This is a genomic window from Streptomyces sp. NPDC059443, assembly GCF_042750105.1.
Lineage (GTDB): Bacteria > Actinomycetota > Actinomycetes > Streptomycetales > Streptomycetaceae > Streptomyces.
Genome location: NZ_JBHYVM010000021.1, coordinates 97,703 through 138,651, shown reverse-complemented (window position 1 = coordinate 138,651; position 40,949 = coordinate 97,703). Strand labels below are relative to the sequence as shown.

The 40,949-nt window shown below is 73.6% G+C and carries 34 protein-coding genes; 17 read left to right on the top strand and 17 right to left on the bottom strand.

The genetic code is table 11. The features are described from left to right. The 3 genes from ACFXDJ_RS21345 to ptsP form a co-directional block, all read left to right on the top strand. The coding region (locus ACFXDJ_RS21345) for a hypothetical protein (RefSeq protein WP_384849915.1) at positions 1–260 on the top strand (260 nt) is incomplete at its 5' end. A gap of 359 nt (positions 261–619) precedes the next feature. Continuing rightward, positions 620–1,069, top strand: coding sequence for a PTS glucose transporter subunit IIA (locus ACFXDJ_RS21340; protein WP_384657732.1), 450 nt, complete (start codon positions 620–622; stop codon positions 1,067–1,069). Positions 1,070–1,142: 73 nt separating this feature from the next. Next, complete coding sequence (gene ptsP, locus ACFXDJ_RS21335) at positions 1,143–2,813, top strand: phosphoenolpyruvate--protein phosphotransferase (protein WP_330295274.1); 1,671 nt, start codon at positions 1,143–1,145, stop codon at positions 2,811–2,813. A 99-nt stretch (positions 2,814–2,912) separates the two neighbouring features. Here the strand turns inward: ptsP and ACFXDJ_RS21330 are convergent, their stop codons facing one another. Further along, positions 2,913–3,857, bottom strand: coding sequence for a hypothetical protein (locus tag ACFXDJ_RS21330; RefSeq protein WP_384849912.1), 945 nt, complete (start codon positions 3,855–3,857; stop codon positions 2,913–2,915). Positions 3,858–3,943: 86 nt separating this feature from the next. Next, a complete protein-coding gene (locus tag ACFXDJ_RS21325) occupies positions 3,944–5,923 on the bottom strand; it encodes an acetoacetate--CoA ligase (RefSeq protein WP_384657738.1) in 1,980 nt (659 codons plus the stop codon). A gap of 284 nt (positions 5,924–6,207) precedes the next feature. On the opposite strand from ACFXDJ_RS21325, the gene ACFXDJ_RS21320 reads away from it, so the two are divergent. Next, positions 6,208–8,556 (top strand): glycoside hydrolase family 31 protein, encoded by a 2,349-nt coding sequence (locus ACFXDJ_RS21320; protein WP_384657740.1) that lies wholly within the window; start codon positions 6,208–6,210, stop codon positions 8,554–8,556. Between the two features lie 72 nt (positions 8,557–8,628). Here the strand turns inward: ACFXDJ_RS21320 and ACFXDJ_RS21315 are convergent, their stop codons facing one another. Both ACFXDJ_RS21315 and ACFXDJ_RS21310 read right to left on the bottom strand, forming a co-directional pair. Next, the gene (locus ACFXDJ_RS21315; RefSeq protein ID WP_384657743.1) at positions 8,629–10,479 is read right to left on the bottom strand and encodes a M1 family aminopeptidase; all 1,851 of its coding nucleotides are present in this window, start codon (positions 10,477–10,479) and stop codon (positions 8,629–8,631) included. A gap of 225 nt (positions 10,480–10,704) precedes the next feature. Then, positions 10,705–11,214 carry an NUDIX domain-containing protein gene (locus tag ACFXDJ_RS21310; protein WP_384657746.1) on the bottom strand — a complete coding sequence of 170 codons (510 nt, stop codon included), beginning with the start codon at positions 11,212–11,214 and terminating at the stop codon, positions 10,705–10,707. Between the two features lie 23 nt (positions 11,215–11,237). Here ACFXDJ_RS21310 and ACFXDJ_RS21305 point away from each other — a divergent pair, with 23 nt between their 5' ends. Genes ACFXDJ_RS21305 through ACFXDJ_RS21290 form a run of 4 tightly spaced genes read left to right on the top strand, consistent with a single transcriptional unit; the run spans position 11,238 to position 14,098 of the window. Continuing rightward, positions 11,238–11,969: a M15 family metallopeptidase gene (locus tag ACFXDJ_RS21305; RefSeq protein WP_384657749.1), complete on the top strand. Its 732-nt coding sequence runs from the start codon at positions 11,238–11,240 to the stop codon at positions 11,967–11,969. A 14-nt stretch (positions 11,970–11,983) separates the two neighbouring features. Further along, on the top strand, positions 11,984–12,352 hold the full coding sequence (locus ACFXDJ_RS21300) for an Mpo1-like protein (protein WP_384657752.1): 369 nt from the start codon (positions 11,984–11,986) through the stop codon (positions 12,350–12,352). Between the two features lie 40 nt (positions 12,353–12,392). Then, positions 12,393–12,902, top strand: coding sequence for a Zn-ribbon domain-containing OB-fold protein (locus ACFXDJ_RS21295; protein ID WP_384657755.1), 510 nt, complete (start codon positions 12,393–12,395; stop codon positions 12,900–12,902). After that, positions 12,899–14,098 carry a lipid-transfer protein gene (locus ACFXDJ_RS21290; protein ID WP_384657758.1) on the top strand — a complete coding sequence of 400 codons (1,200 nt, stop codon included), beginning with the start codon at positions 12,899–12,901 and terminating at the stop codon, positions 14,096–14,098. Before ACFXDJ_RS21295 ends, ACFXDJ_RS21290 begins: the two co-directional genes overlap by 4 nt. A 192-nt stretch (positions 14,099–14,290) precedes the next feature. On the opposite strand, the gene ACFXDJ_RS21285 is transcribed toward ACFXDJ_RS21290, so the two are convergent. The 4 genes from ACFXDJ_RS21285 to ACFXDJ_RS21270 are packed head-to-tail and all read right to left on the bottom strand — an operon-like array spanning position 14,291 to position 18,893. After that, entirely contained in the window at positions 14,291–14,917 is a 627-nt protein-coding gene (locus ACFXDJ_RS21285) for an ATP/GTP-binding protein (protein ID WP_384657761.1), read from the bottom strand. After that, positions 14,898–15,380, bottom strand: coding sequence for a DUF742 domain-containing protein (locus ACFXDJ_RS21280; protein ID WP_384657763.1), 483 nt, complete (start codon positions 15,378–15,380; stop codon positions 14,898–14,900). Before ACFXDJ_RS21280 ends, ACFXDJ_RS21285 begins: the two co-directional genes overlap by 20 nt. A 10-nt stretch (positions 15,381–15,390) precedes the next feature. Then, positions 15,391–15,828 (bottom strand): roadblock/LC7 domain-containing protein, encoded by a 438-nt coding sequence (locus ACFXDJ_RS21275; protein WP_384657765.1) that lies wholly within the window; start codon positions 15,826–15,828, stop codon positions 15,391–15,393. Then, positions 15,825–18,893 carry a nitrate- and nitrite sensing domain-containing protein gene (locus tag ACFXDJ_RS21270; RefSeq protein WP_384849909.1) on the bottom strand — a complete coding sequence of 1,023 codons (3,069 nt, stop codon included), beginning with the start codon at positions 18,891–18,893 and terminating at the stop codon, positions 15,825–15,827. Before ACFXDJ_RS21270 ends, ACFXDJ_RS21275 begins: the two co-directional genes overlap by 4 nt. A 359-nt stretch (positions 18,894–19,252) precedes the next feature. Here ACFXDJ_RS21270 and ACFXDJ_RS21265 point away from each other — a divergent pair, with 359 nt between their 5' ends. Beyond that, positions 19,253–19,756 carry a hypothetical protein gene (locus tag ACFXDJ_RS21265; protein ID WP_384663490.1) on the top strand — a complete coding sequence of 168 codons (504 nt, stop codon included), beginning with the start codon at positions 19,253–19,255 and terminating at the stop codon, positions 19,754–19,756. 47 nt (positions 19,757–19,803) lie between these two features. Here the strand turns inward: ACFXDJ_RS21265 and ACFXDJ_RS21260 are convergent, their stop codons facing one another. The 4 genes from ACFXDJ_RS21260 to ACFXDJ_RS21245 form a co-directional block, all read right to left on the bottom strand. After that, a complete protein-coding gene (locus ACFXDJ_RS21260) occupies positions 19,804–24,498 on the bottom strand; it encodes a hypothetical protein (protein WP_384849906.1) in 4,695 nt (1,564 codons plus the stop codon). A gap of 96 nt (positions 24,499–24,594) precedes the next feature. Further along, positions 24,595–25,539 (bottom strand): hypothetical protein, encoded by a 945-nt coding sequence (locus ACFXDJ_RS21255; protein ID WP_384663327.1) that lies wholly within the window; start codon positions 25,537–25,539, stop codon positions 24,595–24,597. After that, positions 25,536–26,201, bottom strand: a complete 666-nt coding sequence (locus ACFXDJ_RS21250; RefSeq protein WP_384663329.1) for a hypothetical protein — start codon at positions 26,199–26,201, stop codon at positions 25,536–25,538. The genes ACFXDJ_RS21255 and ACFXDJ_RS21250 overlap by 4 nt, the downstream gene beginning before the upstream one ends. Beyond that, positions 26,198–27,703: a hypothetical protein gene (locus ACFXDJ_RS21245; protein WP_384663330.1), complete on the bottom strand. Its 1,506-nt coding sequence runs from the start codon at positions 27,701–27,703 to the stop codon at positions 26,198–26,200. Before ACFXDJ_RS21245 ends, ACFXDJ_RS21250 begins: the two co-directional genes overlap by 4 nt. Before the next feature lie 150 nt (positions 27,704–27,853). On the opposite strand from ACFXDJ_RS21245, the gene ACFXDJ_RS21240 reads away from it, so the two are divergent. The 3 genes from ACFXDJ_RS21240 to ACFXDJ_RS21230 are packed head-to-tail and all read left to right on the top strand — an operon-like array spanning position 27,854 to position 30,227. Next, the gene (locus ACFXDJ_RS21240) at positions 27,854–28,654 is read left to right on the top strand and encodes a LamB/YcsF family protein (protein WP_384849903.1); all 801 of its coding nucleotides are present in this window, start codon (positions 27,854–27,856) and stop codon (positions 28,652–28,654) included. 8 nt (positions 28,655–28,662) lie between these two features. Beyond that, on the top strand, positions 28,663–29,361 hold the full coding sequence (locus ACFXDJ_RS21235; RefSeq protein WP_384659874.1) for an allophanate hydrolase subunit 1: 699 nt from the start codon (positions 28,663–28,665) through the stop codon (positions 29,359–29,361). Further along, positions 29,358–30,227, top strand: a complete 870-nt coding sequence (locus ACFXDJ_RS21230) for a biotin-dependent carboxyltransferase family protein (RefSeq protein WP_384659869.1) — start codon at positions 29,358–29,360, stop codon at positions 30,225–30,227. Before ACFXDJ_RS21235 ends, ACFXDJ_RS21230 begins: the two co-directional genes overlap by 4 nt. Before the next feature lie 48 nt (positions 30,228–30,275). On the opposite strand, the gene ACFXDJ_RS21225 is transcribed toward ACFXDJ_RS21230, so the two are convergent. The 4 genes from ACFXDJ_RS21225 to ACFXDJ_RS21210 form a co-directional block, all read right to left on the bottom strand. Continuing rightward, positions 30,276–31,247 carry an alpha/beta hydrolase gene (locus ACFXDJ_RS21225; RefSeq protein WP_384659866.1) on the bottom strand — a complete coding sequence of 324 codons (972 nt, stop codon included), beginning with the start codon at positions 31,245–31,247 and terminating at the stop codon, positions 30,276–30,278. Further along, positions 31,244–31,744, bottom strand: coding sequence for a DUF2867 domain-containing protein (locus tag ACFXDJ_RS21220; RefSeq protein WP_384659864.1), 501 nt, complete (start codon positions 31,742–31,744; stop codon positions 31,244–31,246). The genes ACFXDJ_RS21225 and ACFXDJ_RS21220 overlap by 4 nt, the downstream gene beginning before the upstream one ends. Before the next feature lie 75 nt (positions 31,745–31,819). Then, positions 31,820–33,217, bottom strand: a complete 1,398-nt coding sequence (locus ACFXDJ_RS21215) for a HEAT repeat domain-containing protein (RefSeq protein WP_384659861.1) — start codon at positions 33,215–33,217, stop codon at positions 31,820–31,822. Positions 33,218–33,549: 332 nt separating this feature from the next. Beyond that, the gene (locus tag ACFXDJ_RS21210) at positions 33,550–33,966 is read right to left on the bottom strand and encodes an ankyrin repeat domain-containing protein (protein ID WP_384659858.1); all 417 of its coding nucleotides are present in this window, start codon (positions 33,964–33,966) and stop codon (positions 33,550–33,552) included. A gap of 319 nt (positions 33,967–34,285) precedes the next feature. Between ACFXDJ_RS21210 and ACFXDJ_RS21205 the strand changes: the two genes are divergently transcribed. Beyond that, on the top strand, positions 34,286–34,480 hold the full coding sequence (locus tag ACFXDJ_RS21205) for a hypothetical protein (RefSeq protein WP_007262923.1): 195 nt from the start codon (positions 34,286–34,288) through the stop codon (positions 34,478–34,480). A gap of 51 nt (positions 34,481–34,531) precedes the next feature. Beyond that, positions 34,532–36,169: a hypothetical protein gene (locus ACFXDJ_RS21200; RefSeq protein WP_384659855.1), complete on the top strand. Its 1,638-nt coding sequence runs from the start codon at positions 34,532–34,534 to the stop codon at positions 36,167–36,169. A gap of 17 nt (positions 36,170–36,186) precedes the next feature. Here ACFXDJ_RS21200 and ACFXDJ_RS21195 read toward each other — a convergent pair whose 3' ends face one another. Beyond that, positions 36,187–37,689: a PLP-dependent aminotransferase family protein gene (locus ACFXDJ_RS21195; protein WP_384659852.1), complete on the bottom strand. Its 1,503-nt coding sequence runs from the start codon at positions 37,687–37,689 to the stop codon at positions 36,187–36,189. Between the two features lie 244 nt (positions 37,690–37,933). On the opposite strand from ACFXDJ_RS21195, the gene ACFXDJ_RS21190 reads away from it, so the two are divergent. The 3 genes from ACFXDJ_RS21190 to ACFXDJ_RS21180 all read left to right on the top strand — a co-directional run bounded on the left by ACFXDJ_RS21190 (position 37,934) and on the right by ACFXDJ_RS21180 (position 40,853). Continuing rightward, entirely contained in the window at positions 37,934–38,704 is a 771-nt protein-coding gene (locus ACFXDJ_RS21190) for a glycerophosphodiester phosphodiesterase family protein (protein ID WP_384659849.1), read from the top strand. A 67-nt stretch (positions 38,705–38,771) separates the two neighbouring features. After that, a complete protein-coding gene (locus tag ACFXDJ_RS21185; RefSeq protein WP_384659847.1) occupies positions 38,772–40,178 on the top strand; it encodes an MFS transporter in 1,407 nt (468 codons plus the stop codon). A gap of 300 nt (positions 40,179–40,478) precedes the next feature. Further along, positions 40,479–40,853 (top strand): RNA polymerase-binding protein RbpA, encoded by a 375-nt coding sequence (locus tag ACFXDJ_RS21180; protein WP_007262928.1) that lies wholly within the window; start codon positions 40,479–40,481, stop codon positions 40,851–40,853. The last annotated feature ends 96 nt before the right edge of the window (positions 40,854–40,949 follow it).

Below are 40,949 nucleotides of genomic sequence, written 5' to 3'. Positions count from 1 at the left end.
ATCCACCGAAATGGACGGGGTATCAACTTTTGGCGTTGATTTTTGGCACGCTGTTGAGTTCTCAAGGAACGGACGCTTCCTTTGTACTCACCCTCAGTAACAATTACTGGGGCTTTCCTCCGGGCGCTTCCTTCGTTGTTCTTGCGTTTCCGACTCTATCAGAGTCAGTCTCGCTTGTTTTCCGCCTTCCAGGTCCTGCGCTTTCGCGCTTTTCCCTTTCCGGCGAGTCCGACTCTATCAGTCCTTTTCCGTCTCCCTGACCACTCTCCGTTTTGCCGAATAGGCATGCGGGAAGAAGTCGAGATCAAGATCAGTAAAGAAGAGGAGGGTTCCCGTCCATCAGCCGTTCGCGAGATGTTCACGCGGGGCTTCCTGGCGGGAGTCACGACAGTACAGGTCCGCTGGTGCCCAAGCAAATCGATTCAGGCGTATGGTCTAGTCCGGTGGTCTAGTCCACTAGGTTGTCACCTGACTCGCTCGGGACCTCTGTCACTACCTCTACAAACAGGTGTAGTTCAGACGGAACCGGGACGTCTCATGACTTACCCTTCTCAAAGTACGCCGTCCAGGACAGGTTGTGACGGCGACACGAAGTAGCCCCACCCCTGGGAGGCCCCACATGACCAGCGTGACGTCCCCACTCGCCGGGACCGTTATCGGACTCGCGGCAGTGCCCGATCCGGTGTTCTCCGGCGCGATGGTGGGACCGGGCACCGCCATCCAGCCCGTGCAGGAGCCCTCGGAGGCGGTGGCCCCCGTCGACGGTGTGGTCGTCTCCCTGCACCCGCACGCGTACGTCGTCGTCGACGGCGAAGGCCACGGTGTGCTGACGCACCTGGGCATCGACACCGTTCAGCTCAACGGCGAGGGCTTCGAGCTCCTCGTCAACAAGGGCGACACCGTGACTCGCGGCCAGGCCGTCATCCGCTGGGACCCCGCCGCCGTCGAGGCCGCGGGCAAGTCCTCCATCTGCCCCATCGTGGCGCTGGAGGCCACCGCGGACTCCCTGTCTGACGTGGTCGAGTCCGGGGACGTGAAGGCGTCGGACGTCCTCTTCAGCTGGCAGTGACGTGTCCGCCTCCATAGGCGAGTCGGACATCCATCGCGGCGGCGGGGCCGTCGCTCAATCGGAGACGGGTGAAATGGAGACAACGCTGCGAGGCGTCGGCGTGAGCCACGGTGTGGCGATCGGCGAGGTTCGGCACATGGGTACGGCGGTTCTCGAACCGCCGGCGAAGCAGATCAACGCGGACGAGGCGGAGCGCGAACAGGGGCGCGCCCGTCAGGCCGTGGACGCTGTCGCGGCCGACCTGATCGCGCGCGGCCAGCTGGCCGGCGGCGAGGCCCAGCACGTGCTTGAGGCTCAGGCCATGATCGCCCAGGACCCCGAGCTGATGGCCGACGTCGACCGTCGGATCGCCGTGGGCAGCACCGCCGAGCGCGGTGTGTACGACGCCTTCTCCCAGTACCGCGAGCTGCTCGCGGGGGCCGGCGAGTACATGGCCGGCCGCGTGGCCGACCTGGACGACGTACGCAACCGCATCGTCGCTCGCCTGCTCGGCGTGCCGATGCCGGGTGTGCCGGACAGCGACGAGCCGTACGTGCTCATCGCGCGTGACCTCGCCCCGGCGGACACGGCGCTGCTCGACCCGGCGCTGGTCCTCGGCTTCGTGACCGAGGAGGGCGGCCCCACCAGCCACAGCGCGATCCTCGCGCGGGCGCTGGGCGTGCCGGCCATCGTGGCGCTGCCGGGTGCCGGCGAGATCGCCGAGGGGACCCTGATCGCCGTCGACGGTTCCACCGGCGACCTGTTCGTGGACCCGTCCCCGGAGAAGCGGGCCGAGCTGGAGGCCGCGGCCGCGGAGCGCAAGGCCGCTCTCTCCGCGTCCTCGGGTCCGGGCGCGACCTCCGACGGTCACAAGGTGCCGCTGCTGGCCAACATCGGCGGTCCGGCCGACGTGCCGGCGGCCGTCGAGGCCGGGGCCGAGGGTGTGGGTCTGTTCCGCACCGAGTTCCTCTTCCTGGACGACAGCAAGAAGGCGCCGACCGAGGAGAAGCAGGTCGAGTCGTACCGCAAGGTGCTCGAAGCCTTCCCCGAGGGCCGTGTCGTCGTGCGCGTCCTGGACGCCGGCGCCGACAAGCCGCTGGACTTCCTGACCCCGGCCGACGAGCCGAACCCGGCTCTGGGTGTCCGCGGTCTGCGCTCGCTGCTCGACCACCCGGACGTGCTGCGTACGCAGCTCACCGCGCTGGCCAAGGCCTCGGCGGGGCTGCCGGTCTACCTTGAGGTCATGGCCCCGATGGTGGCCGACCGGATCGACGCCAAGGCGTTCGCGGACGCGTGCCGCGAGGCCGGTCTCCAGGCGAAGTTCGGCGCGATGGTGGAGATCCCCTCCGCCGCGCTGCGGGCGCGCTCGATCCTCCAGGAGGTCGAGTTCCTGTCGCTGGGCACCAACGACCTCGCGCAGTACGCCTTCGCCGCCGACCGCCAGGTCGGTGCCGTCTCGCGACTGCAGGACCCGTGGCAGCCCGCGCTGCTCGACCTGATCGCCATGTCGGCCGACGCCGCCAAGGCCGAGGGCAAGAGCTGCGGTGTCTGCGGCGAGGCCGCTTCCGACCCGCTGCTGGCCTGTGTGCTGACGGGTCTGGGTGTCACCTCTCTGTCGATGGGTGCCGCTTCGATTCCCTACGTGCGGGCGACGCTCGCCAAGTACACCCTCGCGCAGTGCGAGCGTGCGGCTGCGGCCGCGCGTGCCGCGGACAGCGCCGAGGAGGCCCGTGTGGCCGCTCAGGCCGTGCTGTCCGGCGAGTAGTCCAGTAGGGCACCGCGTCGGATCGAGTCTGTTTCGATCGAGGGGCCTTCGCCGGTGGCGAGGGCCCCTCGGCCGTTTCCGGGGCCTCACCCGTTCGGGTCAGTGGTGCGGACCCGGCGCGTCCACTTCGTAGCCAGGGCGGTACTCGACTCCGGGCTCCGGAGCCACGGGGTCTCCGGTGTCGGCGTCGGTGCAGTAGGCGTTGAAGACGGCCGCCGCGGAGAGGGGTACCAGGCGGCCGTGGTCCAGGCGCCAGCCGTGGACGCGGTCCTGGTGCCCCTCGGTTGTGCTGCGCAGGACCAGTCCCCCGGGCCCGCCGAGGGCCAGGCCCGCGGCGAGGACGGTCACGAAGTCGAGGCCCTCGCGGCCCTCGATGCCCGGCGGGCCCTCCGGACGGGTCTCCGCGTGGAGCACGGCCATGAGCTGTTCGTCCTCGGTGGGGACGCTGCACACCAGGTGGTGGCGGCCGGGCCCGGCCCGGTGCACCAGCTGTTCGAGGGCGCCGGCGGCGCGCTCGAAGGAGGCGGTTCCGATGTCCTCCCCGCAGTCGGCGCAGGTGCCCACTCCGGCCAGGAGGGTGGTGGCGTACTCCCAGGTGGCCTGGCGGACGGCCTCGTCGACGAGGAGCGGGACCAGTTCGTCGATGGGCTGGCCGGCGTACGGGAGGCCGGTGCCCGTGCCGGCCAGTTCGGCGGTGAAGCGGGTCCGGGCCGCGGGCGTGTCCGGGTCGATGCCGTGGTCGGTGCAGTACTCAGCGTACTCCTCGGGGTCGAAGAGGGTGACGGTGGTGTGGATGCCCTGGGCCGCGAGGGAGCGGAGCAGGCCGTCGATCTGGTCGAGGTAGTCGCGGTGGTCGTCGAAGGTGAAGCTGCGGTACCCGCGCATGGCCGCGAAGTCCCCGGCGTCGGCCAGGAGGCCGATGGTTCCGGGGACTTCGCGGCGCAGGGTGCGGCGCCTGCCGGCGCGGGCGGTACGAGCGGTGCGGGCGGTACGGACGGGCCGTCCCGCGGTGGTACCGGTCCTGTCTTCGTTCGAGCGTGGCATCGGGTCCCCCTGAGTGGCGCGATCGCTTGCTCACTCAGCGTAATCAGAGCCACTGACAGTGACCGTCGACCGAGCCCGGTCCGGGCTCAGCGCCGGGTGCGGGCGAGGTCCTCGTAGAAGCGCAGGAGGTCGAGGTTGTCGACCGAGCCCGGGTTGACCGCCTTGGCCATGGGGGCGCCCTGGAGGAGGCGTTTGACCGGGACCTCGATGCGCTTGCCGGTCAGGGTGTGCGGGACGCCCGGGACCTCGATGATCTCGTCGGGGACGTGGCGCGGGGAGAGCTCCTCGCGGATCGTCGCCTTGATCCGGGCGCGGAGGTCGTCATCGAGGACCGCGCCGGGTACGAGGTGGACGAAGAGCGGCATCCAGTAGCCGCCGTTCGGCTCCTCCAGGCCGATGACCAGGGACTCCTTGATCTCGGGGAGCCGCTCGACGGCCTCGTAGATATCGGCGGAGCCCATCCGGACGCCCTGCCGGTTCAGGGTGGAGTCGGAGCGGCCGTGGATGACCACGGAGCCGTGGTCGGTGATCGTGATCCAGTCACCGTGGCGCCAGACGCCGGGGAACATCTCGAAGTAGCTGTCGCGGTAGCGGCTGCCGTCCGGGTCGTTCCAGAAGCGGATCGGCATCGAGGGCATGGGGTTGGTGACCACGAGCTCGCCGACCTCGCCGATGACGGGCTTCCCGGACGGGTCCCACGCCTGGAGGTCCGTACCCAGGCAGGCGGCCTGGAGCTCGCCGATGTGGACCGGGAGGGTGGGCACGGCGCCGGCGAAGCAGCTGCAGACGTCGGTGCCGCCGCTGACGGAGGCGATCCAGAGGTCCTCGGCCACCTCGTCGTGCAGCCAGCGGAAGCCGTCGGGCGGCAGCGGCGAGCCGGTGGTCGCCACGCACGTGACCGAGGACAGGTCGAAGTCCCTGGCCGGGTGGACCTCGGCCTTCCGGCAGGCCATCACGTAGGCGGCGGAAGTCCCGTACAGCGTGGCTTTGGTCCGCTCCGCGATGCGCCATTGGGCACCGGTGTCGGGGAATCCCGGGCTGCCGTCGTAGAGCACGACGGTGGTCCCGGTGAGCAGGCCGGAGACGAGGAAGTTCCACATCATCCAGCCGGTGGAGGTGTACCAGAAGAACCGGTCCCCGGGACCGAGGTCGCAGTGGAGACCGATCTGCTTGAGGTGTTCCAGGAGGATGCCGCCCTGGGACTGGACGATCGCCTTGGGCAGGCCGGTGGTGCCGGAGGAGTAGAGGACCCAGAGCGGGTGCTCGAAGGGGACCGGCTCGAAGACGGGCTCCGCCTCACCGGCCGTGAGGGCCGACCAGTCCAGGGCGCCGGCGGGGGCCGGCGTGCCGAGGAGCGGGATGTGGACGACGGCGCGCAGCGAGGGGAGCTCGGCGCGCAGCTCGGCGACGGTGTCGCGGCGGTCGTGCTCCTTGCCGCCGTAGCGGTAGCCGTCGACGGTGAAGAGCACCACCGGTTCGACCTGCTGGAACCGGTCCAGGACGCTGCGGGCGCCGAAATCGGGGGCGCAGGAGGTCCAGACGCCGCCGACCGCGGCGGTGGCGAGGAGCGCGGTGACGGCCTCGGGGATGTTGGGGAGGTACCCGCTGACCCGGTCGCCGGGGCGTACGCCGAGAGCGCGCAGTTCGGCGGCGAGCGCGCCGACCTGGCGGCGGAGCTCGGCCCAGGTGACGGTGGTGGGTTCGTGCGTCTCGTCCACGTACAGCAGGGCGGCGTCATCGGCGCGCGCCGGGTCCTCGGCGGCGCGCAGGGCGTGCGCGGCGTAGTTGAGGGTGGCGCCCGGGAACCAGCGCGCGCCCGGCATGGACCGGTCGGCGAGTACGGACTCGTACGGGGTGGTGAAGCGGACGTCGAACCATTCGGCGACGGCCTGCCAGAAGGTGTCGAGCGCGTCGACGGACCAGGTGTGCAGGGCCGGGTAGCCGCCCTCGGCGGGGGCGCCGTGGTGTTCGGCGGCCCAGGCCTGGAAGGCGGTGATCCGGGCCGCGGCGATCCGGTCGGGGCCCGGGGACCAGAGGGGCTCGGAGGGGGTGGCTGCTGCGGTCATGCGTCGGCTCCCGGTCACGTCTGCGGCTCGCGCTTCGTGGGCGTGTCGTGTCGTCTGGTGTGTCGTGTGGTGCGTGGGGTGGTGCGTCTCGTGGTGTTCGTACGGTGTCATCGCGCACGGGGTGGGCGCGCGAAGGCACACAGGGACGATGCCATGTGATCGACATCCGCACCAGAGCCGTCATCGGCGGTCCAGTGGCGCGTCTCCGAGGACCCGGCCCTTTGAGAGTGAACGGCAGTTGAACGCAGCCTTCTCGGGCAGGTGCCGGTGGCAGGGTGGGCGCCATGGACGGTCGTGAGCTGGTGCGTGCGGTGAAGGAGCTCGGCAGCGGGCGGGGGCGGCGCGCCTGGCGCTCGGCCTGGCGCAACCGGCGCGTGGACGCGAGGGGGCTCGCACCCCGGGGCGCGGAGCGGGCCCGGGTGCCGGGTCTGCTGACCGGTACGGAGCCCAGGCCGGGCGGGGGCGTGCTCCGGTTCGCCCGTTCGGAGCTGCTGGTACGGGTCACCGCGGGCGGGGCGGTGTTCTGGGGCTGGGACGGGGCCGCGCCCACCCCCTCCTACGCGGTGGTCGGCAAGGGGCCCGAGGCCGATCCGCGTGCCGTGCTGGAGCCGGACACCGAGGGCGGCTGGCGGGTGGTCTCCGAGCGGGTGACCGTCGCGGTGTCCCGGCACGGGGCGGTGGAGGTGCGCACCCCGGGCGGTACGGTGCTGCGCCGCGAGCTGCCGCCGCGCTGGTGGGAGCCGGTGGAGGGCGGCGCCGGGCACGGGGCCCGGTGGCTGCTGCGCAGCGAGGTCCCGGCGGACGCGCGGGTGTTCGGGCTCGGCGGGCGGGCGGCGGGGCCCCGGCTCCGGAACGGCGCCTACCGGCTGTGGAACACCGACCCGAAGCACGGGTTCGGGCGGACCGAGGACCCGCTCTACATCACCATGCCGGTGCAGCTGGTGGTGGCGGACGCCGGGACGCACCTGGTGTTCCACGACAACACCTGGGACGGGCGGGTGGTGTTGCGGGAGGGCGAGGAGGGGGCCGGCTCGGGTGCGGACCGGCCGGGGACCTGCGAGCTGCGCATGGAGGGCGGCCCCCTGCGGTGCTGGGTGCTGGTGGGCCCGCCCGCGCGGGTGCTGCAGGGCTGGTCGGGGCTGACGGGCGGCGCGGCCGTGCCGCCGGAGTGGGCGCTCGGGTACCAGCACGCGCGGTGGGGGTTCGGGAGCGCGGCGGAGGTGCGCCGGATCGTGGCCGGGTACGCGGAACGGGACCTGCCGCTCTCGGCCGTCCATCTGGACATCGACCACTACGACGGCCACCGGGTCTTCACCGTGGACCGCGAGCTGTTCCCCGATCTGCCGGGGCTGGCGGCCGAGTTGGCGGACGGCGGCGTACGCCTGGTCTCGATCGTCGACCCGGCGGTGAAGGCGGGCGACCCCGTGCACGCCTCGGGCCTGGCGGTCGGCCCGCACGGGGCCTTCGTACGGGACGCGGCGGGCCGGGAGGTCCGCGGCGAGGTGTGGCCGGGCGAGTGCGCGTACCCGGACTTCACCGATCCGGGTGCGCGGGACTGGTGGGGCGGGCTGTACGGGGAACGGCTCGCGCAGGGCTTCGCCGGGTTCTGGCACGACATGAACGAGCCGGTCTCCTTCGCCCCGTTCGGGGACCGGACGCTCCCCCGGTCGGCGCGGCACGTCCTGGACGGGGCCGGCGGGGACCACCGGGCCGCGCACAACGTGTACGCGCTGGGGATGGCGCGGGCGGGCTGGGAGGGACTGGTGCGACTGCGCCCGGCCGAGCGGCCGTTCCTCTTCTCCCGGTCGGGGTGGGCGGGCATGCAGCGGTACGGGGGCACGTGGTCGGGGGACGTGGAGAGCGGCTGGGACGGGCTGCGGGCCTCGCTGGCGCTGGTCCTGGGGCTCGGACTGTGCGGGGTGCCGTACTCGGGCCCGGACATCGGCGGCTTCTGGGGGTCGCCCTCACCGGAGTTGTACCTGCGGTGGCTCCAACTGGGGTCGTACCTGCCGCTGTTCCGGACGCACTCGGCGATCTTCGCGGGGCGGCGGGAACCGTGGGAGTTCGGGGAGCGGACCACGGAGGACGCCCGGGCCGTGCTGCTGGAACGGGAGCGGCTGCGCCCGTACTTCGTGACGCTGGCCCATCTGGCGCGGCGGACGGGAGCCCCGTACGTGCGGCCGCTGTGGTGGGGGACGCCGGAGGACCGGGCGCTGCGGGACTGCGAGGACGCGTTCCTGCTGGGTGACGCGCTGCTGGTGGCTCCGGTGCTGGAGTGCGGCTCGGACCGGCGGGCGGTGCGGTTGCCGCGCGGCCGCTGGTACGACACGGCGACGGGCGCGGCCCACGAGGGTCCGGGCCAGGTGCTGCTGGACGCCCCGGCGGACCGGATCCCGGTGCTGGCACGGGCCGGGTCGCTGCTGCCGGTGCGGGCGGCCGACGGATCGGTGGCCCTGGAGGCCTGGGCTCCGGCGCGGGGCCGTACGGGCGGCGGGCTGGTGGTCCGCGATCCGGGGCCGGGCTTCGAGCCGGGCAAGGTGGAGCGGTACACCGTGCGGTGGGCGGGGGACGCGGTGGTGGTGGAGGACGAAGCGGGGGCGCCGGTGGAGGGCGTGGTGGTGCGGGGGCTCTGAGGACCGTTCGGTTCCGGATTCGCCGCGGGCGGCGCCGAGTGGAGGCGCCCCCGCGGCGAACCAGTCCTGCTGCTAGCCGTCGATGCGGTGCGTGGTCCAGAACGAGGTCAGGTCCGTGGTCGTGGCGGCCTGCGCGGCCGCCTTGAACTCGGCCGTGGTCGAGACTCCGTACCAGTGCGAAGTGGCGTAGTCCTTCAGCAGTTTGGCCATGACCGTGTCGCCGAGGACGCGCCGCAGGTCGTGCAGGGCGCACTTGCCGTAGCCGTAGACGACGGTGGAGTAGCGGGACGAGTGGGCGTCCCAGTAGCCCATCGAGTTGGTGATCTTCTCGGCCGACGAGGCCCAGGAGACGCTGTTCCAGCAGCTCGCGCCGGTCTTGTTCTGCGCGAGGTCGGTGGCGTAGTCGGTGAACGCCTCGTCCAGCCAGGGGCTGGTGTACTCGTCGTCGCCGACGATGCCGTACCACCACTGGTGGCCGATCTCGTGGGTGAGCGCCGTGGTGCTGACCAGGTCGAGGACGAACCCGGGGTACTCCATGCCGCCGAACCAGTAGTTGTTGTCGATCACCGCGTCCAGCTCGCCGTACGGGTAGGCCCCGAACCTGGCGGAGTGGGCGTCCACGGCGGACTTCGCGGTGGCGAGCATCGACTGCGAGTCGGAGGCGCTGATGCCCGAGACGGAGTAGATGTTGACGGGGGTGCCGGCGGCCGAGGTGCCGGAGATCTTGCTGAACGGACCGGCCGCCCAGGCGAAGTCACGGACCTTGGTTGCGGTGGCGGTGGTGACCGTGCGTCCGCTGGTTCCCGGCGTGTCGACCGAGGTGCCCGTGGCCGGCACCAGCAGGGAGGTGGGGTGGTCGAGGGTCACGTTGAAGTCGGAGGCCAGCGAGTAGAACGACTCGCCGTTGTTCGTGTACGGGTCCAGGTGCCAGCCCGCTCCGTCCCGGACCGCGAGCACCGGCAGGGCGTTGCCGACCATGCTGAAGGCCCCGTCGTAGCCGAACCGGTCGGCGCCGCTGGGCACGGTGATCCCCAGGTCGAAGCCGATCGTGGCGCTCTGCCCCTGCGCCAGCGGCGTCGGGAGGGTGATCTGGAGGGCGGTGCAGCCGACGGACAGCGCGCCGGCGGTGCCGCCGGTGACGTTCGTGACCGTGATCGGCATGGCGGAGCAGGTGCCGTGGTAGTTGTCCCACAGCCTCAGGTACACCTCGCTGAGAGCCGTGGCGGAGGCGTTGGTGAAGCTCGCGCTCTCGTGGCCGGTCCAGCCGGTGCCGCTCGTGTTGCTGGTCAGGTTGACGGTGTACGCGGGCGCGGCCGGAGTGCGGGTGTTGTCCGCGGGCGGGACGGTGCCGCCGGAGGTGTCGAGGGCGATGTCGTCGACGACGAAGCTCGTCTGGAGGCTGGAGTCCTCGGTGCCGGTGAAGGAGACGCTGACGGTCTGGCCCGCGAACGCCGATACGTCGAAGGACTTCTGGGCGTAGCCGGTGTTCTTGTCGAGGTTCGAGTACGTCGCCAGCGTCGTGGTGCCGATCTTCGCCGTCAGCTTGTCGTACTTCGTGGACGTGGTGGTCTCGGTGGTGTCGATGTGGAGCCAGAACGTCAGGGTGGCGGTGCTGCAGCCGGAGGGGATCGTGACGCTCTGGGAGAGCGTGTCGGTGTGCGTGCTGCCGACTCCGTTCAGCCAGGCGAAGTAGGTGCCGCCGTGGGCGGTCTGGCCGGTGCGGTTGGTGATCACGCTGGTCTGGGACTGACTCCAGGGTGAAGTACCGGTTTCGAAGCCGCCGTTGCCGACCACCTGGGTCGGCGTGCAGGCGGCGGGTGCGGCCGGGGCCGCTGCCGCCGAGGTGGCGGGCAGTGCGGCGGCGATCAGCGCGGCGATGGCGAAAGCGCTCGCGGCGAGGACCTTGTGGGGGGTCGATCTCACACGAAACTCCTTTGAGGCGGCCGGGATTCCGGCTTGCTCGGTGGCTGCCCGGCCGGCCTGGGTACGCCGGAGGGCAGCCGCGGGGGTGACGGCTGCCGGAAGCCTGGCAGATTTGACCGGAGCATGCCATCAAGAGTTCGGTAAAGGTGTTCCCGTCACCGCTCGGCGGACGGTGCGGAGGAACGGGTAGACGGCGCGGAGCAACGGGTGGACGGCGCCGTCCGCCTACGCGTACCGCCCCGCGAACCAGTAGGCCGCCGCCTTCGTGTGCAGGTCGAACGCCAGCGGCTCCGGGCCCCGCAGGATGTGCCAGCCCGTGGTCTCGTCCGTGGGGGCGGATGCGGGCAGGGAGGCGGCCGGACGGGCGGGGAGGAGGCCGAAGAGGATCAGGTGGCCGGCCGGGGAGCTTTCGGCGGCGGCCAGGGTGACCTCGGAGGCCGGGGCGTGGATGCCGGTCTCCTCGCGGAGTTCGCGGACGACCGACGTGCGCCAGTCCTCGCCGAAGTCCATGAACCCGCCGGGCAGGGCCACGGCGCCGAGGGCGGGTTCGATGGTGCGGGTGATGACCACCAGGCCGGTGCCGAGCTCGTCCTCGACGGGAAGGAGGGCCACCGCGACCGGGAGCGGGTTGCGGTAGGCGACGTCGCCGCACGAGGGGCACGTACGCGGCCAGTCGGCCGAATCGAACAGCGCTCCACAGGTGGAGCAGTGCGAGTCCCTCAGGTGTGCCGGCATGCGGCGATGGTATGCCAAGGGGCATGAGGATGGCGCTCGTTGTGCTGGTGGCGGGATGTGCGGGTGTGGCGGCGGCCGGCGGATCCCCGGTCGGCGGACCCCTGGACGGCGGGCCCCCGGGCGGCAGACCCCCCGCCCCCGGGTTCGCCGCGCTGGCAGAGGTCGATCCGACCATCGGCCAGGAGATGCGGTACGCCACCGACCGAAATTTCACCGGGGCCGTCGTCGACGGCTACGAGGAGCCCGTCTGCCTCCTCGCGCGGCCCGCCGCCAGGGCGTTGCGGCGGGCGCAGCACGAGGTGCTGCGGCGCGGGTACTCGCTCCTGGTGTACGACTGCTACCGGCCGCAGCGGGCCGTGGACCGGTTCGTGCGGTGGGCCGGGGACCCGGCGGACCAGGGCACGAAGGCGGAGTACTACCCCCGGGTGGACAAGGACCGGCTGATCCCGGAGGGGTACATCGCCGAGCGGTCCGGGCACAGCCGCGGGAGCACGGTGGACGTGACGCTGACCGGACCCGGCGGGGAGCCCGTGGACATGGGGACCCCCTTCGACCACTTCGATCCGCTCGCGCACACCGACAGCCCGCTCGTCACGGGTGCGGCCCACGAGAACCGCGCTCTGCTCGGGCGCGTGCTCGCCGCCCAGGGCTTCGTGAACCTGCCCGAGGAGTGGTGGCACTTCACGTACAAGCCGGAGGCGTTCCCCGACATGTACTTCGACTTCCCGGTCTCTGTCGCCGCCGTCCACCCCTGAGTACGGTGCCCGGCATGACATTCAGCTCGTATGACGAGTTCTGGCCCTACTACGTGTCCATGCACTCCCGCGCCGCCACCCGCTGGATCCACCTCACCGGCACCCTCACCGGCCTCGCCGTCACCGCCTACGGGCTGGCGCGCGGACGGGGGCGCTACCTCGCCGCGCTGCCCCTCATCGGCTACGGGACGGCCTGGCCCGCGCACTTCCTCATCGAGAAGAACAACCCGGCCACCTTCGGGAATCCGGGCTGGTCGCTGCGCGGGGACGCGCAGATGATCCGGATGATGCTGGCGGGGCGGGACGCGGAGCTGGGCGAGATCGCGCGGAAGTGGCTCGCCGAGAACCGGTGCCCGGAGGGTGTTCCCGTGACAGACTTCTGACTGATCGTCAGATCATCAGGAGTCTGTTTCGGGAGGGGTCTTGGAACGCACACGCACACCCGTCGTCAGCGGGTGGTTCACCGGGGACGACAGCACGGAGGGTGGCAACAAGCAGGGCAGCAGCACGGAGAACGCCGCGGCCGGCGGCGGGTTCCGGCTGCTCGGCACCCGGTGCTCCGCCTGCGCCGCCGTGTTCTTCCCGCGCGAGGACGCGTACTGCCGCAATCCGCACTGTCCCGGCGGCGGCGAGCTCGCCGAGACCCCGCTGTCCCCGCGCGGCCGGGTCTGGTCCTACACCGACGGCCGGTACCGGCCGCCCGCGCCGTACGTGTCCGACCCGGACGCGCCCTGGACCCCGTACACGCTGGTCGCGGTGGAGCTGGAGGCCGAGGGGATGGTCGTGCTCGGGCAGACGGTGCCCGGGGTGACGGTCGCCGATCTGGCGGTCGGAATGGAGGTCGAGGTGGTGGGCGGCGTGCTGAACGAGGACGCCGCCTCCGGCACCACCTGGACCACGTGGCGGTTCCAGCCGGTGGGGGTGGCGCAATGAGCGGCTCCTCCGCAGACATAGCCGTCCTCGGGGCCGGCATGCACCCGTGGGGCAAGTGGGGACGCAGCTTCGTCGAGTACGGACGGGCCGCCGCCCGGACCGCGCTCGCCGACGCCGGGCTGGAGTGGACCGACGTGCAGTCCATCGTCGGGGCAGACACCGTGCGGTCGGGATACCCCGGCTACGTGGCCGGCGCCACCTTCGCCCAGGCCCTCGGCTGGCAGGGGGCGCGCGTGACCAGCGTGTACGCGGCCTGCGCCTCCGGAGCCCAGGCCATCGGGGCGGCCCGCGCGCAGATCCTGGCCGGGCTGGCCGACGTGGTGCTGGTGGTCGGGGCGGACGCCGCGCCCAAGGGGTTCTTCGCCCCGGCGGGCGGGGACCGGCCGGACGACCCGGACTGGCTGCGCTTCCGGGTCCTGGGGGCCACGAACCCCGCGTACTTCGCGCTGTACGCCCGCCGGCGCATGGCCCTCTACGGGGACACCGGGGAGGACTTCGCGCAGGTCAAGGTGAAGAACGCGGCGGCCGGGCTGCTCAACCCGAACGCCCGCTACCGCAAGGCCGTGACGGCCGAGGAGGTGGCCGCCTCGGCGATCGTGGCCGATCCGCTGCGGCTGCTCGACATCTGCGCCACCTCCGACGGGGGCGCGGCGCTCGTGCTGAGCAGCATGGACTTCGCACGCTCCCGGGGAGCGGCGGACCCGGTGAGGATCCGGGCCGTGTCCACGGTGACGCCCACGTATCCCCGTACGGTCCTGGACCTGCCGGACATCGCCACCGACTCGACGACCGCCGTGCGGCCCGCGGCGGGGTCCTTCAGGGCGTCGATCGCGCGGGCCGCCTACGAGGAGGCGGGGCTCGGTCCCGACGACCTCTCGCTGGCCGAGGTGTACGACCTGTCCACCGCGCTGGAGCTGGAGTGGTACGAGGACATCGGCCTGTGCGGGGAGGGCGAGGGGGCCAAGCTCGTACGGGAGGGCGCGACGGCGCTCGGCGGGCGGATCCCCGTCAACACCAGTGGCGGGCTGGCCTCGTTCGGAGAGGCGGTGCCGGCGCAGGCCATCGCGCAGGTGTGCGAGCTGACCTGGCAGCTGCGGGGCACCGCCGGGGACCGTCAGGTGCCGGGGGCGCGGGCCGGAATCACCGCGAACCAGGGGCTGTTCGGCCACGGATCGGCGGTCGTGGCGGTGCGCTGACCCGTGCTGAACAGGGGCTGTTGTCCGCACGCTTGACGGCCCCTGATGGCGGGTTCACACTCTCTCCACAGTCCCGCTCCGCGACCGGGACCCCGAATCCCCCCATGAGAGCTGCGGCCCGTACCCCAGTCGGCGGGGGTACGGGCCGCCTCCATGTCAGGGGCACGGCCGTCAGGGGCACGGCCGTCAGGCTCAGGCCCCGGCCGTCAGGCTCTGCCGCCGGGCCCGGGCCAGCGTCATCGCGTGCTCCACGACCCCCACCAGGACGTCCTTCACGGACTCCCGGTCCCGTGCGTCGCAGAGCAGGACCGGCACCTCCGGGGTGAGGTCGAGGGCCTCCCGTACGGACACCACGGGGTGCCGGTCGGCGCCGTCGAAGCAGTTCACCGCGACCACGAAGGGGATCTCGCGCCGTTCGAAGTAGTCGACGGCGGCGAAGCAGTCGGCGAGGCGCCGGGTGTCGGCGAGGACGACGGCGCCGAGCGAGCCCTGGGCCAGCTCGTCCCACAGGAACCAGAACCGGTCCTGTCCGGGCGTGCCGAACAGGTAGAGCACCAGGTCCTCGCGCAGCGTGATGCGCCCGAAGTCCATCGCCACGGTGGTGGTGTTCTTGCCCGCCACTCCCCCGGTGTCGTCGACGCCGCGGCCCGGTTCGGAGAGCCGTTCCTCCGTCCGGAGCGGTCTGATCTCGCTCACCGCACTGACCAGGGTGGTCTTGCCCACCCCGAAACCGCCCGCGACCAGGATCTTCAGGGTCAGCGGCTCGACCGGCGTCACGGCATGCATGGCGCCGGTGCGGCTAGAGCGCCCGAAGGCCATCGATCACCTCACGCAGTATGGATTCATCGGGCAGTTCGGCCGGGGGGACCGGCCTGGTCACGTGGACCAGTTCGTCGTCGACGAGATCGCCGATCAGGACGCGTACGACCCCGACCGCCAGGTCGAGCTCCGCCGCGAGTTCCGCGACGGACTGCGGGCGCTGCCGGCACAGCCCGAGGATGTGGGCGTGTTCCGGGGACAGCGTCGCGTCCCATACCGGGTCGTCGGCCGCGGGTTCCGCGACCACGAGCGCGATCAGGTCGAGCCGGTGCTGGCCGGCGTGGCTCGTCCGGCCGCGGGTCATCGCGTACGGGCGCACGACGGGACCCGCCTCGTCGTCGAACCACTGGTCGGGGGCGTGGTCCGGGGCCTGACCGGGCGCCTGAACAGGGGCCTGGCCGAGGACGGGATCGACGGCGGGATCGGGAAGGCGGGCGGGGTGGTCCTGGCCTGAATCGCTCATGCCGTACGACTCACCCTCCGGCTGGCAGCCCGGTGCGCGGCGCGGTCGCCAGGTGGTCACCCACGCGCTTGACCATGAGGGTCATCTCGTACGCGACCTGCCCGACATCGGAGTCGGAGTCGGCGAGGACCGCCAGGCAGCTGCCGTCTCCGGCGGCCATGACGAAGAGGAAGGCCTCGTCCAGCTCGACCACGGTCTGGCGGACCTTGCCGGAGTCGAAGTGGCGGCCGACGCCCTTGGCCAGGCTGTGGAAGCCGGAGGCCACGGCCGCCAGGTGCTCGCTGTCCTCGCGGGTGAGGTCCTTGGAGCTGCCGGTGGGCAGGCCGTCGCCGGAGAGGACCACCGCCTTGCGGATGCTGCCGACCTTGTCCACGAGCTCGTCGAGGAGCCAGTTGAGCGGGCCGGAGCCGCGGCCCCTGGTGTCGTTCCCGGACTGCGGTGCGGTCATCGACCGTCCCCTTCGTTCTCGTATCCGGGCCCGGTGGCGGCAGGGGTGCCGGCCTCGGTCCCGGACGGCTGCGGTGCTTGGTGCCGGACGTCCTGCCGGGCGTCGCGGCGTGCGTCCTGCTGCGTGTGCTGCTGTGAGTTCTGCTGCGCGTGCAGGTCGCGTCCCGCCGTCCAGCCGCGCTGGAGCGCGGACATGCGGCGGCGTACGTCCTCCGCGTCGCGGTCCTCCACCGTGTCGGCGGCGGCTTCGGCCGGTGCGGGGGCCGGGGCGTTCTTGAGCTGGGGCGCGAGGCTGGCCTGCCGGACCCGGCGCGGCAGGGCCGCGCCCGTGGCCGGGCCGGGCTTGGCCCGGCCCGCCTCCGGGGCGCCCTGGGCCGGGTCGGCGTCCGGGACCGCGGAGACCGGCCGGGGCTCCACCCGGCGGCCGTGCTCGGCGACCAGGGTCGGCGTGGGGCGGCGGCGCGGGAGCGGTACGGGGCCCGTGGGGCGGGAGCCGTCGAGGCGGACGGGGTCCGGGCGGGGGGCCTCCAGGCGGACCGGGCCGGTGGGGGCCAGGGGCTCGCGGTCGCGGCCGCGGTCCCGGTCGGAGCCGCGGGCGCGGTCGGAGCCGCGGTCCCGGTCCGGGTCGCCGCCGCCGCTCCGGTCGCGGAAGCCGTCACGGTCGCGGTCGGGGGCGCGGAAGCCGTCGCGGTCGACGGGCCGGGCGCCGCCGCGCTCGGCGGTACCGTCCGCGCCCCGCCCCCCCCCGCCCACCCCCCCCCCCCCGCTATTCCCGGCCGCCCCCCGATCGGCGGGCGGACCCGGGCGCGGGCGCCCCCCCGGGCGCAGGCCCAGCAGGGCGCTGCGCGGGGTGCCGTTCGGCGGGGTCTCGTCGTCGAGGGTGGCCATGGCGGGCCGCCCCTTGGCGCCGGGATCTCCGGAGCCCCCGGTGACCCCGGTGACCCCGATGCGGCTGGTGATGCCGCTGGTGGCCTCGTCCAGGGCCGTGACGGGGTCGTCCAGTCCCGGGATGCCGACCGGGGCCTCCAGTTCCACGGGGCCGCGCAGTTCGGCTCCGGCCGGGAGCCTGCGGTCCACGGGGCCGCCCTCGACGGCGGCCGCCGGGGGACGGGCGGGACCGGGCACCGCCTTGCCGCCGGCCAGGCGGATGCCGGCGCCGTCGGTCTCGGGAGCCTCCGTGAGCAGGGCCACCGGGAGGAAGACCACCGCGGTGGTGCCTCCGTACGGACTGGGCTGGAGGCCGACCTTGACGTCGTGGCGCTGCGCGAGGCGGCTGACCACGAACAGGCCGAGCCGGTCGGTGTCGGAGAGCTCGAACTCGGGGGTCTCGGCGAGGCGCAGGTTCGCGTCGAGCTGCGCCTCCGGGGTCATGCCGAGGCCGCGGTCGTGGATCTCCAGGGTGAAGCCGTTGGCCACGCGTTCGCCGAGGACCTGGACCGCCGTGTGGGGCGGGGAGAACACGGTGGCGTTCTCCAGGAGTTCGGCGATGAGATGGGTGACGTCGGCGACGGCCGGGCCCGCGATGCCCAGGCGCGGCAGCCGGCGTACCTCGATGCGCTCGTAGTCCTCCACCTCGGCGACGGCGGCCCGTACGACGTCCATCAGCTGGATGGGCTTGCGCCACTGGCGGGAGGGCGCGGCGCCGGAGAGGATCACGAGGCCTTCGGCGTGGCGGCGCATGCGGGTGGTCATGTGGTCGAGGCGGAAGAGGTCGGCGAGTTCCTCGGTGTCCTCGGTGCGCCGCTCCATGGTGTCGAGCAGGGTGAGCTGGCGGTGGAGGAGGACCTGGTTGCGGCGGGCGAGGTTGACGAACACCTCGGAGACCCCGCGGCGCAGTTCCGCCTGCTTGACGGCGGCCTCGATGGCGGCGCGCTGGAGGGTGTTGAGGGCCTGGCCGACCTGGCCGACCTCGTCCTTCTCGTACTCCAGGCGGGGCGCCTCGGTCTCGACGTCCACGTTCTCGCCCGCGGCGAGGCGGCGCATGACGCCGGGGAGGCGGACGCCGGAGACCTCGTGGGCCTCCTTGCGGAGCCGGGACAGGTCGCGGATCAGCTCGCGGCCGATGCGCACGGACAGGACGAGGGAGACGATGAGGGCGATGAAGCCGAGGATTCCGGCGACGGCGGCCTGGACCAGCACGTTCATGGCCACGGGATGGACGCGCTTCTGGTAGCGGTCGCCGGCGGCGGTGCCCATGGTGGCGAGGTCGTCGAGGACCTTCTGCGCAGCCGTGTCCCACTGGGCGGCGCTGACTCCGCGCGGGTTGTTGTGGCCGGGGCCCGAGGTGACGAATCGTTCCTCTGCCTCGCGCAGGGCCCTGCTCTCGGGGTTGTTCCAGTACTGCTCGAACTGCTCGCGGTCGGCGGACGGGAGGATCGCGAGGTTGAACTCGTAGAGCAGTTTGCGGTTGGCGACGAAGTCGGAGACGCGCCGGACATCGTCCTGGCTGACGTTGCGGGAGGCCAGGGCGGAGGCGATGACGGCGTCCTCGCGCGAGAGCGTCTCGCGGGCGCGGGTGACGCCGACGAGGGCGCGGCCCTGCTTGTCCATCTCCACGTTTTCGAGCGCGTGGAGGTTCATGAGGAACTCGTAGCAGGGGTCGACGAGCCGGTCGTACAGCTCCAGCGCCTGGCTGGTGTTGAGGGAGCCCGCGTCCACGGCTCCGCGCAGGGCGCCGATGCCGTGGAAGGCCTCCAGGATGGAGTTCAGGCGCTGGGCGGCGAGCGGGGTGAGCTCGTCGGCCACTTCGGGGTCACTCGCATCGGCGGTGATCTTCGCGACCATCTCGTCGGTGGCGCCGCGCCGTTTGACGAGTTCGGAGGTGGCGGTGGACGCGCGGGGATCGCCGATGACCACGAGGGTCTGGCGGCGTTCCTTCTGGATGACGCGGACGACGTCCTCCACGGGGTAGCCGACCTTGTCGATGACGTAGGCCACGCCGAGGAGTTGGGAGGCCTGCCGCCCGGTGATCACGGTGGCGAAGCCCCACAGGGCGGTCAGGGAGACGAGCGGCACAAGGAGCAACGCCACGATCTTCCGGCGGATGGACTTCCCGCGAAAGCGCATGGCCTCCCCAGCCTCCCCCAGGTCAACCCCGTTACCGGGGGTCGGTGTTCCGTCATTTAAACGGCGTGAGCCTACTACTGCCACAGGGCACCCTCGAAGGAGTGTCCGGACGTTTTCGGCCGACGTCCTGGGTGAAGATCACGAGTTGTCCGATAGTTCCGGTCGAGAGCGGCCCGATATGTGGCAGATGACACTTGGTGCGGCGTCAGTTCACGTACTGGAATGGATGGCTGGAACTCTTCGTTCCGCGATAATTCGGCGCGTTCCGAAGGTCCGCGATCCGGGAATCTCTCGACGGCGCCGTACGTCTACCTGTTCGGGGCGGGCATGACCGGTCGCGTGGAGGGGAGGAGCGGGGCATGGCGAAGAGGTACGAGGACGACGGCGACGGCGGCGCGGGATCCGGAGCGCCGGCCGGCCGGGCCTTGTGGGTGGACCAGGCGGCGGGGCGGCGGCGGATGCCGGACCCGGTGCGGGAGTCCGCCGTGCGCGCGGTGCTGATCGTGGCCGTGACGCTGACGGACGCGACGATCGCCTTCTTCCTGGCGGTCACCGGCTCCTGGCTGGCCTTCCCGCTGTCGCTCTGCGGGATTGCCGGGACCGTCGTGGCCACCTGGGGCGTACTGGACGTGCTGATCACCCGGCAGATGTGGAACCAGCGGTACGGGGTCTTCTCGGAGCCGAGCAGCACAGCCCGGGGGCGTCGGCGCGAGCAGCGCCGGGCCCGCCGTGAGGCCGGGTCGCAGCCTGCGGGGCCGCGGCCCGGGCAGACGGCTCCCGGTGACCGAATACGGGGGCGCGGCGCGGCTTGGCCTCCGGCCACGGGCGACGGGGGCTACCGGACCAGCTCCGGGCAGCACTGACGCCCCTCCGGGCCCGGGCCCCGGACCCGGCAGCCCGGCCCGGCTCGTCAGGAAAGGTCGCGGCGGAACATGCGGGTCGCCGTGATCTCGCCGTGGATCGTCTCCTCGTCGGGGGACTGCTGGGGCAGCCCGGGGCGCAGGTGCTCCTCGACGCTGATGTACTTCAGCCCCGCCCGCAGGTCGGCGTCGTTGCGCAGCCGGATGACCAGCGGGAACTCGGCGAGGGCCGTGGTGTCGAACAGGCCCGTCGTGTACAGCAGCTGGACTCCGAGCGCGTCCGAGACGGCCCGCTGGAGCTCCAGCAGGTACGTGGCGTTCGCGCGCCCGATCGGGTTGTCGAGGAACAGCGTGCCCGCGTGCCGGTGCTTGTCGCGGCCCCGGTCGTTGCTGCGCAGCGCCGCCATCGTGCAGTAGAGCGCGATCGCGGCGGTGAGCAGCTGGCCGCCGGAGAACACGTCGCCCATCTGGCCGACCGGGACCCGCTCGGCGCGCAGTACCGCGTCCGGCTTGAGGATCTCCACCGAGATGCCCTTGGGCTCCAGGGCCGCCTGGACCCCGTGCAGCAGCAGCGACATGCCGTCGCGGCGGCCTTCACCGAAGGAGGCGGTGCTGTTCTTCTTCACGGCCGCGCGGGTCGCCTCGTCGATGACCTCGCCGAGCCGCTCGGTGAGGGTGGCCTGGTCGGGCTCCTCGAAGCGGATGCGCACGAACTCCTGGCCCGACCACTCCCCCAGGCCCTCGGGGAGCTGGGAGAGCCGCTGGGCGGAGCGCAGGGTGGCCAGGGCGGACTCCACGAGTCCGCGCAGCCGGTCCACGATGCTGTCGCGGTTGCGCTCCAGCTGCGCCAGCTCGTCGGTGAGGACGCGCAGCCGGGGGGCGAAGGCGACGGCCCAGGCCGCCGCGTGCTCGGGCAGGGCGGAGGCGGGCAGTTCGCGGATCTGCTGGCGCGCGGGGGTGCGTACCTGCTCGTATCGGTTGGCGTTGGCGTGCCGGACCAGGATGTCGCTCGCCTCGCGGACGGCGGCCTCGGCGGCCGACAGGTCGGCGGCGCAGCCCCGTAGCGAACGGCGGGCCTCCGCGGCCGACTGACGGGCCTCCTCCAGGGTGCCGGGGTGGGACACCGGCTCCTGCTCGTCCTCCTGGTGGGTGTGGTCCCGCAGCAGGTCCCGGAGCAGGGCGGCGGTCTCGTCGAAGCCGCCCGCGCCGTCCTCGGCCGTGCGGTGGGCGCGCAGCAGGTCGGCGTGGGCGGCGCGCGCGGAGTCCAGGGCGGCGCTGTGGGCGCCGAGCTGGGCGGTCGCGGTGCGCAGCATGGCCTGGGCCTGCTCGACGTTCCCGGGGACCAGGTCCTCGGGCAGTTCGGTGTGCGCCCCGCCCTCGGCGGGGGCGTGCCGTTCGGCCTCGCCGCGCAGCCGGCCGAGGTGCTCGCTCGCGGTGGACGCCCGGGTCTCCAGCATCTGTACGAGGGCCTCGGCGCGGGCGGCCGCGGCCTGCCGGGACGGGCCGTCGGCACCGTCGGTGCCTTCGAGGAGCTGGGCGGCGCGGACGCGGACCTTGTTGGTGAGGCGGTCGAGCTCGGCGAGGGCGGCGCTCTCGTCGCTCTCGGCGCGGGCCTGTTCGGCGCGCAGGTCGGCGCCGACGCCGACCTTCTCGTAGAGCCGGGAGGCGGCGCGGTAGGCCTCGCGGAGGTCGGGGAGCGGGGCCTTCGGGGTGCCGTCGGCTGCGGGCAGCGGGTCCGGGGCGCCCGCGACCTCGGCGCGTTCGCCGCGCAGGGCGCGGGCGGTGCGGCGGGCGTCGTCGGCGGCGCGCTGGGCGGCGCGGCGGTCCTCGTCGGCGGCCCGGGCCCGGTCGAGGCAGGCTTCGGCGCGGGCCTCGGACTCGGCGGTGTCCTCGGCGAGTTCGCGCAGCCTGGTCTGCCAGCCGGCGCGTTCGCGCAGCCGGTAGGCGAGTCCGGCGAGGGCGTCCGCGACGCGTCGGGCGCGCTGGGCGGCGTCCTGGCGCTCGTCGCGGACGCGGGCGGCGTCGGCGGAGGCCTCGTCGGCCTCGGCGCGGACGGTACGGGCCTCCGCGAGCTCGGTCTCGGTCTCCTCGGCGAAGGTGCGGGCGGCGGCGGCCTGCTCCGCGAGCTCGGCGAGCCGGCCGGGCGGGCAGCCGGTGCGCCAGGAGCGGAGCCGGGCGGCGAGTTCGCGGTCGCCGGAGAGGCGCGCGGCCAGCTCCCGGATCTCGGTGTCGCGGGCGGTGGCGCGGGTGCGCAGCGCCTGGCGCTCCTCGTCGGCGGCGTGTTCGTCGTGCATGGCCGGGTTCGGCGGTACGAGGAACACCCCGTCGGCCGAGTCCCCGGCCGGGGGTACGGGCGCCAGCAGCGCGGCGGCGGTGCCGACGGCGACGGTGGAGCGGGGCAGCAGGGCCGCGCCGGTGAGGACCTCGCGGGCGCGGGCGTGGGTGTCGGGGTCGGTGATGACGACGCCGTCGACGAGTTCGGGGCGGGCGGCGAGGACGGCCGCGTGGTCGGCGGGGTCCACGGACTGCGCGAGGTAGCGCCAGCCCGGGAGGGCCGGGATGCCGTGTTCGCCGAGGTACTCGACGGTGGCGAGGACGTCGGGGCCGGGCGGCAGCAGGCCGCCGTCGCCGAGGGCCCCGAGGATCCGGGAGTCGTCGGCGGCGGCGGTGCGCAGCTCGAAGAGCTGACGTTCGGCCGAGCCGACGGTGTCGGCCAGCATCCGGGCCAGTTCGTCGGAGCCCCGGTCGAGGTCGGCGACGGTCAGCCCGCCTGGGGCTGCGGCGCTGCCGGGCTGCCCGCCGGAGCGGGCTCCGGCGGAACCGGACGCGCCGACGCCGTCGCCGGGGCCGGATCCGGATCCGGGGGCCGAGACGTCGGAGAGGTCGGAGACGTCGGAGGCAGAAGGCAAGCCGAGCAGGGCCGCCAGGCGGGGCGAAGCCGCCAGGGAGGCGGCGGCGCGTTCCTCGGCTTCGTGGGCGGCCTCGGCCGCGTCGGCGGCGTCCGCCGCGCGGGCGGCGGTGAGTTCGGCGCGGGATTCCGCCCCGGTGGCCTCCCGGGCGGCTTCGGACGCGCGGCGGGCGGCCTCGCGGGACTCGTCCCAGGCGGCCACGGCCGTCTTCTCCGCGTCGGCGGCGGCCAGCGCGGCGCGCGCCGGGTCGGCGTCGGGGGCGGAGTCGTCGAGCCAGCCGGCCCGGACGGCCTCGGCGGTCTCCTGCTGGACCTCGGCGAGGCGGGCGCGCAGGTGCTCGGCCTCGCTGCGGGCCCGCTGGGCGGCCGTGGCGGCGGCGGTGGCGTCGCGGTGGGCGGCCTCGCCGGTCGCCTGGAGGACGGCGGACCGCTCCTCCTCCTCGTTGGCGGCGCGTTCGCCCTGCTCGGCGGCGGTGTGCAGGGCCCGTACGAGTTCGGCGGCGGCGGTGGCGCGGGCGGCCAGCGCGGGGGCGGCGTCCCGCTCGGCCTCCAGGATCGCGGCGGCGACCCGGGCGGAGCCGTCGGCGGCGGCGCGGTGGCGCAGGACGGTCTCGGCGGCCTGCCAGGCGGAGTGCAGGGTGCGGGCTTCGAGGAGCTCGCGGCGCTGCGCGGCGGCCGCCTTGTCGGCGACGGTCAGGGCCAGCGAGGCGTGCCGGTAGGCAAGTTCGGCGGAGACGGCGGCGCTGCGGGAGCGCGCGGACTCGGCGGCGGTGACCTCGTGGGCGGCTCCGGTGACCCGCTGCGCGAGGTCGGCGGCGAGGCCGCGTTCCTCGGTCGCGCGGGCGGACAGCCGCCGGGCGAGGGAGCGGGTGCGGCGCTCGGCGCCCGCGTGGACGTCGCGCAGCCGGGAGCGGGTCCCGGCGGCCTCGACGATCTTGGTGAGGAGGTCCACGGAGCCCGCGGTGAACTCCCGTTCGGCCATCAGCTCGGCGCGGCGGCCGAGCTTGTTGCCGAAGCCGTGGACGAGGTCGGCGAGGCCGTCGGTGTCCCGGGTGTCGGTGACGGCGCGCAGCAGGAGGTCGGTGAAGTCGGAGTCCTTCTTCACCGCGAAGAGGCCGGCGGCCTCGCCCTCGTCGGCGTTCATCTCGCGCTGGTAGCGGAAGAGTTCGGGGTCGAGGCCGACCTCGGTGAGGTGCTCGTTCCAGCGGTCGTGGATCTCCTCGAAGTACACCTCCAAGTGCGGGTAGGCCTTGCCTGCTTCGGTGAGGGCGTCGCGGAAGCCCTTCATCGTGCGGCGCCGTCCGCGGGCACCGGAGACGCCTTCGGCGGGCGGGCGCACCGAAGTGGCCTCGGCCACCGGGAGGTTGTCCAGGCTCAGCCCGGGACCGGGGCGGAAGGAGTACCAGGCCTCGGCGAACTTGCGCGGGTCGTTGGAGACCTGGCGTCCGCGCCACTCGCTGACCTTGCCGACGACCACGCATTCGCCGGTCTGGGTGTGCTGCCACTCCAGCGCCACGTGGCCGCAGTCGTCGGCGAGCAGGAACTTGCGCAGCACGCCGGAGCTGGCGCCGCCGAGGGTGTTGCGGTGGCCGGGGAGCATCACCGAGAAGATCAGCTTGAGCAGGACGGACTTGCCGCCGCCGTTCTCCAGGAACAGCACGCCGGCCGGCGCGGGGCGCCGGGGCGGGCCGGTGGGCTCGTCCTCGAAGAACTCCGCCTGCGCGGGCGCCGGGTGGGGCACCGGCTCGCCGACTCCGCGCAGGTCGAGCACGGTGTCGGCGTAGCGCGCGCCCGCGGGCCCGATGGAGTAGAGGCGGATCCGGGACAGCTCGTACATGGCGGCGGGTTCTCGCGGTCTCTCGTGGTTCGTACGGGGATCAGTGACTCGGCGGTTCGCCCGCGCGGCGGCGGGGAGGTCGGCTGGTGCGCCGGCTCAGGCGTGGAAGGGCAGCCCGGCGTCGGCGGCGAGCTCCAGGTCGTCGCCCTCGGGCGGCGGCAGCAGGCTGGCGGAACCGTCGCTGACGGCCACCACCCCCAGCTCCAGCAGCTCCGCCATGGCCGCGCTGCCCGCCATGTCGCGGACCTGGAGCTGGTAGCGGGGCGTGGTGCGGTAGGTGCCTCCGGAGTCGTCCCCGGTGCGCTGGAGGAAGCCGGAGTCGGTGAGGAAGGCGGCGGCCTTGCCGACGATGCCGGTGGTGGAACCGGCCAGGCGGCGCGCGTCCTTGGTGGCGCCGGTCGCGCTGCGGCGGGAGTAGACCCGCCAGGCGGCCTCCAGTCCGGGGGCGTCGGAGGCCGGGTCGGTGTTCTCCCCGAGCTCCTCGGCGCGCTCCTCCAGGCGGCGGCAGGTCTGGCGGACGAAGGAGTCGACGCCGTTGACGGTGATCCGGCCGATGTAGCCGTCGTCGGCGAGGTCCTCGGGGCGGGGGAAGGCCAGGGCGGCGACGGCGAGGTGGGCGAGGCCGTGCAGGAAGCGGTCCGCGGAGTCGGCGGTGGCGCGGCGGGCGTAGTCGCCCATGCGGACGGCGAAGACGGAGTCCTCACCGGCGGCGACGGCCATGCCGGCGCGCGGGGACACCTCCAGGACGACGAGTCCGAGGCCGGTGGCGACGGCGTCGGCGAGCCGCCCGAAGGCGGGCTCCTCGCGGTAGCGGCGCAGCAGCTCCGCGTACTCGGCGTCCCGGGCGGGCAGCAGCTTGGGCTGGAGCCCGAAGGCGACCAGTCGCGCGGCGTCGGCGGCGTCGGCCGGGGTCACGGAAGTGGCGGCCGGGGCCAGGCCCGGTGCCTGGGGCGGAGCCTGGAGGGTGGCCCGTGCCGGGGCCGAGGCCTCGTGCGCCTCGGGCTCGCTCCACGCGGGGTGCTCGGCGTGGTGGTCGCTCACGGGTGGGTCTCCTCGGCGGTGCGGGCGGTTCGGGTACGGGTGCTGCGGATGCGGGCGCCGGCGGTCCCGGTGCGGCGGGTCCGGGCGCAGCCGCTGCGGGCGCTGCCGGTACGGGCGCCGGCGGTACGGGCGCTGCCGGTACGGGCGCCGACGGTACGGGCGCCGACGGTACGGGCGCCGGCGGTACGGGCGCCGACGGTGTGCGGGGCCGCTTCGGCGGAAGAGGGGCTTCCCCCACCCCGTCCCTTCCCGAAAGCGGGGGCGAGTCCCCACACCCCCGGCCGGGCCGCCGGGACGGGGCCGTGCGGCGGGGTGTGACGGATGCCCGGGTCCCGGGTTCCGGCGGGCGCGCCGCCCTGCGCGGGGAGCGCCACAGCCGTGGTGGCCGACGCCCGCGGCAGCGCGGGCCGGACGGAGCGGGCCCCGGAGCCGGGTGACGCCAGGGCGGCAGCGGCCGGCGCGCGCAGCGGCGTACGCCCGACCGCACGGGAATCGGAGGCGGGTGCCGCCCCGGAACCCGAGCATCCCGCACCGCGGGCGCCGTCCGGCGCGCGCAGCGCCGTACGCCCGGCACCGCAGGTGTCGGCCGGTCGGCGCGCGACGGCCGGGGAGACGGCCCCGGGGCCCGTCCCACGGCCCGGCCAGGGCATGCGCATGCTCATGCCGCCTCCGTGCGGTCCGCCGTCATGGCGGCCGCGTCGAGCAGGGCGGTGCCGACGATGAGGTCCGCGCCGCCGAACTCCGGGTCTTCGAGTTCGGTGCCGTCGTCGACGGCGAAGAGCAGCCGCTCCTCGCCCTGGCGGTACGCCGTGCCCACCGCCGGGCTCGCCGCGTGGACGGCCAGCAGGGCGACCAGGTACGGCAGCTCCGGGTCGGAGCGGCGGGCCTCCGCCAGCAGGCCCGACAGCCGGCGCGGGGCGTCGTGCGGGAGCTCCAGGAGCTCCATCGCGGCGGCGAGCTGCTCCTCGCTGAACCGGCTGTCGTCGGGGGTCGCGATCAGGTCGGGCTCCGGCATCTCCGCGCCGAGGTGCTCCCGCTCCACCGGCGGGGTCAGCAGGATCTCCACCAGGTCGGCGACCCGGACCGAGACGGGGGTGCGCAGCCCGGCGCCTCCCGCGAAGAAGGCGTCCGTCACCCGGGAGGCCTGGGCGAGCGGCAGCGGCAGCAGGGGGGCCACGAGCTGCCCGTACAGGTCGATGCCGGAGCGCGGCGCGGGGGCCGCGAAGGCCTGGCGGTCCTGTTCGGCGCGGAAGAGCGGGCCGGCGTCCAGCAGCCGGGACTGGAGCTGCGTGTGGCGGCGGATGCAGTCCTTGACGATGTCGACGAGCTCGGCGGCGCGCCGCTTGTTCTCCGGCTCTTCCGCCTCGTCGCGCGCCCTGCGGATGTTGGTGAGGATCGCGTTCTCGTGACGGTAGCGGTCGGCGACGTGGTCGAGGGCCTCGGCGATCATGTCGGGGACGGTCACCAGCCAGTCCACCGCCCGCACGTTGCGCCGGGTCGCGTCGAGCGTGCGGCGCAGGGTCTCGGCGTACTGGACGGTCCGGTAGCGGGCCTGTTCGGCGGCGAGCTGGGCGTCGGCGAGCCGGCCCCGGCTGATCAGGACCTCCAGCTTGACCTCGGCGGCGATCTGCGCGCTGGTGACGTCCGTGTCGAGGGCGCCGACCAGGACGTTGACGGCCTCGTCCGTGGTCCGCAGGTACACCGCGCCGCCGTAGCCCGGGACTTCCTCGATCAGTTTGAAGTCGTAGTCCCGGCGGACGTACACCCCGTCGGGCCCGAACGTGCCGTAGATCGCCCGGAAGCCCCGGTCGACGCTGCCGACGTTGATCAGGTTCTCCAGCACCCAGCGGGCCACCCGCTCGTGCTCGGCCGCCGGGCGGCCCGGAGCCTGGGCGGCGATGCGCGGAAGCAACCGGGCCACTATCTGTTCGTGGTCGGCTCCGGTGTCGAAGTCCATGTTGAGGGTGACCAGGTCGATCGCGGCGAGCGCGACCTCCGCCATCGCGTAGCCCCCGTACTCACCGGCCAGATTGGCTTTGCGTACGTCGAGGTCGTGCAGCGGGGCGGTGCAGGCGAGCGCGCGCAGCCGCCGAGCCAGGCCCTCGTCGGCGGCCGGGCCCGGCGCCGGGGACGGATGGGTCTTCGCCGGGGCAGGGAAAGTCACGGGCAAAGACTAGGCGCTGACAGTGACAACATCCCAAACGGGACGGTTCGGCGCCTTCGTCCCCGCCGGAGCCGGTCCGGAGCCGGTCCGGGGGCGGACGGACGGCGGAAGGACGCGAATACGGCCCGCCCGCTGTTCTACGCTCACCGCATGGCTTCCATGATCACACCGGATGCGTCCGGCCCCTCCCCCGTGATCGACCTCAACGCCGACCTCGGCGAGGGCTTCGGCCGGTGGACGCTGACCGACGACGAGGCCCTGCTGTCCGTCGTCACCAGCGCCAACGTCGCCTGCGGGTTCCACGCGGGCGACCCGTCCATCATGCGCCGCGTCTGCGAACTGGCGGCCGCCCGCCGGGTACGGATCGGCGCGCAGGTCTCGTACCGCGACCTGGCGGGCTTCGGGCGCCGCGCCATGGACGTGCCGGCCGGTGAACTGGCCGACGAGGTGGCGTACCAGATCGGGGCGCTGGAGGTGTTCGCGAAGGCGGCCGGCTCCAGGGTGTCGTACGTGAAACCGCACGGGGCGCTCTACAACCGGACCGTGCACGATGCCGATCAGGCCGGCGCCGTCGTCTCGGGCGTGCTGCTGGCAGCCGGGCGCGAAGGTCTCCCGGTGCTCGGCCTGCCCGGCTCGCAGCTGCTCGCCGCCGCCGGACGGGCCGGGCTGGCGGCCGTCCCGGAGGCCTTCGCCGACCGCGCCTACACCCCGGCGGGCACCCTCGTGCCGCGCGGCGAGCCGGGAGCCGTGGTCCACGACCCGGACTCGGTGGTCGCCCGTGCGGTCGCGATGGCCGCCGATGGCGTGGTGAGCGCCGCCGACGGATCCCGCATCGCGGTGGCCGCCCGCTCGCTCTGCCTGCACGGGGACACCCCCGGGGCGGCGGACCTGGCCTTGCGCGTCCGGGCGGCGCTCGGCGCGGCCGGGGTCCGGGTGGAGGCGTTCGCGTGAACGGTGCGGTGAGGGCCCTGCCCGTGGGCGACGCGGCCCTGCTCCTGGAGGTGGACTCCGCCGATGAGGTGGCCGCGCTCCACGCGGAACTGCTGCGCCGCCGGGACGCGGGCGAACTCTCCGGGCCGGGCGGCGCACGGGACGGCGCACCGGACGGCGTACAGGGCGGCGTACGGGACATCGTGCCCGCGGCCCGGACCGTCCTGCTCGACGGCGTGAGCGACCCGCGCGCCCTGGCCGCCCGCATCGCCCGCTGGAAGATCCCGCCGCTCGCACCGGCCGACGGACCGCTGGTCACGGTCCGGGTGCGCTACGACGGGCCCGACCTGCCGGAGGTGGCCGCCCTCTGGGGGGTCGCCCCTGAGGAGGTCCCCGGCATCGTCGGCTCCATCGGCTTCCGCGTCGCCTTCTGCGGCTTCGCCCCCGGCTTCGGCTACCTCACCGGCCTCCCGGACCACCTGCGGCTGCCCCGCCGCGCGACACCCCGTACGGCCGTCCCGGCGGGCTCGCTGGCGCTGGCGGGCGAGTACGCGGGGGTCTACCCCCGCTCCTCCCCCGGCGGCTGGCAGCTGATCGGCTCCACCGACGCGGTGCTGTGGGACCCGGCACGGGAACCGGCCGCCCTCCTCGCACCGGGGGTACGGGTCCGGTTCACGGAGACGGAGACAGACACAGAGGCTGAAACAGAGCCGGAGGCAGCGGCATGAGGGCCTTCGAAGTGGTCCGGCCGGGCGCGCTGACGACGGTCCAGGACGGGGGCCGCCCCGGCTACGCGCACCTCGGCGTACCCCGCTCGGGCGCCCTCGACGGGGCGGCCCACACCCTGGCCAACCGCCTCCTGGGCAACCCCCCGCGGACCGCCGTGCTGGAGACCACCCTCGACGGCGTGGGCCTGCGGGCCCTGGCCGGCCCGCTGCTCGTCGCCGTGACCGGCGCCCCCTGTGCCGTACGGGTCTGCGGGCGAGCCGCGCCCTGGGGAGCCCCGGTCCTGCTGCGCGCCGGGGCGGAGCTTTCCGTGGGCCGGGCGGAGCAGGGGGTGCGCAGCTACGTGGCGGTGCGGGGAGGGTTCGCCGTGGAGCCGGTCCTCGGCAGTCGCTCGACGGACCTGCTGTCGGGCCTGGGCCCCCCGGTCCTGACGGCGGGAGCCCTGCTGCCGGTGGGCCCGCCCGGCCCGGATCCGGTGGCCGGCGTGGACACCCCCGCCACCCCGGGCCCGCCCTCGGAACTCGTCCTCCCGCTGCGCCTGGGCCCGAGGGCCGACTGGTTCGACGCGGAATCACTGACGAACCGCCTGCTGCGCGCCCGCTACCGCGTCTCCCCGGCTTCGAACCGCATCGGCCTGCGCACGGAGGCGGGCCCGCCCCTGACCCGCGCCCGCTCCGGCGAACTCCCGAGCGAGGGCATGGTCTTGGGCGCGGTCCAGGTCCCCCCGGACGGCTACCCGGTGGTCTTCCTGGCCGACCACCCGGTGACGGGCGGCTACCCGGTCGTCGGCGTGGTCCCGCCGGGCCCCGCCCTGGACGCGGCGGCGCAGGCCGGGCCGGGAGTGGCGGTGCGCTTCGTACAACGGTGACGATGACGTTGACGTTGACGGTGACGGTGACGGTGACGACAGGTCTTGCTACCGCGTCAGGATCCGCCGGAGCCAGCGGAGACGGGCCTCGCGGGCGTCCTGGCTGAGGGCCGCTTCCGGCGCGAAGGAGTCGAACCCGTGGAAGGCCCCGGGCCACACGTGCAGTTCGGCCCGGCCGCCGGCCTGCCAGATGGCGTCGGCGTAGGCCACGTCCTCGTCCCGGAACGTCTCCGCCGACCCGACCTCGATGTACGCGGGGGGCAGCGCGGACAGGTCCGTGGCCCGGGCGGGAGCCGCGTACGCCGACAGGTCCTCGGCGCCGTACCGGTCGCCCAGCGCCGCCTGCCACGCGGTGGCGTTGGAGGTCCGGTCCCAGGTGTCGATGCCGGCCATCTGGTGGCTGGAGCGGGTGTTGTCGCGGTCGTCGAGCATGGGACACAGGAGCAGCTGCCCGATCGGAGCGGGCCCGCCCCGGTCACGGGTGAGCAGGGCGAGCGCCGCGGCGAGTCCGCCGCCGGCGCTCTTCCCGCCGATGACGATCCGGTCCGCGTCCACACCCAGCCGGGCGGCGTGCTCGGCCACCCAGACCAACCCGGCGTAGCAGTCCTCCACCGGTCCGGGGTACTGCGTCCGCGGCGCGAGCCGGTAGGAGACGGAGACGACGGCCAGCCCCAGCGGGAGGGCCCATTCGCGGAGCAGCTGCGGAAGCACGCACCAGGCGTTGCCCATGACCATTCCGCCGCCGTGCATGTAGTACAGAACCGGCAGCGGCCCGGCGGTTCCGGCGGGCCGTGCGCTCACGAGCGTGACGTCCGGCGCGCCCGCCGGTCCCGGCACGCGCAGCTCGTCCACGTCGAAGCGGCCGCCGTCCCGGAGTTCCCGGACCGTCGGCCTGGGCCGGACGGCGGCGTCCCGCTCCTGCTGGGCGGCGAGGTTCTCCGGCGTGAGCGGTTCCCGCCCCGCGTCGGTCGATGCCGCGAGGGCCGAGCCGAGCTCGCGGTCGAAGGGCGGCGCGCTCACCGGCGAGGACGGAGCAGGCTGGCGACGACGAGGTGGTGGAAGGGCTCGATGGCGCGGAAGTAGAGGCGCCCGACGGTCCGGTCGAACCGGACCACCGTCGTGCAGACGCCCTCCGAACCCGACCCGTCGGCCTTGGCCCGTACGGCGAACGAGGCCCGGAAAGCGAGGTGCTTGTCGTCGTCCCCGCAGAGGACCTCGTCCTGCGTGACCGACAGGACGCGGAACGGTCCGCGCTTCACACCCGGTTCGATCCGGGTCTCGGCCGCCTTCCCCCGCTCCTGCACCCGGAGGCCGAACGGAGCGACCAGCCTGTCGCGCAGGGCCATGAGCCGGCCCACCCAGGCGGGACCCCCCGTGGAGACGAGCTGGACGAAGTCCGCGGCGCTCGTTCCGGCGGCCACGTCGACCGCGACCGCGTCCACGTGGTCGTAGGACCCGAGACTCGCGACCGCGGCCCCCACCACCGGCGACACCCGCCGGCGAACCGTTCCACCCATCACGCAACCCCCTTTGGCCGTCGGCCCATTACCTCATACGGGCCCCTGGGCCGACCGGCCGCCCCGAAGGGCCGGCTACACCGCCGACTCCGGCGTGATGCGGCTGCGCACCGCCGACTGCACGTCCTCTTCCTCCGCCGGGTCCGCGGCCAGCCGCCGCAGCCTCGGCGCGACGCGGGCGTCGGCCGTCTCGGCGTGGTGGGCGGCCACCTCGCGGGTGGTCTCCTCGCAGTCCCAGAGGCATTCCACCGCGAAGCCCGACCCGAACGACGGGTCCGTGGCCGCCAGGGCCCGCGCGGCCCGGCCCCTCAGGTGCGAGGAGGAGGTCTCGCGGTAGATGTGGCGCAGCACCGGCGCCGCGCAGCCGATCGCGAGCCGGCCGGCCCCGTCGACCAGGGCGAACAGCCGTACCGAGTCGGGGCCGGAGCCGCGCACCGTGGAGCGCAGTGCTCCGAGTACCGCGCCCGCGTCCTCGGCTCCGCCACGGGCGGCCAGGAGGGCCGCCGCGGCCCCTCCGAGGGCGTCGGGGCGGTGGGCCCAGCGCCGGGCCCGTTCGACGGCGCCGGGGCCGCACATGCGCTCGTAGGCGGCCACGGCGGGTTCGTCCCCGGCGGCTTCGATGAGGTCCAGTACGGCCGGGTTCTCCGGCTCGGCGAGGACCAGGTGGTGCAGTGCGGTGGCGCGGGCGGCCTCGCCACCGGCTCCGGCTGCGGCCGCGAGGATCGCGGAGCGGTCCTCGGGGGTGGCCACGGCGGCGAGGCAGCGGGCGGCGGGTACGTGCAGCGGGGTGCCCCGGCGCAGGCCGTCGGCGGCCCAGTCGAAGACGGCCTGGACGCCCCAGCCGGGCTGGGGGCCGCGCGGGGTGAGCTGGCGCTGCCAGCGGTCGAAGGAGCCCTGCTGGCGGGCGGCGCGCAGGCGCTCGCCGTAGGCGGGGTCCTCTTCCCACAGGCACCAGGGCCTGGGTTCGTACGCGTCGCGGACGGCGGCGGCCAGCCGCGCCTCACCCTCCGCGGTGGCGGGGAAGCGGGCGAGCACGGGGGCGGCCAGCGAGCGCAGCCCCTGGTCGTCGTCGCGCAGGGCGAGCTCGTCGAGGGCCCAGGCCCAGCCGGCGCCCGTGGCGGCGTAGCGGCGCAGCAGCATGAGCGCGTCGTCGCGGCCGTACGAGGCCAGGTGCCCGAGCACGGACAGCGCGAGGCCGGTGCGGTGCTCGTCCTCGTCGACGAGGTCGTCGACGCCGAAGAGGTGGTTCTCGATCTCGCCGAGGGGGCCGTCGAGGTCCACGTACAGGCGGGCGTAGTACAAGGAGCGGTTCTCGACCTGCCAGTCCTGGCGGGGGTCGCCGGCCACGCACTGGTTGAGCGCCGACAGGGCCTCGGCCCTGGGCGCGGCAAGTGCGTGCAGCGTTCCGTCGCCGCGCCCCCGCTGGAGGAGCCCGAGCAGGGTGCCGCTTGGCGCTATGACTGGTTCGAACATGGGAATGGCCTCAAATCAAGCTGGGGACGCAACCGGGAATCGGGATTCACAGGGCCGCGTAACAGCATGTGAGGACGTCCGCCGTCATGTTCCGCTCGATGTAGACCATTGCCTTCTCACTCTCGTCGGTGCTCCGCGACCAGGGCGGCGGTCCCCCGGCAGGAGTGGGGACCGGACACCCGTTGTGTCCTGCCCGCTCCTGCCCGTCCGCCATGTCCGCGAATCGAATCCGACGTCATGATGACCCAGGCGGTTTGTGCGCCGCGACCACATTTAAGGCCGCCGTGACCAATCCGTGAGGCTGGACCGGCCACGGACCCGCCAAAAGCGGACTACTTGGCTCCGAAAAGTTCCAGCAGGTCAGCCTTTGCGAACATGCGGGCCGTGTCCACGGCGGAGGGGGTTCCGGCCTCCGGATCGGCCCCGCCGGCGAGCAGCGCGCGGATGACGGCCTCCTCGCCCTTGAAGACCGCTCCGGCGAGCGGGGTCTGGCCCCGGTCGTTGGCGCGGTCGGCCTCGGCGCCGCGGGCCAGCAGGGCCGTGACGGCCTCGGCGTGGCCGTGGTACGCGGCGAGCATGACGAGGGTGTCGCCGCGGTCGTTGGTGAGGTTCGCCGGGACGCCCGCGTCGAGGTAGGCGGCGAGGGTCTCGGTCTCACCCCGGCGCGCGAGGTCGAAGATCTTGGTGGCCAGCTCGATGACGTCCTCGTCGGGAACGTCCTGGGAGCTGCCCTCGACGTGCTCACTCATCGGTCGTACCGCCTTTCACGGGATCGCGCGGGATGACCCGGGGTTACCCGGGGTCGCGCGGGCAGGGGTGCGTACGGCAGCGCATCCGTACGGGTGAATCGTCAGGGTAGCGCCCGGACCTGCACATGAGCGGGCCGGGCCGAGGCAATGATCACCCCGCGAGCCTCTTGCTTCCTACGCGTCCGGCGCGCCAGCCGGGCTGGGCCGGTCAAGTGAAAAAAGCTGGGATTCACCCGTATGCACCTTTTGTCGCATTGATACTTCCTGTGAGCCTGGAAGAACTGATGGTGACCGTCCCCACCCACCAGGAGAACCTCTCATGGTCCTGTCCATCTCAGGTGTCGTACTGCTCGGCATCATCTGCTTCCTCTTCTTCAAGAAGGACGGAATGAAGCTGACGCACGCGTTCGTCTGCGCGCTCTTCGGCTTCTTCCTCGCGGGCTCCGCCATCGCCCCCAGCATCACGGCGAGCACGGCGAGCCTCGCGAGCCTTCTCGGCGGGATCAAGCTCTAGCGCCCGGCACCCGGCACCCACCCGAAGCATCCACAACTCCAGGAGACGCCCGTGGCCCGGCGCCCACTTCCCCGCATCCTCACCAGCGGCACCGTGTCGCTGACCCGGGGCCGCGATTTCGCTCGCACGGCCGCCGACAGCGCCACGGACGTCCTCCATCCGCTCCTCATCATCGGACGCGGCCTGCGCATCCTGGCCTCCGCCGGGCGGCGCAAATGGTGCGACACCCCCAAGGACAAGCGTGGTCCCGCGCTGTTCCTGGGAGCCGCCTGCGTCCTCGTGGTCGCGCTCGTCCCCTACGGCCCCGTCACCGCCCTGATCACCCTCATGGCGGCGGCGGCCTGGCAGGGACGCGACCGCACCCCGGTGAAGACCGGGCCCAGCGATGCCGAGACCGAACGCCTCGGCTCCCTCTACGAAGCCCTCGTGCCGTACTTCTCCATCCCGGAGGACCCGAGTCCGCTCTTCGCCCACGGCGGGGAATGGGACAAGGCCTTCAGCGGCTACGAGTTCGACGAGGCGGGCCGCGTCACCCGGCTCCACATCCGCTACCCGGCCTACTTCACCGATGGCGAGGCCGCGTCACGGGCCCGGATCGAGGCACTGCTGCACGCCAAGTCCGGGCGCGGACGGGAGTATCTCTTCGACTGGGACGAGGAGGGCAACCAGCTCGACCTGAGTGTGCTGGCGGCGCTGCCGACAGGTATCGCCGCCCAGCCCTTCGTGACCGCCCCCGGTGAGACCGTGCTCGGATTCACCGACGCGGGCAGCGTGCAGCGCACCCTGCCCGTCCTGGAGGGCGACGAGCCCCGCGACATGCCGCCGGTCATCTGGCGCACCGGCTCCCGCTCCGCCGAACCCCACCTGCTGGCCGTCGGCCAGCCCGGCGCCGGCACGTCCACGCTGCTGCGCTCGGTCGCCCTGCAAGCCCTGCGGCACGGGGGCGAGGTACTGATCGTGGAGGGCGGCGGCAGCGGCGAGTACTCCTGCCTCTCCGGCCGCTCCGGGGTCCTCGCCGTGGAGTGCGGGCCGAGCGGGGCGCTGTCCACCCTGGAGTGGGCCGCCCGCGAGACGGAGCGGCGGCTGATCGCCGCCCACCGGGCCCGCGAAGCCGGCCGGCCCGCGCCCGAGGACACCCGGCGCCCGCTGTGGATCCTGCTCGACCGGCCCAGCGTGCTGGCCCACCTGGCCACCGCCGAGGGCGCCCCCGACCCGCTCGCGCAGCTCCAGGTGCCGCTGCGGCACGGACGCGCGGCGCACGTCACCGTGGTGGTGGCCGAGCAGTTCGACCACCTGGAGCTGCTGCACGACTCCGTCTGGCAGCACACCAGGGCCCGGGTGGTGCTCGGAGCCGCCACCATCCAGCAGATCGCCGACGTGCTGGGGCTGCCCCCGCACACCACGCCCACGGCCGTCGTGCCGCCGGGGCGCGGGTACGCCCGGCTCGGCGCCGGTCCCGTGCACCGGTTGCAGGTGCCCGCCACGCCCGACCCGTACGACGAAGCCACCCACCCGGGACACCGGCAGGCGGTACTGGAGCTGCTGCCCGAGCGGCAGGCGCAGCCCAAGCCCGTCCCGGACCACGTCACGCTGAGCAAGCCCCTGCACATCGTCCAGCCGCCGGCCCGGTCCCAGGACCCGGCGATCGACGCCTCGGAGATCCCCGAGGTCCCGGCGGACGCCCCGTAGGCCTACTCGGCCAGGGCCTACGCGACGAACGTGCGCGGCGGCTCCGCGCCGCCGCCGCCCGCTCCGGTGCCGACCAGCCGGGCCGCGGCCGCCAGCCGGGCCGCCGCTTCCTCGGCCACCGGGCCGCCGACGGTGAACGGGAGCCGTACGTACCCCTCGAAGGCCCCGTCGACGCCGAACCGGGGCCCCGAGGGGACCCGTACGCCGACCCGCTCGCCCACCTCGGCCAGCCGGGAGCCGGACAGCCCGCCCGCACGGGCCCACAGGGTCAGACCGCCCAGCGGGACCCGGAACTCCCAGTCCGGCAGCTCCCGGCGCACCGCAGCGACCAGCGCGTCCCGGTTCTCGCGGGCCTGGTCCCGGCGGATCTCCACGGCCTGGGCCCAGCCGCCGGTGCGCATCAGCCAGTTCACCGCGAGCTGTTCCAGCACGGGGGTGCCGAGGTCGGCGTAGGCGCGGGCCGCGACGAGGCTGCGGATGACGTCGGGGGCCGCGCGGACCCAGCCGATGCGCATGCCGGCCCAGAAGGCCTTGCTGGCGGAGCCGACGGTGATGACGGTGGAGCCGGCCGGGTCGAAGGAGCAGACCGGGCGCGGCATCTCCATCGTCGGGTCGAGCTGGAGCTCGACCATGGTCTCGTCGGCGACGAGCACGGTCCCGGCCGAGCGGGCCGCTTCCACCATCGCGCGGCGCTGCTCGTCGGAGGCGAGCGCCCCGGTGGGGTTGTGGAAGTCGGCGACCACGTAGGCGAGGCGGGGGGCGGAGTCGCGCAGGACCTGACGCCAGACGTCCATGTCCCAGCCGGTCAGCCCCTCCGCCATGGCGACCGGCACCAGGCGCACGCCGGCGGCGCGCATGAGCTGGAGGATGTTGGCGTAGGACGGGGATTCGACGGCGATCCGCTCGCCGCGCCCCGCGAAGAGGCTGCAGATGGCGTCGATGGCGCCCATCGCGCCCGTGGTGACCATGATCTGCTCGGGCATGGTCGGGATGCCGCGCTCGGTGTAGCGGTCGGCGAGCATGCGGCGCAGGGCGGGCAGCCCGGCCGGGTAGTCCCCGTGGGTGTGGGCGTACGGCGGGAGTTCCTCCAGGGCGCCCTGGACGGCCTTGGTGAGCCAGGGCTCGGGGGCCGGGAGGGCGGCGCAGCCGAGGTCGATCATCGAGCCGAGGGACTCGGGGGGCAGGGGCTCCAGGCCGCGGGCGGGCATGGGGTTCCCGGCGGGCACGGAGGTCCAGCTCCCGGCACCCCGGCGGGACTCCAGGAACCCCTCGCCGCGCAGGGCCTCGTAGGCGGCGGCGACGGTGGTGCGGCTGACGGAGAGCGCGACGGCGAGCTCCCGCTCGGCGGGCAGCCGGGCTGCGACGGGGACACGGCCCTCCAGGACGAGGAGGCGGATCCCGTCGGCGAGGGTGCGGTACGCGGGCAGCTTGCGCGCACCGGGCACCGCGGCCCGGCCCTGCTGGGAGGTGATGAGCCGGCCGAGCTGTGCGGCACCTACCGCCGAGGTCCACTGCGCCATGCGATCCGGTCCACCTTCGTCGAATTGGCCCCTGCCGTCCCACTGAGGGGCGGGATTGGATTGGTTCCGCAGGTCCAGAGTGCCACGCGGCGCTCCCGTCCGGACCAGGAGGGTCGCCGCCTACCCGGTACCGGGTAGGCACCGGGCCGGTACGGGGCCGTACGCGACCGCGCCGGCGGGGCCGTTCACCGGGCGGACACCGGGCCGCTCCCACCCTGGCGGGGACAGCAGGCATACTGCCGCGGTGACGCACGTACGCCTCCCCCACCCTTATCTCGACCACCCGGCTCCGATCCCCTTCGCGCACCGCGGCGGGGCCGCGGACGGGCTGGAGAACACCGCCGCCGCCTTCCGGCGGGCCGCCGACGCGGGCTACCGGTACTTCGAGACCGATGTGCACGCCAGCGCCGACGGGAAGCTGGTGGCCTTCCACGATGCGACCCTGGACCGGGTCACCGACGGGCAGGGCCGGATCCGCGAGCAGCAGTGGAGCCGCATCCGGGAGGCCCGGGTCGGCGGGACCGAGCCGCTCGCGCTCTTCGAGGAGCTCCTGGAGGAGTTCCCGGACGCCCGCTGGAACGTGGACATCAAGGACGAGTCGGCCCTGCACCCGCTGGTCAACCTGATCGCGCGCGCCGGGGCCTGGGACCGGGTGTGCGTGGGCTCCTTCTCGGAGCGGCGGGTGGCGCGGGCCCAGAAGATCGCCGGTCCCCGGCTGGCGACCTCGTACGGGGTGCTCGGGGTGCTCGGGCTGCGGCTGCGCTCGTACGCGATCCCGGCGGCGCTGCGCGCGGGGGCGGTGGCGGCGCAGGTTCCCGAGACCCAGGGGGGCATCCGCGTGGTGGACCGGAGGTTCGTCCGCGCCGCGCACGAGCGGGGTCTCCAGGTGCACGTGTGGACCGTGAACGAACCGGAACGTATGGAGGCTCTACTCGACCTGGGTGTCGATGGCATCATGACCGACCGGATCGACATCTTGCGCACGGTGCTGGACCGGCGCGGGGCCTGGGCCTGACAAGCCAGTGGGCCGCCGCGTCCGGTGCGGCGGCCGGAGCGGTACGGGGACCAGCGAGGGGGCACTCATGAGTGCGCAGACCACAGATCAAGCGGAATCCGGGGCGGAGGACGGCAGAGGGACCGCTTCGGCGGCCACCGCCGGAGCCGCCTCCGCTGCGGCGGCGCGCAAGCGCGAGCAGCACGGCTGGTACTTCTACGACTTCGCCTGCTCGGTGTATTCGACGAGCGTGCTCACCGTGTTCCTAGGCCCGTACCTGACGGCCGTGGCCAAGGCCGCGGCGGACGCCGACGGGTACGTGCACCCGCTGGGCATCCCGGTCCGGGCCGGTTCGTACTTCGCGTACTCCGTGTCGGTCTCGGTGATCGTGGCCGTCCTGATCATGCCGCTGGCCGGCGCGCTCGCCGACCGCAGCGGCCGCAAGAAGCCGCTGCTGGCGGCGGCCGCGTACACGGGGGCGGCGGCGACCGCCGGGATGTTCCTCCTGGGCGGCGACCGCTACCTGCTCGGCGGGCTGCTGCTGATCGTCGCGAACGCCTCACTGGCGGTCTCGATGGTGCTCTACAACGCCTATCTGCCGCAGATCTCCACCCCCGACGAGCGGGACACCGTCTCCTCGCGCGGCTGGGCCTTCGGGTACACCTCGGGCGCCTTCGTCCTCGTACTGAACCTCGTGCTCTTCCAGGGCCACGACTCCTTCGGGCTCTCGGAGGGCATGGCCGTACGGATCTGCCTGGCCTCGGCGGGGCTCTGGTGGGGCGCCTTCACGATCATCCCGCTGCGGCGGCTGCGGGACCGGGCCGTGGTCCGGGAGGCGGGGGCGGGTCCGACGGTCAGCGGCTGGAAGCAGCTCATCGCCACCCTGAAGGACATGCGGCGCTACCCGCTGACCCTGTCGTTCCTGCTGGCGTACCTGATCTACAACGACGGCGTGCAGACCGTGATCTCCCAGGCCTCCATCTACGGATCGGAGGAGCTGAAGCTGGAGCAGTCGACGCTGATCGTGGCCGTACTGCTCGTGCAGATCCTCGCGGTGGCGGGCGCGCTGGGGATGGGCCGGCTGGCCGTGCTCTACGGCGCCAAGCGGACGATTCTGGGTTCGCTGGCCGCCTGGGGGCTGACGCTGGCGGCCGGTTACTTCCTGCCGGCCCGCACCCCGGTCTGGTTCTTCGCGCTCGCCTCGATGATCGGACTGGTGCTGGGCGGGAGCCAGGCGCTGTCGCGCTCGCTCTTCTCGCACCTGGTGCCGGCGGGCAAGGAGGCCGAGTACTTCTCGGCGTACGAGATGAGCGATCGGGGGCTGAGCTGGGTGGGGCCGCTGGTCTTCGGCATCACCTACCAGGTCACGGGGAGCTACCGGGACGCGATCATCTCGTTGGTGGTGTTCTTCGCACTGGGTTTCGTGCTGCTCGCCCGAGTGCCGGTCCGGCGCGCGGTGGAGGCGGCGGGGAATCCTGTACCCGAGCGGATCTGAGCGGGTCTGCCCGGATCCTGGGACGCGAATTCGGAACAGATTTCGACGTTCAAGCGAAGGGCCGGTAGTGTACGCCTTTGGCCTGCCAGGCGGACCGTTACTGCGTGCTCACTGAGTGAAGACGTTGGGTGACATCTGCTGCCAGATGTGACAAAACGGGCATTGGTGGGTACAACAAGGGGCGGCACGACGGGCGACGCATGACCCGGAGCGGGAATCTATACCGCCGACCGGACGTTGACCGGATGACGACGACAGCGACACCTGTCCTGTGGGCGACAAGCCCGGGAGGCACGATTCATGAGTGAGCGAGCTCTCCGCGGTACGCGGCTCGTGGTTACCAGCTACGAGACGGACCGCGGCATCGATCTGGCCCCGCGCCAGGCGGTGGAGTACGCATGCCAGAACGGACATCGATTTGAGATGCCGTTCTCGGTTGAGGCAGAAATTCCGCCGGAGTGGGAGTGCAAGGCGTGCGGCGCCATGGCACTCCTGGTCGACGGGGACGGGCCCGAAGAGAAGAAGGGCAAGCCTGCGCGAACGCACTGGGACATGCTCATGGAGCGGCGCACCCGCGAGGAGCTGGAGGAAGTGCTCGCCGAGAGGCTTGCGGTCCTTCGTTCCGGCGCCATGAACATTGCCGTGCATCCGCGCGACAGCCGCAAGTCCGCCTGACACCCGGACGACAGCAACACAGCTCCAACGCCGAGGGCCCCCGCCACACAGTGTGTGGCCTGTCTCTTATAAACAACTGACGCTGCCGACGAAAAG

Coding starts and splice junctions, on each gene's coding strand:
- ACFXDJ_RS21310 (WP_384657746.1), bottom strand. CDS start 11,214: ATGCCGGCACACCTGAGGGACTCGCACTGCTCCACCTGTGGAGCGCTG.
- ACFXDJ_RS21305 (WP_384657749.1), top strand. CDS start 11,238: ATGAGGATGGCGCTCGTTGTGCTGGTGGCGGGATGTGCGGGTGTGGCG.
- ACFXDJ_RS21260 (WP_384849906.1), bottom strand. CDS start 24,498: ATGTACGAGCTGTCCCGGATCCGCCTCTACTCCATCGGGCCCGCGGGC.
- ACFXDJ_RS21270 (WP_384849909.1), bottom strand. CDS start 18,893: ATGCGCTTTCGCGGGAAGTCCATCCGCCGGAAGATCGTGGCGTTGCTC.
- ACFXDJ_RS21180 (WP_007262928.1), top strand. CDS start 40,479: ATGAGTGAGCGAGCTCTCCGCGGTACGCGGCTCGTGGTTACCAGCTAC.
- ACFXDJ_RS21275 (WP_384657765.1), bottom strand. CDS start 15,828: ATGACCGCACCGCAGTCCGGGAACGACACCAGGGGCCGCGGCTCCGGC.
- ACFXDJ_RS21195 (WP_384659852.1), bottom strand. CDS start 37,689: ATGGCGCAGTGGACCTCGGCGGTAGGTGCCGCACAGCTCGGCCGGCTC.
- ACFXDJ_RS21300 (WP_384657752.1), top strand. CDS start 11,984: ATGACATTCAGCTCGTATGACGAGTTCTGGCCCTACTACGTGTCCATG.
- ACFXDJ_RS21220 (WP_384659864.1), bottom strand. CDS start 31,744: ATGGGTGGAACGGTTCGCCGGCGGGTGTCGCCGGTGGTGGGGGCCGCG.
- ptsP (WP_330295274.1), top strand. CDS start 1,143: ATGGAGACAACGCTGCGAGGCGTCGGCGTGAGCCACGGTGTGGCGATC.
- ACFXDJ_RS21320 (WP_384657740.1), top strand. CDS start 6,208: ATGGACGGTCGTGAGCTGGTGCGTGCGGTGAAGGAGCTCGGCAGCGGG.
- ACFXDJ_RS21280 (WP_384657763.1), bottom strand. CDS start 15,380: ATGAGCGATTCAGGCCAGGACCACCCCGCCCGCCTTCCCGATCCCGCC.
- ACFXDJ_RS21230 (WP_384659869.1), top strand. CDS start 29,358: ATGAGGGCCTTCGAAGTGGTCCGGCCGGGCGCGCTGACGACGGTCCAG.
- ACFXDJ_RS21285 (WP_384657761.1), bottom strand. CDS start 14,917: ATGGCCTTCGGGCGCTCTAGCCGCACCGGCGCCATGCATGCCGTGACG.
- ACFXDJ_RS21205 (WP_007262923.1), top strand. CDS start 34,286: ATGGTCCTGTCCATCTCAGGTGTCGTACTGCTCGGCATCATCTGCTTC.
- ACFXDJ_RS21265 (WP_384663490.1), top strand. CDS start 19,253: ATGGCGAAGAGGTACGAGGACGACGGCGACGGCGGCGCGGGATCCGGA.
- ACFXDJ_RS21250 (WP_384663329.1), bottom strand. CDS start 26,201: ATGAGCATGCGCATGCCCTGGCCGGGCCGTGGGACGGGCCCCGGGGCC.
- ACFXDJ_RS21185 (WP_384659847.1), top strand. CDS start 38,772: ATGAGTGCGCAGACCACAGATCAAGCGGAATCCGGGGCGGAGGACGGC.
- ACFXDJ_RS21325 (WP_384657738.1), bottom strand. CDS start 5,923: ATGACCGCAGCAGCCACCCCCTCCGAGCCCCTCTGGTCCCCGGGCCCC.
- ACFXDJ_RS21330 (WP_384849912.1), bottom strand. CDS start 3,857: ATGCCACGCTCGAACGAAGACAGGACCGGTACCACCGCGGGACGGCCC.
- ACFXDJ_RS21215 (WP_384659861.1), bottom strand. CDS start 33,217: ATGTTCGAACCAGTCATAGCGCCAAGCGGCACCCTGCTCGGGCTCCTC.
- ACFXDJ_RS21290 (WP_384657758.1), top strand. CDS start 12,899: ATGAGCGGCTCCTCCGCAGACATAGCCGTCCTCGGGGCCGGCATGCAC.
- ACFXDJ_RS21210 (WP_384659858.1), bottom strand. CDS start 33,966: ATGAGTGAGCACGTCGAGGGCAGCTCCCAGGACGTTCCCGACGAGGAC.
- ACFXDJ_RS21340 (WP_384657732.1), top strand. CDS start 620: ATGACCAGCGTGACGTCCCCACTCGCCGGGACCGTTATCGGACTCGCG.
- ACFXDJ_RS21240 (WP_384849903.1), top strand. CDS start 27,854: ATGGCTTCCATGATCACACCGGATGCGTCCGGCCCCTCCCCCGTGATC.